The following is a 54,257-nucleotide window of genomic DNA, read 5'->3' on the forward strand; positions in this document are numbered from 1 at the left end:
TCGCGAGGTCCGTGTAGATCACCCCGGCGCCGTTGCAGGTCGGGCAGGCGCCCTCCGAATTGGCGCTGAAGAGGGCCGGCTTCACGCCGTTGGCCTTGGCGAAGGCCTTGCGGATCGGGTCGAGCAGGCCGGTGTACGTCGCCGGATTGCTGCGCCGCGAACCACGGATCGCGCCCTGGTCGACCGAGACCACGCCGGCGCCCGCCGGGATCGAGCCGTGCACGAGGGAGCTCTTGCCGGAGCCGGCGACACCGGTGACGACGGCGAGCACGCCGAGCGGGATGTCGACGTCGACGTCCTGGAGGTTGTTGGCGTTCGCGCCGCGGATCTCCAGGGTGCCGGTGGGCTTGCGCACCGACTCCTTGATCGAGGCCCGGTCGCCGAAGTGCCGCCCGGTGACGGTGCCGCTCTTCCGCAGCCTCGCGACGGTCCCCTCGAAGCAGACGCTGCCGCCCGCCGTGCCCGCGCCCGGACCGAGGTCGACGACGTGGTCGGCGATCGCGATCGTCTCGGGCTTGTGCTCCACGACCAGGACCGTGTTGCCCTTGTCGCGCAACCGCAGCAGCAGGTCGTTCATGCGCCGGATGTCGTGCGGGTGCAGACCGGTGGTCGGCTCGTCGAACACGTACGTGACGTCGGTGAGCGAGGAACCGAGGTGGCGGATCATCTTGACGCGCTGCGCCTCTCCGCCCGACAGGGTGCCGGAGGGGCGGTCGAGCGCCAGATAGCCGAGGCCGATCTCGACGAACGAGTCGAGGGTCTGCTGGAGCGTGGCGAGCAGCGGCGCGACCGGCGGCTCGTCGATGCCGCGCACCCACTCCGCCAGGTCGCTGATCTGCATCGCGCACGCGTCGGCGATGCTCACCTTGCCGATCTTCGAGGAGCGCGCGCCCTCGTTGAGCCGGGTGCCGTCGCAGTCGGGGCAGGTGGTGAAGGTGACCGCGCGCTCCACGAAGGCGCGGACGTGCGGCTGGAGGGAGTCGACGTCCTTCGACAGCATCGACTTCTGGAGCTTCGGGATCAGGCCCTCGTAGGTGAGGTTGATCCCCTCGACCTTGATCTTGGTCGGCTCGCGGTGGAGCAGGTCGGCAAGCTCGCGCTTGGTGTAGCGGCGGATCGGCTTGTCCATGTCGAAGAAGCCGGTGCCGCTGAAGATCCGGCCGTACCAGCCGTCCATCGTGTAGCCGGGGATGGTCAGCGCGCCCTCGGAGAGCGACTTGGAGTCGTCGTACAGCGCGGTCAGGTCGATGTCGGAGACCGTGCCCCGGCCCTCGCAGCGCGGACACATGCCGCCGGTGACGCTGAAGGAGCGCCGCTCCTTCACGGTCTTCCCGCCCTTCTCGTACGAGACCGCGCCGGCGCCGCTGACGGAGGCGACGTTGAAGGAGAAGGCCTTGGGGCCGCCGATGTGCGGCTCGCCGAGGCGGCTGAAGAGGATGCGCAGCATCGCGTTGGCGTCGGTGGCGGTGCCGACCGTCGAGCGCGGGTCGCCGCCCATCCGCTGCTGGTCGACCGTGATGGCCGTCGTCAGACCGTCGAGCACGTCGACGTCGGGGCGGGCGAGGGACGGCATGAAGCCCTGCACGAACGCGCTGTACGTCTCGTTGATCAGCCGCTGCGACTCGGCGGCGATCGTGTCGAACACCAGGGAGCTCTTGCCCGAGCCCGAGACGCCCGTGAACACCGTGAGGCGGCGCTTGGGGATCTCGATGCTGACGTCCTTCAGGTTGTTCTCGCGCGCGCCGTGCACGCGGATCAGGTCGTGGCTGTCGGCTGCGTGCGGCTTGCTCATGGCGTCGTCTCTCCCGTGCTGCCCTGCTCTGGGGTCCGGCTCTCGGGGTCCGGCTTGGATGTCTGCTCTGGTGTCCGGCTCTGGTGTCCTGGGAGCCAGGCTAGGCGCGGGGCGGTCGCCGTGCTTCTCGATTCCTGCTCATCTGTGGACAACCGCCCGGCCTGTGCACGACGGGCCCGCCCGGTCGTGCACGACGGGCCCTCTCTTCGTGCACGACGGGTCCGCCTGTGGACAACCGGTCCGGTGTCCGCGGGCCGTGCCATCCTGGGCACTGTGACGCCACAGACCATCGACGACCTGGTCAGACTGCGCCGGGCCCGGGACATGATCGACCGCGACTACGCGGAGCCGCTGGACGTCCCGGCCCTCGCCCGGGCCGCCCTCATGTCGACGGGCCACTTCCAGCGCAGCTTCCGCGCCGCGTACGGGGAAACCCCCTACAGCTACCTCATGACCCGTCGCGTCGAGCGGGCCAAGACGCTGCTGCGGCGCGGCGACCTGAGCGTGACGGAGGTCTGCTTCGCGGTGGGCTGTACGTCGCTGGGCTCGTTCAGCACGCGCTTCACCGAGCTGGTCGGGGAGAGTCCGAGCGCGTACCGGGCGCGGAACCACGAGGCGGGCGAGCCGATTCCCGCGTGCGTGGCGATGTTCCTGACCCGCCCGACGCGGGGCGGGACTGCGGCCGCGAAACCGGTCAGGAACGGAGAAGCGGAAAGCGCCCCGGCCTCGTAGCGTCGGGGCCATGAACACCACCATCAATCTCGCACAGTGCTTCATCGCCGTCGACGACCACGACAAGGCGCTCGCCTTCTACCGCGACGCCCTCGGCCTTGAGGTCCGCAACGACGTCTCCTTCGAGGGCATGCGCTGGGTGACCGTCGGTTCGCCGGACCAGCCGGACGTCGAGATCGTCCTGGAGCCCCCGCTCGCCGACCCGAACGCCCCGGCCTCCGACCGCCAGGCCGCGGCCGAACTCCTCGCCAAGGGCATGCTGCGCGGCGTCATCTTCCGCACCGACGACGTGGACGCCACCTTCGAACGCGTCCGCGCGGCGGGCGGCGAGGTCCTCCAGGAGCCCATGGACCAGCCCTACGGCGTCCGCGACTGCGCCTTCCGCGACCCGGCGGGCAACATGCTCCGCTTCAACCAGCCGCGCGGCTAGCAGGCATCTCGGCCGGAGAGCATCACGGCCGGGAAACCTCGCGCCCGAACCGGGAAGCACCGCGCCCGAACCGGGAAGCACCGCGCCCGAACCGGGAAGCACCGCGGCTAGGAAGCACCTCGCCGATCGGCCCGCGCCCAGGCCTCGACCGCCCGGTAGTCCGCCTCCGTGAGGCCCGTACGCGGGTCCACGCGTCTCAGCAGCGCGGGCGCCGGGTGGTGGGCCCGGGCCCAGGTGCGGTCGGCCGAGGTGATCTCGTCGTCGAGCCAGACGTACGGGCGACCCGCCGCCCAGGCGGCGAGCGCGCGGGTCTTCCAGTGGAGGCCCGCCACGGCGTCGACGTCCCCATCGACATCCCCGTCGACGTCGGCATCGGCACCAACTCGGGCGCCGACATCGGCCCCGGCTCCGGCTCCGGCCTCATCGTCGTCCGGCCAGGACACCACCGGCAGCGGCGGCAGTCCGAGGCGCGGCGCGAGCACCTCGTTCGCGTCCGCGCCCCAGGTCGTGGCCCAGACGAGCTCGCCGCCGAACGCCGCGAGGGACGTCACCCGGAGGCCATGGGCCGGGTCCACGCGGTGGAGCAGCGGGTGGGCGTCCGGCGGCGGTTCGGGGGCGTGGGCCGGGTGCGGGCCCGGTCCGCCGAAGGGGATCAGAGGACCGTCCACGTCGAGGAAGATCAGGAACCGCATGCTCCCAGACTGCCACCGACGCCCCAACCGGGTCCTGACTGATCCGTTCACCGATCGTCCGCAACGGAACCGTTCTCGTTACCCTGGGCCGCATGACTGCCATGGCACCCACCCGCACCGAGCCCGACCTCTCCTACCTCCTCGACCATTCCAGCCATGTGCTGCGCACGCAGATGGCCGCCCGGCTCGCCGAGATCGGGCTGACCGCACGTATGCACTGCGTGCTGGTCCACGCCCTCGAGGAGGAGCGGACCCAGGCCCAGCTCGCCGAGATCGGCGACATGGACAAGACCACGATGGTGGTCACCGTGGACGCACTGGAGAAGGCCGGCCTCGCCGAGCGGCGACCGTCGAGCAGCGACCGGCGGGCGCGGATCATCGCGGTGACCGAGGAGGGGGCGAAGGTCGCCGCCCGCAGCCAGAAGATCGCCGACGAGGTGCACGCGGGTGCGCTGGGCTCGCTGCCCGACGACGAGCGCGAAGTCCTCGTCCGGGCGCTGAACCGGCTGGTCACCGGCCATCTGGAGACGCCCGTCGAGGGACCGCACACCGCCCGCAGGGCTCGCCAGAAGACCACCTGAGCCGGGCCGGCCACGCCTCGGCCGACCCCCTCACCGGATCATCCGATCCGAGATAGATGGTCTACAACAAAACTATCTGCTAGCGTCCTACCTGTCGCGCCTACTCGACAGGAGAACCGCCATGCGCACCTCTTCTTCGCCCTCTTCTTCGCCCTCGTCCTCACCTTCCCCCTCGTCCCATTCCTCGCCTTCCTCCTCTTCGCCCTCCCCCTCTCCCTCCCTCTGGTCCTCCCGCTGGACGGCCCTCGGCGTCCTCGCCACCGCCATGCTGATGACCGTCCTCGACGGCAGCATCGTCACCGTCGCCATGCCCGCCATCCAGGCCGACCTCGGCTTCACCCCGGTCGGCCTGAGCTGGGTCGTCAACGCCTACCTCATCGCCTTCGGCGCCCTGCTCCTCCTCGCCGGCCGCCTCGGCGACCTCCTCGGCCGCAAGCGGATGTTCCTCGCCGGGACCGCCGTCTTCACCGCCGCCTCGCTGCTCGCCGGGGTCGCCGGCTCGCCCGGCGTCCTGATCGCCGCCCGCTTCCTCCAGGGCGTCGGCAGCGCGATGGCCTCCGCCGTCAGCCTCGGCATCCTCGTCACGCTCTTCACCGAACCCCGCGAACGCGCCAAGGCCATCGCCGTGTTCAGCTTCACCGGCGCCGCCGGTGCCTCCATCGGCCAGGTCGCCGGCGGTCTCCTCACCGACGCCCTCACCTGGAACTGGATCTTCTTCATCAACCTGCCCATCGGCGCCGCCGCCCTCCTCCTCGCGCTCCGCGCCCTCCCCGCCGACGGCCCGGCACGGACCCGCGGCGGCGCGGACGTCACCGGAGCCCTGCTCGTCACCTCCGGCCTGACGACCGGCATCTACGCCGTCGTCAAGATCGAGGAGTACGGGGCGGGTTCGGCGCACACCCTCGGCCTCGGCGCCCTCGCGCTCGTCCTCCTCGCCGGCTTCCTGGTCCGCCAGGCCACCGCCGCCCAGCCCCTGATGCCGCTGCGGATCCTGCGCTCCCGCGCCGTCGCCGGCGCCAACCTGGTCCAGATGCTGATGGTCGCCGCGCTGTTCTCCTTCCAGATCCTGGTGGCGCTCTACCTGCAGAAGGTGCTCGGCTACGGAGCCGCGGAGACCGGCCTCGCGATGCTGCCCGCCGCGGCGGTCATCGGCGTGGTCTCGCTCGGCCTCTCGGCCCGCCTCATCGCCCGCTTCGGCGAGCGGAACGTCCTGCTCACCGGGCTCGTCCTGCTCGTCGGGGTGCTCGGCCTGCTCGCCCGGGTCCCGGTCCGCGCCTCGTACGCCGTCGACCTGCTGCCCGTGATGCTGCTCGCCGCCGGGTTCGGGCTCGCGCTGCCCGCGCTGACCTCGCTCGCCATGTCGGGCGCGAGGGAGGAGGACGCGGGCCTGGCCTCCGGCCTGTTCAACACCACGCAGCAGATCGGCATGGCCCTCGGCGTCGCCGTGCTCTCCACCCTGGCCGCCGCCCGCACCGAGTCCCTCACCGCGGCGGGCCGGTCCGCCGCCGAGGCCCTGACCGGCGGCTACCACCTCGCCTTCGCCGTCGGCGCCGGACTGCTCGTCGCCGCCTTCGCCGTCGCCTTCGCCCTGCTCCGTACGCCGAGGAAGGCGGCGCCCCAGGGGCCGGAGAGCGAGAAGCGCAGCCCCGAGGTCGCCCTCACCGCCTGAGCGCGGTCGGCAGCGGCTCGCTGTGCACCAGGTCGAGCCGGGACACCGCGCGCGTCAGCACCACGTACAGCCGGTGCAGGCCGCGCGGTTCGGCCGCCACGATCGCCGCGGGCTCGACGACCACGACGTGGTCGTACTCCAGGCCCTTGGCGAGGGAAGCGGGCACTACGGAGACCCGCCCGGCACGACCACCGCGAGGGCCGCTCCCGCCAGACCCGCCAGACCCGCTGGACCCGCCGGAGCCGTGGGACCCGGCAGGCCCGTGGGACCCGGCAGGCCCGTGGGACCCATCGGACTCGTGGGACCCGGCGGGCCCGTCGGCGCCCCCGGACCCGTCGACCCCGCCGAACCCGTCGCTCCCGTCCGACCCACCTGGCCCACCTGGCCCACCTGGCCCGCCAAACCCGCCAGACCCGCCAGACCCGCCGAACGCATCGGCGCCCCAGGGTCCGTCGGCGCCGTCAAGGCCCTCGATGCCCGACTCCCGCAGCCGGCCCGCCAGCGCGTCCGTCGCGATCACTCCCACCGAGCCCTCCTCCGCCAGTGCCGCCCGTACCGCGTCGGCCGCGCCCGCCACCAGGTCCGCGACCCGGCGCACGCCCACCGCGCCGCCCGCGCGCAGCGAACGCCCGGCCGGCACGCCGGCGCCGAGCTCCGGAAGGAGCCGGTTGGCGAGGTCGACGACGGCGGCCGGAACCCGGTAGCCGGTGGTCAACGGCACCACCGCGGCGTCCGGCTTGCCCAGGTGGGCCAGCTGCTCGCGCCAGTCGCGCGCCGCCCAGGGCGTGGTGCCCTGCGCCAGGTCGCCGAGCACGGTCAGAGAGCCGAAGTCCGCCCGGCGCGCGATGGCCCGGCACTCCATGGGCGAGAGGTCCTGGGCCTCGTCGACGACCACATGCCCGTAACCCTCGGGCCGCTCGATCAGCCCGGCCAGCTCGTCGAGGAGGACGAGGTCGGCGGAGCTCCAGCGGGCACCGCGGTACGAGCGCGGGGGCCTGGCCCAGCGAACGGCCGCCCGCTCGTCCGCCGTCAGCAACTCGCCGTCCGGGCGGGCGCCGTTCGGGCCGGGGGCGCCCGAGCCAGGGGCGCCCGAGCCAGGGGCGCCCGAACCGGGGGCGCCCGAGCCGGGGGCGCCCGAGCCGGTCATGTCCGGACCCGTGGCCCCCGAACCGGTGCCGTCCGGGCCGGTGGGGTCCGGGCTGGGGAGGAAGGCGCCCGGGTCGGTGAGGAAGGCGTCCGGGTCGGTGAGGAAGGCGGCGAGCACCTCCTCCGGGGTGACCTTGGGCCAGCAGGCCTCCACCGCCGCCGACACCGGCCGGGCCCGCTGGATCCGGCGCACCCAGGCGGCGCCCTGCGGCCCGGCCCGGCGTTCGGCCCGGAGCTGGAGGGAGCGGACGATCCTGGCCCGCACCCGTTCGCGGCCGACGGCGTAGGGCGGGGCCTCCGCCCGTACGTCGGCGACGATCGCGGCGAGTTCGTGGGCGGGCACGCGCCAGCGGTACGAGCCGTCGGGGACGGCCAGGTCCTCGGCGGGCGCCGGGTCGACCCGCGCGTACAGGACCCGGCGGAGCACCTCGGCCATCCGCGGGTCGTGCTTGATCCGGGCCGCCGCCTCGTCGTCCTCGGCGCGTACCTCGTGCCGGGCGATCTCCTCGGCGACCGTCGACTGGCGCACACCGGTCTCGCCGAGCGCGGGCAGCACCTCGGAGATGTAGGAGAGGAAGGTGCGGTTGGGACCCAGGACGAGGAGTCCGGACCGCTGGAGGCGCTGCGGGTGGGTGTAGAGGAGGTACGCGGCGCGGTGCAGGCCGACGGCGGTCTTGCCGGTGCCGGGCGCGCCCTGCACGCACAGGGAGTCGGCCGGTCCGGAGCGCACCAGGTCGTCCTGCTCGGGCTGGAGGGTCGCGGCGATGTCCCGCATGGGACCGACGCGGGGCCGCTCGATCTCCCCCGCGAGGATCGCGCTCACGCCGGACTCCGCCGCCGCCGGGCACCCGATCCCTTCACCGGCCGAACCGTCGCCGGCCGGACCTTCGCCTGCCGGCACCTCGCCGGCCGAACCGTCGCCGTCCGGACCTTCGCCTTCCGGCACCTCGCCGGCCGACCCGTCGCCTGCCGGCACCTCGCCAGCCGACCCGTCGCCGGCCGGACCTTCGCCTTCCGGCACCTCGCCGGCCGACCCGTCGCCGGCCGGACCTTCGCCTTCCGGCACCTCGCCGGCCGACCCGTCGCCTGCCGGCACCTCGCCGGCCGAACCGTCGCCTGCCGGACCTTCGCCCGCCGCTGATGCGCCCGCCGGCACCGCCCCCACCGGCACTGCGCCCGCCGGTGATGCACCTGCCGGCGGCGCAACCGCCGGCACCTCTCCCACCGCCCGCGCCCCCGCCAGCCGCTCGTCCTCCAGTGCCGTCAGGTCCTCGGTCGCGCCGAGGCTGCCCGGCGCCCAGCCGAACCTGCGGCGCCGTACGACGCCCTGCGGGTCCTGCGGTCCGGCCTGGTAGTACGCGCGGGAGACGGGCGCCCGCCAGTCGACGACGAGCGGCGGGGCGGACGGGTGCTCGGCGATCCGGCGGCGGCCGATGTGGTGGACCTGGCCGTCCTCGCGGTCGAGGCGGCCGAAGAACAGCGGACCTGGCGGCATCTCGCGGAAGACCTTGGCGCGGCTGCGCAGGTGGTGGCCGAGCACCTCGGCGTCGGCCCCGGAGGCGGCGGTGTCCTCGCCGATGACGACCTGTTCCTCGACGTCCTCGGCCATACGGGCGAGGGCGGCGCGGCAGGCGTCGTGGTGTGCGCGTTCCTGGTCGAGGTCATGACGGAGCGACTGGGGGGTCTTCATGACCCCAGAGTAGACGAGAAACGTTACTCGGTTACATTTTTTACGAGGTCACACCCTCGCATCGCTGCCGCCGCCGTACGGCAGGCCCTCCGCCAGCCGCCGGAAGGCTTCGCGCGTCGCCGCCTCCGCCTCCGGCAGCAGTTCCTCGACCTTCTCGCCCGCCGTGATCCGCCGTACGTTGTCGTGCGCGAGGACCCGCAGCACCGCCACGATCTGCGCCGCGGCGAGCCGCGCCGCCAACGGGCCGCTCCCCTCACCCCCGCCGCTACCGCCGACCCCGACCAGCGCTTCCGCCAGCGCCTCCTCCGAACGGCCCTGGTACTCCGACATGCGGGCGACCAGCGCAGGCGTGCCGTACAGGAGGCGCAGGAAGGCGAGCACGCCCGGCGCGTCGTTGAGGCCCGTCACGGGGTCGCGCCGGGCCAGGCCCGCGAGCACGTGGTCGCGCAGGGCGTCGAGCGGCGCGACGCCGGCCTCCCGCGCGGCGGCGACCACCCGGGCCGGCTCGTCCTCGTGGTCGGCGAACCGGTGCAGCGCCAGGTCCTCCTTGGCGGGGAAGTAGCGGAACAGCGTCGGCTTCGACACCTCCGCCGCCGCGGCGATCTCCGCGACCGACACCGCGTCGAAGCCCTTCTCCAGAAAGAGCCCGATGGCCACCTCCGAAAGCGTCTGCCGCGTCCGCTCCTTCTTCAGCTCCCGCAGCCCGCTCAAGAAACCCACACCCTCCACAAGCCCCGCATGCTCCACATGCTCCGCGTACTCCACATGCTCCGCGTGCCCCTCATGATCCGCGTGCCCCACATGCTCCGCGTGCCCCACATGCTCCGCGTGCCCCACACGCTTTCGGTCAGAAGATGTCCATGCTCCACGGTCGCCGCGGCGCCCGCAGCAGCAGGTCCGCCCTGGCCGCCGCCCCGGCGGCGGTCTCCTCGATCCGGCCGAGTGCGGCGAGCCGTACGGCCGACTCGTCTCCGAGCGCCAGCGTCGCCAGGTCGGCCACGTCGAGGACGAGGTCCGGCGAGGCGTCCGTCGGCGCGCAGGCGCCGCCCTCCGGCGAGGCGTCGAGCCGGAAGCGCCCGCCCGCGAACCCGGCCGCGTCCTTCACGTCCAGGACCAGGCTGCCCTCCGTCGCGTACGTCCGCGGCTCCAGTACCTGCGGCACGTCCAGGACCCGCATCCAGAGCATGTCCGCGTGCGTCAGGACCTGCGCGGCGCGCGGGTCGGGCAGCAGCAGCGGCAGGATGTCGTCGGGCGCGCGGTAGCCGGTCCTCACACGGGTGATCCAGTCGACCGAGCACACGAAACGCCACAGCGCGCGCTCGGCGGCCGGGGTGACGGCGATCAGGTCGCGCACGCTCGCCGTGTTCACCGGCTGCTTGTTGTCGTTCCACCGGTCGTCCGCCGTGTACGCGACGTAGCCCTCGACCTCGCCGGACCCGGAGCGGTAGACGGCGTAGAACGGCTCGGTCCACGGATCGGAGTGGTAGGCGTTGCCCGTGCCGACGTCCCAACCCCGGGACGTACGGTCGGTGATCCCGGCCCGCTGCGCGGCGAGCGCGCGGTGCAGCGCCGGGCCCTCCTTGCGGATCTCGGCGCCGTCGGAGAAGTCGATCCGCCCGCCGCCCTCCTCGGCCGTCGGTCCGGACCAGCGGCGGTCGAACCCGGAGCGGGTCACGTCGACCGCCCACTCGGTCACCCAGCTGGCCGCGCCGAAGCCGAACCGCCCGTAGATGGGGTACTCGGCGGCGATCAGCGTCGCGCACGCGTCGCCGCGCTCCTTCGCGAGCGCCAGGTCGTCGGCCATCATCCGGCTGAGCAGGCCGCGTCGGCGGTGCGTCGGGGCGACCGTGACGCCGGTGACCGCGTCGGCGGCCAGATCCGCGCCGCCGACCGTGCTCAGCCGCTGGCCGTACGACTGGAAGGTGGCGACCATCCGGCCGCGCTCGAAGGCGCCGTAGGTACGCGAGAGATCGGTGTGCGGCAGCCTGTCCGCGACCTCCTCGTCGGCCACCGCCCCCGGAGGCCGGAGGAAGCCCACCCGCCTGGTCCGCAGCCATTCGGGGAACTCCGACTCGTCGATCGTGCGCACCTCAAGGCTCATCCTTCGAGGCTATGCGCGAGGCCGCGGGACCCGCACCCGACTTTCCGGGCCCCCGGCCTCACGCCGCAGGTCACGGCCGGCCTACGCCGACCGTCCGCGGCCCGGCCCTCCGCCGGCAGGTCGCGGCCCGCGTGTCAGGCCGGCAGGTCGCGGCCGGCCCTCGCGCCGGGCAGGTGGCGCCCCCGGCCTCACGCCAGCAGGTCGTCGACCTGTGCCTCGCCCTCGCGGTAGCGGCGGGCGATCTCCGCGCTGCAGTCGTCCGCGGTCCGCTGCAGCTGCTGCCGGCTGCGCGAGACCTGCTGCTCGTAGCCCGCGAGCCGGCCCATCGCCGCGTGCAGCTCCTCGTCCGTACGGGCCGTCAGGTCCGACAGCTCGACCTCCGAGAGCATCTCGGCCGCGAGCCGCCGGTACTCCTCGCCGCGCGGCGTGGACAGCGTCACGTGCCGCGCCGAACGCGCCACCGCCCCGGGCCGGGACGGCGTGTCAGCGAGGATCTCCGACAGCCGGTCCACCACCGGCGCCTCCGGGTCGGTACGCCGCGCCAGCTCCGCCCGCAGGATGTCGATGCGGCCCTGCAGCATCCGCCGCACGTAACTGAGGTCGGCCTCGTCGCCCTGCGCGTCACGGCGCAGCGCCCTCAGCTCGGGCAGCCGCAACGCGGCGAGGTCCGGCTCGGGCCGGTCCGGCAGGTCGGGCTCGGCGGTCCGCTGCACGGGCGGGCGCCCGACCGCACGTCCGGCAGCTGCGCCGCCGGCGCGGGTCAGCGGTACGGGACCGGACGGCGTGTGCCCGGTGCCAGGTGCACTCATGTGAATCGTCCCCTCGACCGGTGCGGAACCGCACCGCCTCCCACGCATGGTGCCACTCCCGCCCCGGCGCACGCAGGCGGTCTGCACCCGTTCGGCCCTCGCTACGTCAGCCGGTGGGACGATCGGTAGGTTGGTCGGTATGCGAGCAGTGGTGCAGCGGGTGGACGGCGCGAGCGTCGTCGTGGCAGGGGAGACCGTCGGAGAGATCGTCGGCGAGGGGCTGTGCGTCCTGGTCGGGGTGACCCACGACGACACTCCCGAGAAGGCCGCGCAATTGGCCAGAAAGCTCTGGTCCGTCCGGGTGCTGGAGGCCGAGAAGTCCTGCTCCGACGTGAACGCGCCGCTGCTCGTCATCTCCCAGTTCACCCTCTACGGAGACGCCCGCAAGGGCCGCCGCCCCACCTGGAACGCGGCCGCCCCCGGCCCGGTCGCCGAACCGCTCGTCGACGAGGTCGTGGCGCAGCTGCGGCAGCTGGGCGCGCACGTGGAGACGGGCCGGTTCGGAGCGGACATGCGCGTCTCGCTCACGAATCACGGCCCGTTCACGGTCCTGATCGAGGTCTGAGCCCGCCTGATCGAGGCCTGAGCCCGAGGCGTCGAGGTGGAGCCGGGATCGAGGGCCGAGCCCGACGGTCGTACGGCTCGACGCCCTACGACTCGACGGGGGCTACTGCTCGACGGGGCCACGGCTCCACTGGGCCACGGCTCGACGGCCCGACGCCCTACGGCTCGACGACGATCTCCTGCGCCGCGGCCGTCGTCCCCGCGATCAGGTCCGCGTCCACCGGCACGTTCCGCTTCACCAGGGCCAGCGCGATCGGGCCCAGCTCGTGGTGACGCGCCGAACTCGTGACGAAGCCCAGCTGCCGGCCCTCCTCGCCGTCCGCGGCCAGCCGTACCGGCGTCCCCGGACCCGGCAGGTGCACCTCGCTGCCGTCCAGGTGCAGGAAGACGAGCCGGCGCGGCGGTTTGCCCAGGTTCTGCACGCGGGCGACCGTCTCCTGGCCGCGGTAGCAGCCCTTCTGGAGGTGGACGGCGCTGCCGATCAGGCCGATCTCGTGCGGGATGGTCCGGTGGTCGGTCTCGAAACCGAGCCGCGGCCGGTGCGCCTCGACGCGCAGCGCCTCGTACGCGAGGACGCCGGCCGCCGGCCCGTGGGAGGAGGCGAACGGCTCCAGGTCGGCGCGCGGCAGGAACAGATCGCGGCCGTACGGGGTCTCCCGTACGACCACGCCCTCGGGCACCTCGGCGATGGACCCGGCCGGCAGGTGGACGACCGCGAACTCCTCCGTACGGTCGGCGACCTCGACCCGGTAGAAGAACTTCATCGACTCGAGGTACGCGACGAGATCGGCCTGCGTGCCCGGCTCGACGTGGGCCCAGACCGTCTCGCCGTCGTCGACGAGGTACAGCGCGTGCTCGATGTGCCCGTTCGCGGAGAGGATCAGCGCCTCCGTGGCCAGGCCGGCCGGAAGGTCGCTGACGTGCTGGGTGAGCAGCAGGTGCAGCCAGCTCAGCCGGTCGTCGCCGGTGACGGTGACGACACCGCGGTGCGAGAGGTCGACGAAACCGGTGCCGTCGGCGAGGGTCCGCTGCTCGCGGAACAGATCGCCGTAGTGCGCGGCGACGCCTTCGTCACGGCCTTCGGCGGGGACGGCGCCGGGCAGGGACAGCAGAGGGCTCTTCATGGGAAAAGCGTACGACTCGGCGACTACGACTCGGCGGCGGCGTGCTTCCGCGCGCAGTCCCGGCACCGGCCGAAGATGGCGAAGTGCTTCATGTCGGTCTCGAAGCCGAAGGTGTCGCGGAGCTTCCCGGTGAAGTCGGCGGCCACCTCCACGTCCGCCTCGATGACCTCGGAGCAGTCCCGGCAGACCAGGTGCAGGTGGTGGTGCCGGTCGGCGAGGTGATAGGTCGGCGCCCCGTGCCCCAGATGGGCGTGGCTGACCAGACCGAGCTCCTCCAGGAGCTCCAGGGTCCGGTAGACGGTGGAGATGTTCACGCCGGAGGCGGTCTTGCGGACCTCGACGAGGATGTCGTCCGGGGTGGCGTGCTCCAGCGCGTCCACCGCCTCGAGGACAAGCTGGCGCTGAGGCGTCAGCCGGTAACCGCGCTGCCTCAGATCGCTCTTCCAGTCGGTGCTCACCACGCCCCCCAGTGTAGGAGGGCGCGGCGGAAGCACCAGGAGCGTGCCGTGGGAACGGAAGCGTCCTACTTGAAGAAGGCGATGCCGTCGTCGGGCATGTCCGGGAGGTTGCGCGCCATCTCGGCGACCTCCTCCGGGGTGACGACCTTCTTGAGGTGCGCCGACATGTAGGGGCGCAGCGGGACCTCGGGGGTCGCCTTCTCGCCGACCCACATCAGGTCGCTCTTGACGTAGCCGTAGAGGCGCTTGCCACCGCTGTACGGGCCGGAGGCCTCGGTGCGGGCGACGGCGTCCGTCACGATGTCGATCTGCGGCTTCTGGTCGGCGAGCTCGCCGTACCAGACCTCGACCACGCCCTGGTCGCGGACCATGACGATCTCGACCTTGCGGTCCTTGTCGATCCGCCAGTAGCCGCTCTCGCTCTCCAGCGGGCGCACCTTGTTGCCCTCGGCGTCGAGGACCCAGGAGTGCGAGTGGTACTCGAGGAAGTCCCGGCCGTCGTGGCTGAAGGTCACGGACTGGCCGAAGTTGCACTTCTCGGCGCCGGGGAAGTCGGAGACGCCCGCGCCCTCCCACGTACCGAGCAGGAACGCGAGGGGGACGAGCCCCGGGTTGAGATCGGACGGAATCTGGATCATGGGCAACTCAGGCGATCTGTGTGGAGGCGATCTGTGTGGGGCGTTCTGGGGAGGCGGTCAGCGCTGGCCCTGGTACAGCTTCTTCACGGTGAGACCGGCGAAGGCGAGCACCGCGACGCAGACCAGCGCGAGCAGGACTTCGAAAAAGACGATCACTTGGTGCTCCTCGGTGAGCGGTGAAGGCGGACGGGCCGGCCCCCAGCTTAGTGGGCGGGGGCCGGGCCCTCTCGGTGAGGTGGGCCTCAGCCGAGCAGCTGGTTCTGCAGGGTCACCGTCTGCTGGAAGGGCACGGCCGCGGCCTCCCCCTTGCGGGACTGGACGACGAGGGCGAGTGTGTCGCCCGCCTGGATGTAGGCCCAGCGGGTCTGCTCGGGGCCGTAGGGCTTCTTCTCGGACACCGCGTACAGCGCCGTGTCCGTCACCCGTACGTCGTCGCCGAGCGCGTCGGTCTCGACGTACTGCACGCCGTCCAGGAGCACCGTGTCGGCGGAGCCGGCGTCCACGGCCTCGTCCTTGAACGTCTCCGAGAAGGAGACCGACTTGAAGCGCAGCAGGTAGACGGCGCTCTTGGTGCCGTCCGGCATGGTCCAGGCGCGGGCGGTGACGTGCCGCAGCGCCGAGTCGTCCAGGGCCTGCTTCAGGTCGTCGCGCTGGTCCTCGGCGTAGAGGGAGAGGTACTGGTCCACGCCCACCCAGCCGCCGTCGAGCTTGGGGTCCACGGTCGCACCGGCGGGCGCGGGCAGCAGCAGCTTGTGCAGCTCGGCGTGGTGGATCTCGCCCTCGTTGCCGTCGGTGAAGGGCCGCGGGGACCCTTCGGGCAGCGGCGGCAGGCTCAGCTTCGGGTACGCCCAGCGGCCGTCGCTCTCGGTCGCGAGACCGGGCACGTCGGTGCGCTCCATCGAGGTGATCGCGGCGGCGGTCCCGGCCCCGAGCCCACCGCAGACGACCACGGCGGCGGCCCAGCGGGCGACGGCCCCGAGGACGCGGCGGGAACGGGCGGGCCCGGCCTGCACCGGAACGGCGGCAGCCGCCGCGGGCGCCACCACGTCGGGAGCCGTCTCGGCCGTCGCCTCGGGGGGCGTCTCGGCCGTCGCCTCGGCCGTCGCGTCAGGGAGCGTCTCGGCCGTCACCTCGGCCGTCGCTTCGGGGCTTGTCTCGGGGGCCGCCTCAGGCACTGCCTCGGTCGTCACCTCGGGGGCCGCCTCAGGCGCCGCCACGGCCGTCACGTCATGCCCCGCCTCGGGCGTGGCGCCGGCCGTCGTTTCGGTCGTCGTGCCGTCCGTCGGCTCGGTCGCGGTCATACGTACTCCCCCGGGGACTTGATGTGGTCGAGCTGCTTCTTCACCAGCTCGGCGACGGCGGACCTGTCGAAGGGCCGGGTGCCGGAGGCGGTGACGGTGACGGAGTACTCGGAGTCGTGCGCGGAGCAGACCATGCCGTCGAGGCTGTTCTCCCGCTCCTCCTTGTCGCCGCCCTTCGGCTGCGGCATCACCCAGCAGGCGGCGTTCTTGTGGCCGTCGATCTTCGGTCCCTTGGGGAACTTCAGGATGCCGGCGACCTCGGAGCGCAGCTCGTGCATCTCGGCGCCGTACCGCTTGTTCTTGAGGTGCACCACCTGGATGTCGACGACGAGGGTGGAGTCGTCCGTCTCGTAGGAGCGCATGGCGATGCCCTGGATGCCGAGTTTGTCGACGCGCTTGTCGAAGTCGCGGCGCTTCTTGCCGGTCAGGCCCTTGCCCGCCTGCTTGAGCAGGGCGCGGGCGTCGCGCGCGCTGACCTCGCCGTCGTTGCCGTACTGCTCGATGTCGGGCCCGAGGCCGTAGCCGTCGGGCACCGGCAGCAGCAGCTTGCTCAGCGGGGTCGAGGCCCGGCCCTTGCCGAGGTTGGTCGCGGCGGGGTCCTTGCCCGTGGCGGGCGGCTCCTCCCAGGCGACGGTGGGCGCGGTGCGGTCGGCCGACGAGACGGTGACGCCGGTGAAGGTCGCGCCGGCGCCGACGCCGAGCACGAGGACGCCGGTGAGGACGTACGGGAAGACCCGGCGCGGCTTGCGCGGCGCGGCGGCGTCGGCGTTGGGCGCACTTTCCGGCGCGGCGGCCGGCGCGGCGGCGTCGGGCGCGCTTTCCGGCGCGGTGGCCGGGCCGTCGACGGGAACGTTCACGGTGGTGTTCTCCTCGCTCACAGACGCCCCAGCTGCTGCTCGGCCAGCGAGGAGATCTCCTTCTGGCTGATCTTCTTGGTGTCGCTCAGGAAGATCTCGACCATGACGTCGCCACGGTGGAAGACCGCGCGGGCCTCGTAGATGTCGAAGCCCTCCTCGCGGTTCACCGGCAAGAGGTAGGTGCGACCCTCGGCGCTGCCCTTGATCGGCGTGCCGTAGCCGGCGTCCTCGGTCTGGAACCCGCGGTGCTCCGTGGCGCGTTCGGCGGCGACGTGCCCGTACTCGGCCCGGAACTGCACCAGGTTGATCTGGACCATCTTGAACTCGCCGATCCGCCAGCCGGTGGTGGCGACCCGGCGCACGCCGTCGCCGAGCAGCTCCTCGAACACGAACGACGGGGACCCGAACTCACCGGCGTACGAGGCGACGCTCGACCAGTGGTCCTCGGGGACGTAGTCGACGTCCTTCGCCCCGGCGGGCTTGGGCAGCAGCAGCTTGCGCAGGTCGCCGTCGGTCTTCAGGCCCCGGTCCTCGGCCGCGGAGAGCGCGGCGGGCGCCTGGCCCTTCGGCGCAGGCTCGGCCGGATAGGCGAGGCCGGGCTGGTTGAGGGCCGGGAGCGGCGTGGGCTCGCGGTCGGCCTGGATGCCGTAACCGACGGCGGTGCCGCCGACGGTGCCGAGCACCGCGGCGACGGCGAGCAGCGCGAGCGTACGTCCGCCCCGGCGGCGCGCCTGCGGCGCGGCGGGGTCGGAGACCGGCACGGGCGCGGGGCCGGTAACCGGCACCGGTGCGGGTTCCGGAGCGGGCCCGGGTATGGATACGGGCTCCGCCTCCGGGGTGTTACGAGCGGTTTCCACCGCTTCCGTGGCTTCCAAGACAGTCCCCCCACGAGACTAGAAGCGCGGGTTCCGTTACCCGCGCGCCTAGCTGACACGCGAGTGGTGCATGAGGTTGCGGTGGACCGCATTACAGTTCGGTATATGGCGAAGAAGCTCGTGATCAAGGTGACCGCAGGGGCCGACGCCCCCGAACGCTGCTCCCAGGCCTTCACCGTGGCCGCCGTCGCCGTCGCGAGCGGCGTCGACGTCTCCCTCTGGCTGACCGGCGAGTCCTCTTGGTTCGCCCTGCCGGGCCGCGCGGCCGAGTTCGACCTCCCCCACGCCGCCCCGCTCCCCGACCTGATCGACTCGATCCTCGCAGCCGGCCGCGTCACGCTGTGCACGCAGTGCGCCGCCCGCCGCGAGATCACGGAGGACGACGTCCTGAAGGGCATCCGCATCGCGGGCGCCCAGGTCTTCGTCCAGGAGGCGATGTCGGACGACACCCAGGCGCTGGTGTACTGATCTCCCGGTCGGCTCCAGCCGGTCGGGACCCCAGCAGGTCGGGACCCCAGCAGGTCGGGACTCCAGCCGGTCGGGACTCCAGCCGACCAGGACGTTTTCCCGGGCGACCTCGCCGGCCGTCCGACGGCGAGCCGACGTCATCACGCGCCCGTTTCCTCCGGCTTGAGGACTATTCACCGGAGTGTGACGCGGCGGAGTGTCCGCATGCCCGGCGCCGTTCCGTTGTGGCTTGATCGTCGGGCGGCTCCGGTCGGGGCCCGGAACGTCCACCCCAGTCGGCATCCCCGGTCGAGGAGTCCCGAGCGTGAGACTGACCCAGCAACTTGCGGCATCCCCACGACGTCACGCCGAACCGCGGCGGCATCCGGTCCGCCGCAGCGCACTCGCGCTCGCCGCGGCGGCGCTGCCGGCGGCGCTGGTGGGGCCGCTGGCCACGCCCGCCCAGGCGGCGCCCGTGACCGTCACGTTCAACCCCGGCGCCAACCAGCCCTTCACCGTGCCGGCCGGCGTCACCCGGCTGACCGTCACCGCCACCGGCGCCGCGGGGCAGAACGGGGTCAACGGGGGCACGGGCGGCGACGGCGCCACCGTCACCGGCATCGTGCCGTCGGGTACCACCACCCTCTACGTCAACGTCGCCACGGGCGGTGGTGACGGCGGAGCGGGCGACGGCGGTGGGGCCAGCGACGTGCGCACCTGCGACTCCACCATCCCCAGCTGTGTCCTCACCGGCGACCCCGCCACCGACCCGCGTCTGATCGTCGCGGGCGGTGGAGGAGGTGGCGGAAGCATCAGTCCGATCGCCCCCATCGTCCTCACCGAGGCCTTCGGAGGAGACGCCGGAGACACCGGCCAGGCGGGCGGGAGCAGGCCCACCGGCGGCGGAGGCGGCGGAGGCGGAACGCAGACGGACGGCGGCGCGGGCGGCCCCGGATGCCCCGCGCCCGAAGGGGGCGCACCCGGCGCTCCGGGCGGTGCCGGTGTCGGCGGTGACGGAGGAAGCGTCGGTTACGAGGGCGGAGGCGGCGGAGCCGGCTGGTTCGGCGGAGGCGGTGGCGGCAGCTGCAACGGGGTCACCAGCGACGGCCTCGGGACGGGTGGCGGGGGTGGCGGGTCGAACCGCGTCCCGGCGGGCGGTACGTCCAGGCTCGCCACCGGCCCGGCCATGGTGACCATCACCTACGAGCAGGGCGGCGGGAACAACGGGGGAGGCGGGTCGATCTTGCCCATCGACCTCAGCGGCATCCTCCCGATGTTCAACAACATCACCATCAACAACAACGTCAACAGCCCGGGCGCCGTGAACACCACCACGCAGAACCTCGGCGTGAACGCGCCCTGAGACCGCCGCCCACGGTCACCGGTCGCGCTTCTTGCCGTCCAGCTCGTCCCACCACTCGTCGGACTGCCTGTCCCCGCTCGGGTCGTCCCACCAGCGGTCGTCCGGACCCCGCCGGTTCGCGATCATCGCGGCGACGGGCGGAATGACCATGGCGACCAGGCACATGGCGATGGCGGCCGGCACCGACCACAGGCGCACGACGGCCCAGGCGCCCACGAAAAGCACCAGGCAGACGCCCATCATCCAGAAGTAGACGCGCCGTCGCCGTGCGTACACACCTTCAGCGTACGACCGCCGCCCGTGCGCGGACAGACCGAAGGGCCGTGCCCCGAGTCCTGGTGATGGCGTCCAACCCCCCAGGAGGCACGGCCCTTCGGCCGGTACATGAGGCTCCGGCCGCCGGCACCGTCGGACACCCGCCGCGGTGCGGCTGGTGTGACGTCGGCGCGGCGGCGCGAAGCCCGCGAGGCGCCCCTGCGCCGGGTGGCGCGCGGCGCGAAGCCCGCGAGGCGCCCCTGCGCCGGGTGGCGCGAGGGGCGCGTCGGGAAATCAGACCGCGATGGCGACCTCGGCCAGGCCGCCCTTCTGGGCCACGACCTGGCGGTCGGCGGTGGCGCCGGGGACCAGGGCGCGCACGGTCCAGGTGCCCTCGGCCGCGTAGAAGCGGAACTGGCCGGTGGCGGAGGTCGGGACCTCGGCCGTGAACTCGCCGGTCGAGTCCAGGAGGCGGACGTAACCGGTCACGGGCTCGCCGTCCTTGGTCACGTAGCCCTGGATCGTGGTCTCACCGGGCTTGATCGTCGAGGCGTCGGGGCCGCCGGGCTGTGCTCCACACATGCTGGGAATCCTTACGGTCGAGGGGTCCGGAGAAGGAGGTCCGGGGGAATTACTTGTTGGCGCCGAGCTCGATCGGCACGCCGACGAGGGAGCCGTACTCGGTCCACGAGCCGTCGTAGTTCTTGACGTTCTCGACACCGAGCAGCTCGTGCAGGACGAACCAGGTGAGCGCGGAGCGCTCGCCGATGCGGCAGTAGGCGATGGAGTCCTTCGCCAGGTCGACGTTCTCCTCGGCGTAGAGGGCCTTCAGCTCCTCGTCCGACTTGAAGGTGCCGTCGTCGTTGGCGTTCTTCGACCACGGGATGTTGCGGGCGCTCGGCACGTGGCCCGGGCGCTGGGACTGCTCCTGCGGGAGGTGCGCCGGCGCGAGGAGCTTGCCGGAGAACTCGTCGGGCGAGCGGACGTCGACGAGGTTCTGGGTGCCGATCGCGGCCACGACGTCGTCGCGGAAGGCGCGGATGGAGGTGTCCTGGGCCTTGGCCTTGTACTCGGTGGCCGGGCGGTTCGGGACCTCGGCGCCGTCGACCAGGTCGCGGGAGTCGAGCTCCCACTTCTTGCGGCCGCCGTCGAGGAGCTTGACGTCCTGGTGGCCGTAGAGCTTGAAGTACCAGTAGGCGTACGACGCGAACCAGTTGTTGTTGCCGCCGTAGAGGACGACCGTCGTGTCGTTCGCGATGCCCTTCGCCGAGAGGAGCTTCTCGAAGCCCTCCTGGTCGATGAAGTCACGGCGGACCGGGTCCTGGAGGTCCTTGGTCCAGTCGATACGGATGGCGTTCTTGATGTGGTTCTTGTCGTAGGCCGAGGTGTCCTCGTCCACCTCGACGATGGCGACCTGCGGGTTGTCGAGGTTGGCCTCGACCCAGTCGGCATCGACCAGTACGTCGCTGCGAGCCATGCTGTTTCTCCTCCGGGGCAGTGTGCGGCGGTTCGTGCGTGTGCGGGGTGGTGCGGGTACGCCTCGGCGACGTGCGGCGACGACGGCGTACGGCTGCGCAGGGTGGCCCCGACATCACGTCGTAGGGCCTGAGGAATACGGGAGCTGTACGTCCCGCTCAGACGGAGCGACAGAGCATGGCGGCGATGCGGCACAGGTCTACTGCCCGCCGCTTCGTGAGTTCCGCCTGTCGCTTCATGCCCACGATCGTAGGGACGGACAGGCAGCCGTGTCACCGGTGTGTCGTATTTTGAGACGCGATCGTCCGAGATGCGGGATGGGAAGAGGGTTCGGCCTGGCCCGGGAGGCCCGCCGTCGCGCCGGACCTTCATCGTTTCTGCGGATCGGACTCAGGTGTCTCAGCATGTGATCAGGCGGGTGTCCGAAAGCGCTCGGACCCTCTGCACGCCCCTGCGCTGCGCATCCCCTGCGGAATCCTCCGCAGGGTCCGGTACGGCGGGACCGTCGGCGCTCAGCCCGCCTTCAGGGTGACGTTCTCGCCCGCGACCGTCACCACGAGGCCGTCCTCCCGCGCCTCGACCTTCGTCAGCCGCATGCCCTTCGGCAGGCCCTCGATGCGCCGGTCGAAGTCGGTGCGGGCCCGGACCATGTCCTCCAGGCCCGGGATGCCCTCGCCGGGCACCTCGTCCGCCCGCACCCGGATGGTGTCGCCGTTCACCAGCGTCACCGTCGACAGCACGCTGCGCGTGAGCGTCCGGCCCAGGATCCGCACCCCGCCGGTCACCTTCAGCTTGCCGTCGCCGCCGTACGCGACCTGGGCGTCCCGGCCCGACGCGGCGGCCAGGTCCGGGTACGCGATGCGCGCCGTGCCGTTCGCCGAGCCCGCGCGGTCGATCCCGTAGTCCGCGTCCAGCGTCACGTCATGCAGCGTGGCGGTCAGCTCGCCGATGCGCACCGGGTGGCCGCCGGCCGTCGCCCGGACACCGGTCAGCCGCACCTCGACCTCGTCGAAGCGCTTGTCGACGACCTGCGTGAGGAACGGGAAGCCCTTGATGTCGACGTCCGTGGACTCGGCCCGTGCCGTCCCGATCCGCACCCCGCCGGCGGCCTCCGACTCCACGTACGAGGCGGCGAGCCGGTCCGCGCCGACGAGGAGTCCGCCGAGCACCACGGCAAGGATCAGCACCGTCCGCAGTGCCCGCATGGTCCACATCCCCTGATCACGAGTCCGGCCCCCTGACACGAAGATCGACGTGTCAGGAGGCCGGTCGGTTCCCGGGCGGTTACCGGTGGGTTCTCGTGCGGGGCCCGTGCGGGGCCCGTGCGGGGCCCGGGCGGACGTCAGACCAGTGCGCGTCCCAGCAGGTAGATCGCGGGTACGGCCGCCGTCAGCGGCAGTGCCACGCCCGCCGTCATGTGGACGAACCGCGACGGGTAGTCGTAACTGGCCACCCGCAGGCCGACCAGGGCGCAGACCCCCGCGCCGAGGCCGAGCAGCGCCCCTGCCGCGCCCAGGTCCGTGAACCCGCCGGCGGCGATGCCGCCGCCCGCCGCCGCGAGCAGCGCGACGATCACGGAGACCGGGCCCGGCAGCGGCAGGGCACGGGCGAGGACGGTGGCGGCGACCGCGGCCGCGCCCGCGACCACCGCGTCCGGCTCGGCGCCGAGGTGCCCGGCGGCCAGGATGGCCAGGGCGGCGGAGGCGACCGTCGCCATCAGGCCGTACATCCGCTCGTCCGGGTCCGCGTGGCTGCGCAGCTGGAGCACGAGGGTGAGCAGCACCCAGACGCCGAGCGTGCCGATGACGGCGGCGGGCGCGTGCTCCCGGCCGGTCACGAGCAGCACCGCGTCGGCGACGATCCCGCCGAGGAAGGCGAGGGCGATGCCCTGGCGGGCGGGCCACATGCCGTTGAGCCGGAACCAGCCGGCGGCCGTGAGGCCCTGGAGCAGCAGCAGGGGGACGAGCAGCGCGTACTCGCCGACGGCGGCGCCCGCCGCGAGCAGCACGCCGAGACCGGCCGTCAGGGCGGCCGGCTGCATGCCGGGCTCGATGATCGGCGACCGGCCCTCGGCCCGGGCCCGCTGGGCGTCGGTGACCCGGGTGTTGCCGGAGGTGACGGGCGCGGAGTAGGCGGGACCGCCGTCCGCCACGGGCGCCGCCTGGTCGGGGGCCACAGGCGCGGGCGTGGGAGCGGGCGCCTGTGCGGGCTCCGCGTACGGCTCGTAGGAGGCCTGGGTTCCGTACGCCTGGCTCCCGTACGTCTCGTACGACGGCGCCTGCGTGCCGTACGGCTCGTAGGCGGCCTCCGGCGGCAGCGGGTGGCCGCCCGTGGCGGTCGGCTCCTGCCCGTAGCCCTGCTGCGGCAGGTACGCCGTGTCGTAGGAGGCGGGCGCCTGCTGCGGCGCGGCCTGGGGAGCGGCCGGGGGCTGGTGGGCGAACGGGGCCTGGGGAGCGACCGTGGGCTGGTACTGGGTGTCCCAGGTCTGCCCCTCCCACGTCTGGGTGACGTTCGGGTCGTACGGCTGACCGCCCTGCGGGCTGCCCTGCGGCTCGTACGGATACTGCTGATCACTGCTCATGGTGTGCGGTTCACCCTCCTGCGAACGGCGGGAGCACCTCGACCGTGCCGCCCTCGGCCAGCCGTACGGTCTCATGCGCGCGGGTCCCGACCGGGTCGCCGTCGACGAGGAACGAACAGCGCTGGAGGACCCGGGTCAGCTCGCCGGGGTGCCGGTCGCGGACCGCGTCCAGCGCCTCCGCGAGGGTCTCGGCCGCGTACGGCTCCTCGGCGACTCCCGCGGCGGCCTTCGCCGCCGCCCAGTAGCGGATGGTTCCCGCTGCCATAGCGGCACTCCCTTCGTTCGTGTGCGCGCCGCCCACCATGATGGGCTATGGCCGGGCCAGCCAGTTCCCGAGCCGGTCGAGCAGCTCCTCGCCGGCCGCGTTCTCGGCATGGCCCATGCCGCGCTCGAGCCACAGTTCGGCCGGTGCGCCGGCCGCCTCCGCGGCGGCCAGCAGCATCCGGGGGTGGTCGACCGGGAAGTACGGGTCGCGGTCGCCGTGCACGACGAGCAGCGGCGTCGGCGCGATCAGCGGCACCGCCTCGTACGGCGCCAGCGGCACCGGGTCCCACGGCTTGTGGTCGATGCGGGTGCCGAGGCCGTAGCGGCCCACCAGCCGGCCCGCGGGACGGGTGATGACCCAGTGGACCCGGCGCATCGAGGGCGTGCCCCGGTAGTACCAGCGCGCGGGGGCGCTCACGGCGGCGACGGCGTCGGTGTGCGCGCTGCCGCCCGCTCCCGTGTCCCGTTCCAGGGCGGCGTGCCGCAGGACCACCGAGCCGCCCATGGAGAAGCCGACCGTCGCCACGCGCGCGTGGCCGAGCTCACGGGCCCAGCGGACGGCCGCCGCCAGGTCGAGGACCTCGCGGTCGCCGACCGTGGAGAGCCCGCCGGAGCCGCCGTGGCCGCGGAAGGAGAAGGTGACGACGTTCGCGTGCCGGCGGAAGGCCTGCGCGGCGCGACGCAGCGCGGGCCGGTCGACCGACCCGGTGAACCCGTGCGCCACCACGACCGCCGTATCGGTGACACTTGCCGTGGACGGTTCGTAAACCGCCTCGATCCGGACACCGTCAGCGGTACGCAGATACGTACGCACGACGTCCCGCAGAGGACGGGAAGTGATCTGAGAGACATCCACGATGTGAAATCGACCCTCTGCCTCGGAACTCATGTGGGCTATTCTGCTGCCAGAGGATCCGGGCAACGCAGCCCCCGGGTCCTTTTGTGTTTTCCGACCGTTGTTACGGATGGATGAACAAAAGCTCTCAGGGCGCGAGAGCAGCACGTGAGCGTGAGACCGCAGTACAGACGTCCTCGCAGGGACCGAGGAGGAACCGACGTCATGGACGAGCGTACGAAGCACGACCGACCGACGATCACGTCGCACGACCGGGCAGGTGGTGTGCGATGAGCTCTCTGCTGCTCCTGACCAATGCCCTCCAGCCGTCGACCGAGGTGCTGCCCGCACTCGGCCTGCTGCTGCACAACGTGCGCGTGGCACCCGCAGAGGGGCCGGCGCTGGTGGACACCCCGGGCGCCGACGTGATCCTCGTGGACGGCCGGCGCGACCTGCCGCAGGTGCGTTCGCTGTGCCAGCTGCTGCGTTCCACGGGCCCCGGCTGTCCGCTGATCCTGGTGGTCACGGAGGGCGGTCTCGCGGCCGTCACCGCCGACTGGGGCATCGACGACGTGCTCCTCGACACCGCCGGTCCGGCCGAGGTGGAGGCGCGGCTGCGGCTGGCGACCGGCCGCCAGCAGATCGGCGCCGACGACTCCCCCATGGAGATCCGCAACGGCGACCTGTCGGTGGACGAGGCGACGTACAGCGCCAAGCTGAAGGGCCGGGTCCTGGACCTGACCTTCAAGGAGTTCGAGCTGCTCAAGTACCTCGCCCAGCACCCGGGCCGGGTCTTCACCCGCGCCCAGCTCCTCCAGGAGGTGTGGGGCTACGACTACTTCGGCGGCACCCGGACGGTCGACGTGCACGTACGGAGGCTGCGGGCGAAGCTCGGCCCCGAGCACGAGTCGCTGATCGGCACCGTACGCAACGTGGGCTACCGCTTCGTCACCCCGGAGAAGGTGGAGCGCGCGGCCGAGGAGGCGCGTGCCAAGCAGGAGGCACGCGCCAAGCAGGAGGCGCGCGACGAGGCCGGCGCGAAGCCGGAAGCCCACGCCGAGGCCTGAGACAGCCGCGGGGGCGGGGCCCGGCAGGGCCCGCCCCGGTGTGGGACAGGGGTTCCGGCGGGGGCGCGCGTCAAGGACGCCACGCCGGAACTCACTCCGTTGGGCTACGGTTGACGTGGCGTATGCCACATCGCGACCTGCCGGTAGGAAGGTCACCCCGCGTAGACTTCGCCGCGTGGCCAAGGTGACGCGGGATGACGTAGCGCGACTGGCGGGTACTTCGACCGCGGTCGTGAGTTACGTGATCAACAACGGACCCCGGCCGGTCGCCCCGGCCACGCGCGAGCGTGTCCTCGCCGCCATCAAGGAGCTGGGCTACCGGCCCGACCGGGTGGCCCAGGCGATGGCCTCCCGGCGCACCGACCTCATAGGCATGATCGTGCCGGATGCCCGGCAGCCCTTCTTCGGCGAGATGGCGCACGCGGTCGAACAGGCCGCCGCCGAGCGCGGGAAGATGGTCCTGGTCGGCAACTCCGACTACCGCGACGAGCGCGAGATCCACTATCTCCGGGCCTTCCTCGGCATGCGCGTGTCCGGCCTGATCCTGGTCAGCCAGGGCATGAGCGAGCGGGCCGCGAGCGAGATCGAGGCCTGGGACGCCCGGGTCGTGCTCCTGCACGAGCGGCCCGAGGCCCTCGACGACGTCGCCGTCGTCACCGACGACATCGGTGGTGCCCAGCTCGCCACCCGGCACCTCCTGGAGCACGGCCACCCGTACGTGGCGTGCCTCGGCGGCGTGCCGAACACCCCGGCCGTCGGCGACCCGGTCGCCGACCACGAGGAGGGCTGGCGGCGGGCCATGCTGGAGGCGGGCCGCTCGATCGAGGGCCGGCTGTTCCAGGCCCCGTACAACCGTTACGACGCCTACCAGGTGGCGCTGAAGCTGCTCTCGGGCCCGGACCGGCCGCCGGCCATCTTCTGCTCGACGGACGACCAGGCCTTCGGTGTGCTGCGGGCCGCCCGCGAGCTGCGGATCGACGTGCCGACGGAGCTCGCGGTGGCGGGCTTCGACGACGTCAAGGAGGCGGCGCTCGCGGACCCGCCGCTGACCACCGTCTACTCGGACCGCCCGGCGATGGCGAGGGCGGCGGTGGACCTGGTGCTCGACGACTCGCTGCGGGTCGCCGGGTCGCGGCGCGAGCGGGTGAAGCAGTTCCCGTCGGCGCTGATCGTGCGCCGCTCCTGCGGCTGCGGCTGAGCCGCGCCGCCACGCCCTCCGGCCCCGCAACGGGGCTTTTCGCCCCTCGCCGCGGGTGGGCACACGGGACGGCGCCCTCAGCGGCCGCTCTGTCGTGGGGCCTGGCCTCCCGCGCCTGACCGGCCGCCGCAGGGCGGGGCGTCCGGCAGGTGCGGGGGGTCTTTATATCGGGCATACGCGCTTCTGTCGGGCTTCTCAGGTCGTCCTCAGACGGTTCTCATGTACGGCTCCGAGAGTCATAGCCATGACGGACTACCAGCAGCCCCAGCCGCAGCCGTACTACCCGCCCCGGCCGCCGTACGAGCCGACGCAGCCGATCACCACCGAGCCGGGTACGACCGTCTGGCCCTCCGGCGGGCACGACGGGCACGGTGGGCACGTGCCGCCCCCGGTGGCCCCGGTGGCCCCGGCCGGGCACGCCGCGCCCGACCCGCGTCGACGGGCCCGGCGCGGCGTCGGGCTCATGGCGGCCGTGGCGATCGCCGCCGCGGCGGTCGGCGGCGGGGCCGCGACGCTCGTCCAGCAGTGGACGGCCGACGGCTCCGCCACCGCCTCGGGCGCGGTGAGCGGCACGAACGTGTCGGCGAGCAGCAAGGGCACGGTCGCCGGTGTCGCCCAGGCCGTCTCCCCGTCCATCGTGGAGATCTCCGCGAGCTCCACCTCCGGCAAGTCGACCGGCTCGGGCGTGATCATCACCTCCGACGGCGAGATCGTCACCAACAACCACGTCGTCTCCGGCGCCTCCTCGGTCAAGGTGCAGACCTCGGACGGCAAGACCTACGACGCCGAGGTCGTCGGCACCGACCCCGACAAGGACCTGGCGCTGATCAAGCTGGAGGGCGCCTCCGGCCTGAAGGCGGCGACGCTGGGCGACTCCTCCAAGGTGCGGGTCGGCGACGAGGTCGTCGCGATCGGCTCGCCCGAGGGCCTGACCGGCACCGTCACCAGCGGCATCGTCTCGGCGCTCGACCGGGACGTGACCGTGGCCAAGGACGACGGCGGCCGGGACCAGGGCCAGGGGCAGCAGTACGACCCGCGCCAGGGCTGGCCCTTCGAGTTCGGCGGGCAGCAGTTCAACGGCGACACGGGCTCGTCGAAGACGACGTACAAGGCGCTGCAGACCGACGCCTCGCTCAATCCCGGGAATTCCGGCGGCGCGTTGATCAATATGAACGGCGAGATCATCGGAATCAATTCGGCCATGTATTCGCCCAGTTCCTCGAGCGGTTCCACGGCCGGCAGCGTCGGTCTGGGATTCGCGATCCCGATCGACACGGTCAAGGCCGACCTGGACGACCTGCGCTCGGGCGGTGCCGCCTGAACGCATGGGACGCTGAGGCCATGACGGGACAGCAGGGCCAGCAGGGCCGGCACACAGAGGCCGAAGGCGCCGAGCGCATCCTCATCGTCGACGACGAGCCCGCCGTCCGCGAGGCACTCCGGCGCAGCCTCGCGTTCGAGGGTTACGGGACGGAGGACGCCGTGGACGGGCTCGACGCGCTCGCCAAGATGGACTCGTACGCGCCCGACCTCGTCGTCCTCGACGTCCAGATGCCCCGCATGGACGGGCTCACGGCCGCCCGCCGGATCCGGGCCGCCGGCTCGACCGTGCCGATCCTGATGCTGACGGCCCGCGACACGGTCGGCGACCGGGTCACCGGCCTGGACGCGGGCGCCGACGACTACCTCGTGAAGCCCTTCGAGCTGGACGAGCTGTTCGCGCGGATCCGGGCGCTGCTGCGGCGCAGCTCGTACGCGGCCCGGACGGCGTCCGCCGAGGGACCGGCGGGCGAGGTGCTCGCCTTCGAGGACCTGCGGATGGACCTGGCCACGCGGGAGGTGACCCGGGCCGGGCGGCCGGTGGAGCTGACCCGTACCGAGTTCACGCTCCTGGAGATGTTCCTGGCGCACCCGCGGCAGGTGCTCACCCGCGAGCAGATCCTGAAGGCGGTGTGGGGCTTCGACTTCGAGCCGAGTTCGAACTCGCTGGACGTGTACGTGATGTATCTGCGGCGCAAGACGGAGGCGGGCGGCGAGCCGCGCCTGGTGCACACGGTGCGGGGCGTCGGCTACGTGCTGCGCGGCGGGGCCGGGGGCCCGGAGTGAGAAGTCCCCTCGCGTGGTTCCGGTCGCGGCCGCTGCGCTCCAGGCTCGCGCTGCTGACCGCGCTCGCGGTGGCGGTCGCGGTGGCGGCGGTGTCTCTGGCCTGCTGGTTCGTGACGCGGGCGCAGCTGGAGAGCGAGCTGGACTCGGCGCTGCGCAGCAGCAAGGTGGACAACGGCTATCTGAACCTGGTGCTCACCGGCTGCCGGTCGGGCCGTCAGGCGCCTCCGCTGGCCGCGTACACGGTGCAGCTGATCCTGGTCGACGGCACGGTCTGCACGTCCGGCAAGGCGAAGGTCCCGGCGCAGAACGCGGACGTCGCGGTGGCCAACGGGCTGCTCGACGACACGCTGCACACGACGAAGGACGAGGACGGCCGGGAGATGCGGGTGTACACGTACGCCGACCCGAACCGTCCCGGAATGGCCGTGTCACTGGCCCGGCCGCTCTCCGAGGTCGACAACTCGATGTCGACGCTCGGCTGGGTGCTGCTCCTGGTCTCCGGCATCGGCGTGGTCGGCGCGGGCGCGGCCGGGCTGTGGGTGGCACGGACGGGTCTGGCGCCGGTGGACCGGCTGACGGGCGCGGTCGAGCACGTGGCGGCGACCGAGGACCTGACGGTGCGGATCCCGGTGGAGGGCGAGGACGAGATCGCCCGGCTCTCGCGTTCGTTCAACGCGATGACCGCGGCGCTCGCGACCTCCCGGGACCGGCAGGCGCAGCTGATCGCGGACGCGGGGCACGAGTTGCGGACGCCGCTGACCTCGCTCCGTACGAACGTCGAGCTGCTCGCGCGCAGCGAGGAGACGGGCCGCGCGCTGCCGCCGGAGGACCGGCGGGCCCTGATGGCCTCGGTGAAGGCGCAGATGACGGAGCTGGCGGCACTGATCGGCGACCTCCAGGAGCTGTCCCGGCCGGAGGCCGCCGCCCCCGGCCCGCTGGAGGTGGTGCCGCTGCACACCGTCCTGCGCTCGGCGCTCGACCGGGCGCGGCTGCGCGGTCCCGAGCTGCGCTTCGAGACGGATCTCGCGCCCTGGTACGTACGGGCGGAGCCGGCGGCCCTGGAGCGGGCGCTGGTGAACGTCCTGGACAACGCGGTGAAGTTCTCGCCGCCGCGCGGGACGGTCGAGGTGCGGCTGATGCGCGGCGAGCTGACGGTGCGGGACCACGGTCCGGGGATTCCGGCGGACGAGCTGCCGCACGTCTTCGACCGCTTCTGGCGATCGCCGTCGGCGCGGAGCCTGCCTGGTTCGGGGCTCGGCCTGTCGATCGTGGCCCGTACGGTCCGGCAGGCGGGCGGCACGGTGGCGCTCGCCGCGCCGACGGACGGCGGTGGCGGCACGGTGGCGACGGTGCGGCTGCCGGGCGCGCCGACACCGCCGCCGGCGCCCTCAGTTGTGGCGGATGAGGGACTCCACGAGCCCTGAGCGGGTGTTGGGGTAGTCCATGGGGACGATGCCGAGGCCCCTCCAGCCGGCGCCCTCGCCGTCGATCAGCGAGTGCACCTGCGGGTTGAGCCGGTCGGCGTTCCAGCGGGGCGGGAGTCCGGCCGCGGTGGAGACGAAGTTGACGTAGAACGGGCCGGGCCGGGTGGCGGCCTCGCGGAACTGGTCGCGGATCTTGGGCCACTTGGCGAACGGCTCGGCCTGGTAGTCGTCCTGCACGTCGAAGTGGGCGCCGTCGGCCCAGCGCAGTCCGGGCAGTCCGCCGTTGTCGGCGAGGAGCACCACCTTGCCGCGGGCCTCGCCGAGGGTGGGGACGCCGTCGCCGATGCGGAAGAGGGGCCGCCAGCCGCGGTTGTCCAGGTAGTCGTCGAAGATCGCGCGGAAGGTGGCGTCGGAGTCGCTCGAGTACTCCTGCTTGACCCGCATGAGGACGGTCTCGGTGGGGTGGGCGGCGAGGAAGTTCCAGCAGGCGACGAGGACGTCGCCGAACATCAGGTTCTGGTAGAAGGCGCCGTGGTGGATCGCGAAGGATCCCCCGGTGACCCGGCAGCGGATGTCCAGGAACCGGATGCCGCTGTCGAGTTGCTGCGCGATGGTCGTGTTCTGGCACTCGGTCCACAGCCCGCCGTAGCGGGCTCCGGAGTCGTGGGTCCCGGGGATCGTGAGCTTCTGGAGCGGGGTGGGGTCACCGTGGGCAGCCATCCAGTCCTGTGTGCCGAGGGCGGTGGCCGCCCGGGCGGAAGGGGTGCCCACGAGCAGGGCGGCACCGGCTGCGGCGGCGCCCGCGAGAAAGCGTCGTCGGTCCATGGCCCGCACTATGGCACTGCTTGACGTGCCCCTGCCATACTCGCGCACCAACCGGCTACCGCCGGGTATCTACCGCCGGGCATCCGGATCCACCCGCTCCGCGAGCGCCCGCAGTCCGGCCGCGATCTCCCGGGCGTCGGGCGCCGCCTGAGGGTCGGTCAGCCACTGCACCATCACGCCGCTCAGCAGCGCCATGTGCACGGAGCCGAGGGTGCGGACGTCCTCCTCCGCGACCTCGCCCTCCGGCAGGCCCTGCAGCTGCGCAGCCGAGCCGCGCCGCCCCTCCCGCTGGCCCGCCGCGAGCAGCGCGAGCAGCTCGGGCGAGCTCTGCGCGTGCACGAAGGCCTCGACCGAGGCGAGCCAGAGCCAGCGGTGCTCCTCGAAAGAGCGGATCTTGCCGGCCCACAGTTCCTCGAAGTCGCCACTCGCCCCGCCGAACTCCTCGCCCCACTCCTCCATCGCCGCGAACAGCACCTGGTTGAGCAGGGCCTCACGGGAGCCGAAGTGATACCCGATGGCCGCCATGGAGACCCCGGAGGCCGTGGCGATGTCCCGCACGGTGGTGCGCAGATACCCCTTCTCCTCCAGGCAGCGCCGGGCCCCGGCCAGCAGTTTCTCGCGGTTTCCCATGCGGGGATGGTACGCGGGGCAACTCTTTGGGCAGCCGCGCTATACAAACGTATTGCGCATACGATCCATACATCCGTATAGTCGACGCCATCGAGCCGACGCGACGCCAGCGACCGCGCCGGCAGCAACCACGAGGGAGCCGGACATGCGCAAGGACATCCGCGAGGACATCCGCAGGGAACTCACGCTCGCCGACGGCCGCACGCTCTCCTACCTGGACTTCACCCCCGACAGCGCCGGCCGGCCGCTGCTCGCCCTGCACGGCCACCTGTCGGAGGGCGCCTCCTTCGCGCACCTCGCCGAGGCCCTCGGCGACGGATGGCGCGTCATCGCCCCCGACCAGCGCGGCCACGGCGACTCCGACCGGGCCCCCGACTACCGCCGCGAGGGTTACGTCTCCGACGCCCTGGCCCTCATGGACCACCTGGGCCTCGACCGGGTGGCCCTGCTCGGCCACTCGCTCGGAGCGGTCAACGCGTACCACCTCGCCGCCGCCCACCCCGGCCGCGTGGGCGCGCTCGTCGCCACCGACACCGCCGCCCTCCTTCCGGACACCGGTGCGAGCCCGCTCTCCTTCGTTCTCGGCTTCCCCTACACGGCACCCACCCGCGAGGAACTGGCCGCCGCGTGCAGCCCGTTGGGCCCGATGGTCGCCGCCGCAGTGCGCCCCCACGCCGACGGCTGGCGGCTGCCCTTCCACCCGCAGGACACCGTCGACTCCGAGAACCTGGTCCACGGCGACCACTGGGCGGCCTGGCTCGGCAGCACCTGCCCCGCGCTGCTGATCCGCGGCACGGAGAGCCAGGTCCTCACCGCCGCCCACGCCCACGAGATGACCACCCGCCGCCCCGCCACCACCCTGGTCGAGCTGGCCACCGACCACTTCGTGCAACTGCGCGACCCGCGGGGCTTCGAGAGGGCGGTGGGGGAGTTCCTGGCCGGCTGCCGGTGACCGGGAACGCCGAAAAGGCCCACCGCCGCAGGACAGTGGACCCCTTCCCCGCGCCCCCTCCCCGGCGGTCGCCGGGCGGGACATCCCGTACGGGTGGACCGAGACGAAGCCGGTCGCCGTCGCGTTCGTCGCCGTCACGTTCATGACGGCCGCCGTCACGCCCGTGGTCGGCACCCCGCCGCGGCCCGCGACCTGCAGGTTCAGCGTCTTGGCCGCGCCCACCTGGGCCTTCGGCGCGCCGACGGTGAACAGCCGCGTTCAGAAAGGCGGAAGGGGCGGTGCCCGCCGCAGCGGACACCGCCCCTCACCCTGTGCTTCCGAGGGCTACTTCACGACCGTGATCCGGTCCGCCGCCGGCACCTGCAGCGGTGCCGTCGCCGAGGAGTGGGCCGCCAGGTAGGCGTTGAAGAGGTCCAGGTCCGAGGCGCCGACCAGCTTGTTGGTGCCGGTCGCCAGGGCCGGGAAGCCGTCGCCGCCGCCCGCGAGGAACTCGTTCATCGCGACCCGGTAGGTCTTCGACGGGTCGATCGGCTCGCCGTTCAGCTTGATGCTGCCGTCGACCACGCGGTCCGCGCCCGTCTTGGTCATGTCGAGCGTGTAGGTCAGGCCCTTCGAGACCTGGAGGATCTTCACCGCGTTCAGGTTCGAGCCGCTGACCTGCTGCTTCAGCGCGGCGATCACGTTCGCGCCGGACAGGTCGACCACGTTCATCATGTTGGTGAACGGCTGCACCGTGAAGGCCTCGCCGTAGGTCACCACGCCGTCGCCCTCGCTGCCGGACGCCTTGTAGACCAGGTCCGCGCGGATGCCGCCCGGGTTCATGAAGGCGATCTGCGCGCCGCCCTTGTCCGCCGGGGCCAGGCCCTCCAGCTGGGCGTCGGCGATCACGTCGCCGAGCGGCTTCTCGTAGGCCGTGGAGCCGCGGCCGTTGATGTCGGCGGCGATGAAGCCCTGCGGCCGGTTGGCGATCGGGGCCGCGAGGTCCTTCCAGTCCTGGATGAGCTTGGTCATGTCGCCGGCCTTCGGCACGTCACGCGAGACGACGTGGTTGGCCGAGTCGACCGCGGTGCGGACGATGTCCTTGCTGCGGCGGTCGTAGGTCAGCGTGGTGTCGTTGTACAGCTTGCCGAACGAGGACGCCGAGGTGACCAGGCGCGGCTTGCCCGACGGGTCGGGGATGGTGCACACGTACGCCTGGTGGGTGTGGCCCGTGACCATCGCGTCGACCTGCGGCGAGACGTTCTTGGCGATGTCGACGATCGCGCCGGACACGCCCTCGCCCTCGCCGTCGCCGTCACCGTCGCAGTTGTAGTTGTACGCGCCCGAGGCCGGCATGCCGCCCTCGTGGACCAGGGCGACGATGGACTTGACGCCCTTGCGCTCCAGGATCTTCGTGTACTTGTTGATCGTCTCGACCTCGTCGCCGAACTTCAGGCCCTTGACGCCCTCGGCGGTCACGACGTTCGGGGTGCCCTCCAGGGTCACGCCGATGAAGCCGATGCGGACGCCGTCCTTCTCCCAGATGAAGTACGGGTCGAGGATCGGCTTGCCGGACTTCTCGTTCGTCACGTTGGCCGCGAGGTACGGGAAGTCGGCGCCCTGGAAGGGCTCGAAGCCCTTCTCCGCGCCGAAACAGCCGGCGGTCGGGTGACAGCCGCCGTTCTGCATGCGGGCCAGCTCGACCGCGCCCTCGTCGAACTCGTGGTTGCCCACCGAGGTGACGTCGAGGTCGAGGCCGTTGAGCGCGTGGATGGTCGGCTCGTCGTGGAAGAGGCCCGACACCAGCGGCGAGGCGCCGATCATGTCACCGGCCGCGGCCGTGATGGAGTAACGGTTCCCCTCACGGGCCTTGCGCAGGTGCGTGGCCAGGTACTCGACACCGCCCGCGTCGATCTTCTCGGTGGTGCCGTCCTCCTTGACCCGGGTGACCTGTCCGGAGGAGCCGGACGGCGGCTCCAGGGTGCCGTGGAGGTCGTTGAAGGAGAGGAGCTGGACGTCGACCATGCGGCCCCAGCCCTTGCCGTTGCCGTAGCCGGCCTCCTCGGCCTGGTCCTGCGAGGCGCCGGCCGGCAGCGCCGCCACCAGCGCACCGACGGTGGCGAGTCCCGCTCCGGCGGCGAGTATCCGCCGCCCCGCCTTGTTCTTCTTCCGCGTCGCTGCCATTTCTCCCCAGTTCCCTGAACGACTCCGGTGCTGCCCGCGCAGCCTAGAGTCAACGCGCGTAGCGCAACAGGGGGTCACGGGTTACGAGCTGGTTGCCTTTGTCACTCCGCGCGGCGTACGCCCCGCCCGGCGACCTTCCGGCGACCGGCCCGGCCCGCTGCCCGGCGACCATCCCGTCCGCCGTACGCCGTCCGCCTCCCCCGTCCGCCGTACGCCGTCCCCCGCCCCCGGTCCGCCGTCCACCTGACAGTGTCCGGGTGATCTCCCACGGGCCGGAGCGGCGCGGCCGTAGGCTCGTAGGCATGACTTCTGACGCGGCGCCGGCCCTCGAACCCGGCCGGCAGATCAACAGTTACGAAGAGCTGGGCCCCGAGCAGGTCGAGGCCGTCCTCGACCTCCTGGAGGCCGCCGACCGCGCCGACGGGGTGCACGCCGTGTCCGAGCAGGGGCGGCTCTATCTGCGTCACGGCAGGCGGGAGGGCGTGCGGCACTTCCTGCTCACCGTCGGCTCGCACCTCTACGGCTACGCCCAGCTGGAGGAGACCGACCCGGTCGAGGCCCCGGCCGCCGAGCTGGTCGTCCACCCCTCGCACCGCGGCCGCGGCCACGGCCGCGCGCTCGGCACCGCGCTGCTCGACGCGTCCGGCAAGCGGCTGCGGGTCTGGGCGCACGGCGGCAAGTCGGCGGCGCGGCACCTGGCCCAGGTGCTCGGGCTCACCCTGTTCCGGGAACTGCGTCAGCTGCGCCGGCCGTTGGTGCCGCTCGACATCCCGGAGCCGGAGTTCCCGGAGGGCGTCACCGTGCGCACCTTCGTGCCCGGCCAGGACGACTCGGCCTGGCTCGCGGTGAACGCGGCGGCCTTCGCCCACCACCCGGAGCAGGGCTCGCTGACCCAGCGGGACCTGGACGACCGGATGGCGGAGCCGTGGTTCGACCCGAAGGGCTTCTTCCTGGCGGAGCGGGACGGGAAGCTGATCGGCTTCCACTGGACGAAGGTCCACGCCGAGGAGCAGCTGGGCGAGGTGTACGTGGTGGGCGTGGGGCCGGACGCCCAGGGCGGCGGCCTCGGCAAGGCGCTGACGGCGGTCGGCCTGCGGCACCTGGCGGCGCAGACGCTGCCGACGGCGATGCTGTACGTGGACGCGGACAACACGGCGGCGGTGCGGGTGTACGAGGGGCTCGGCTTCCGGACCCACGAGGTGGACCTGATGTACCGCACGGAGTCCTAGGGACGGGGGCAACACCGGGCGCGAAGGGGGCGGTTGACACCGCCCCCTTCTTTGCACCACCCTTTCACTACTTGATTAGTGAAAGGGTGGTGTTGGTACGTGCTCGCCTACCGCATCGACCGGCGCAGCGGGGTCGCCACCTACCTCCAGATCGTCCAGCAGACCAAACAGGCGCTGCGGATGGGCCTCCTGGAGCCCGGTGACCGGCTGCCGACGGCCCGCGAGGTCGTCGAGGCCACCGCCATCAACCCGAACACGGTCCTCAAGGCCTACCGCGAGCTGGAACGCGAAGGCCTCGTCGAGGCCCGCCGCGGCCTCGGCACCTTCGTCCGCGCCACCCTCGGCACCGGCCCCGCCGGCTCGCCGCTGCGCGGCGAACTCTCCGACTGGGCCCGCCGGGCCCGCGCGGAGGGCCTGGAGCGGGACGACGTGGCGGCCCTCTTCACCTCCGTACTGAACGAATTCTTCGAGAACGAGCACAACAAGGGGGACGCATGACACCGGAGACCGCGCTGAGGGCGGAAGGCCTCGGCACACGCTACGGAGGACGGTCCCGGCCCTGGGCGCTGCGCGACTGCTCCTTCGCCCTGCCGGCCGGCCGCGTCTGCGCCCTCGTCGGCCCCAACGGCGCCGGCAAGTCCACCCTGCTCGCCCTCGCGGCGGGCCTGCTCCGCCCCACCGAGGGCACCATCGGGGCGCCGCCACGGGAACGCCTCGCCTACGTGGCGCAGGACAAGCCGCTGTACCCGCGGCTGACCGTCGCCGACACCCTGCGCATGGGCCACGAGCTCAACCCGGACCGCTGGGACGAGGCCACCGCCCTTCGGGTGATCGCCGACGAGCTCGCGCCGGACTCCCTCGTCCGCAACCTCTCCGGCGGACAGCGCACCCGCGTCGCCCTGGCCCTCGCCCTGGGCAAGCGTCCCGAACTACTGCTGCTCGACGAGCCGATGGCCGACCTCGACCCGCTCGCCCGCCACCAGCTGATGGGCCTGCTGATGGCCGACGCCGCCGAGCACGGCACCACCGTCGTGATGTCCTCGCACATCCTCACCGAGCTGGAGGGCGCCTGCGACCATCTGCTGCTGCTCCAGAACGGGCGGATCCGCCTGGACGGCGACGTCGACGACCTCCTCTCCGGGCACGTCCTGCTCACCGGGCCCGCCACCGGCGCCGACCTCGCCCCGCACACCGTCGTCGACTCCCGCACGACGGGCCGCCAGCTCACCGCGCTGATACGCCGCGAGGGACCCGTCGAGGGCCCGTGGGAGGTCACCGACCCCACCCTGGAGGACCTCCTCCTCGCCCACCTCCGCACTCCCGAAGGAGCCCGGTCATGAGCACCCTCGCGCCGAAGGGCCTCGCCTGGGTGACGGTCCGCCAGTTCCGCCGGACGCTGTGGGCGGCCGCGGCCCTCGTGGCCCTCGCCCTCGCCGGCACCGTCGCACTGCGCGTCTGGGACGCCCGGACGCCCGACCGCTGGGTGGACGGCTCCTGGGTCCGCGGCGACGACAACCTCGCCTACGAGGTGCTGCGCCTGGCCATGGAGTACGCGGCGGTGTACCTGCTCCTGCTGGTGCCGGTCGCGGGCGCGTTCGTCGCGGGCCCGCTCGTCGCCCGCGAGTTCGAGACCGGCACCTACCGGCTGAGCCTCACCCAGTCCGTCGCCCCGGCCGCATGGCTGCGCGCCAAGGTCCTCACCGCGGGCGTCGCCGCCGTCGTCACCACGCTCGCCCTGATGGGCGTCTTCCGGATCGGCTGGAGCCGGGTCTCGGGCACGTACCCGTTCGCCTGGGGCGACCGCGGACCGTACGAGGCCGGCGGCGTCGTGCTCCTCGCGTACGTCGTCGCCGCCGTCGGCGTCGGCACCCTCGTGGGCCTCCTCGTGCGGCGCACCCTGCTCGCCATGGCGGCCACCGGCCTGGTCATGGGCGTGGTGCTGATGGTCCTCGGCGCCCTACGCTGGTCCTTCATGCCGGTCCTCACGGTCACCGGACCGGTCGGCCCCACCCTGGAGACACCCGGGAACGCCCTCACGATGCGGACGGGCATGACCACCCGCTCAGGCGGACGGATGGACGACGCGGTCTGCTGGGACCGGGCCGCGGCGGCCGTCCCCGACGACGGATGGATGCCGTCCGACGAGGCGTGGAACAACACGTGGAACAAGGCGTACGACTCCTGCCTCACCGACCACGGCGTGACCGGCCAGTACCTCGACTACCACCCGTACTCCCACTACTGGCCCACCCAGCTCATCGAGTCCGGCATCCTCCTCGCCGTCGCCGCCGTCGCGCTCCTCGCCGCCTTCCGCGTGCTGCGCGCGCGGCTCCCGTAGGCGCGCGCGGACCCCGGGCGGGGCCCGATGCGGCCCCGCCCCCGATTCCCTCACGTCACGTCCCCGTTACCAACCATTCAGACGCGCTTGCGACGCTCACGCAATGAAGCGCTCCGTGCCCGCACACCCGAGGGGAAGACTTCCCAAAGGAAGACTCCCCTCCACCACGGCCCGCTCCGACGCGCCCGACCAGCCCTTCGCGCGGAAGAATGGGGCCATGAGCCAGCAGCCCGCCGAGGTCCCGGTCCAGTCGTCCACGAACGCGTCCGCCAAGACGAACGCGAAGACGGCCGCGAAGGCGTCCAAGACGTCCCCCCGCACGTCCACGTCCAGCACGGCCAAGGCGGCCGAGGCGGCCGAACAGCACGCCCAGCCGTCCCTCGGGTCCATAGCCGCACACCGCCCGCACGCCGTGAACGGCGGCGCCGTGAGCGACCTCGCGCCCGACCTGGACGCCGACCTCGACGTGTACGAGGAGGACGGCGCCGCGGGCGAGCTCCCCCAGGGCCGCTTCCTCGACCGGGAGCGCAGCTGGCTCGCGTTCAACGAACGCGTCCTCGAACTCGCCGAAGACCCGAACACGCCCCTCCTCGAACGGGCGAACTTCCTCGCGATCTTCGCGTCGAACCTCGACGAGTTCTTCATGGTCCGGGTCGCGGGACTCAAGCGCCGCATCGCGACCGGCGTCGCCACCCGCTCCGCCTCCGGCCTGCAGCCCCGAGAGGTCCTCGACCTCATCTGGACCCGCTCGCGCGAGCTCATGGCCCGGCACGCCGCCTGCTACCAGCAGGACGTCGCCCCGGCCCTCGCCGACGAGGGCATCCACCTGATCCGCTGGCCCGAGCTCACCGAGAAGGAGCAGGCGCGCCTCTTCACCCTGTTCCGACAGCAGATCTTCCCGGTCCTCACCCCGCTGGCCGTGGACCCGGCGCACCCCTTCCCGTACATCTCCGGCCTCTCCCTCAACCTCGCCGTCGTCGTCCGGAACCCGGTCAGCGGCCACCGCCACTTCGCGCGCGTCAAGGTGCCGCCGCTGCTCTCCCGCTTCCTGGAAGCCTCCCCCGAGCGCTACGTCCCGCTGGAGGACGTCATCGCCGCGCACCTGGAGGAGCTCTTCCCCGGCATGGAGGTGCTGGCCCACCACATGTTCCGGGTGACCAGGAACGAGGACCTGGAGGTCGAGGAGGACGACGCCGAGAACCTGCTCCAGGCCCTGGAGAAGGAGCTCATGCGGCGCCGCTTCGGCCCGCCGGTGCGCCTGGAGGTCGAGGAGTCCATCGACCCGTACGTGCTCGACCTGCTGGTGCGCGAGCTGAAGATCTCCGACGCCGAGGTCTACCCGCTGCCCGGCCCGCTGGACCTCACCGGCCTCTTCGGCATCGCGTCCCTGGACCGGCCCGAGCTCAAGTACCCCAAGTTCGTCGCCGGCACCCACCGCGACCTCGCCGAGGTCGAGTCCGCCTCCGCGCCCGACATCTTCGCCGCCGTGCGCGAGCGGGACGTGCTGCTCCACCACCCGTACGACTCCTTCTCCACCTCCGTGCAGGCCTTCCTGGAGCAGGCGGCGGCCGACCCCGACGTCCTCGCGATCAAGCAGACGCTGTACCGCACCTCCGGCGACTCGCCGATAGTCGACGCCCTGATCGACGCCGCCGAGTCCGGCAAGCAGGTCCTCGTCCTCGTCGAGATCAAGGCCCGCTTCGACGAGCAGGCCAACATCAAGTGGGCGCGCAAGCTGGAGGAGTCCGGCTGCCACGTCGTCTACGGCCTCGTCGGCCTCAAGACCCACTGCAAGCTCTCCCTGGTGGTCCGCCAGGAGGGCGAGGTCCTGCGCCGCTACAGCCACGTCGGCACCGGCAACTACCACCCGAAGACCGCCCGCCTCTACGAGGACCTCGGGCTGCTCACCGCCGACCCGCAGGTCGGCGCGGACCTCTCCGACCTGTTCAACCGGCTCTCCGGCTACTCACGCCGCGAGACCTACCGGCGACTGCTCACCGCGCCCAAGTCGCTGCGCGACGGCCTGGTCTCCCGGATCAACAAGGAGATCGCCCACCACCGCGCCGGCCGGCCCGCGTACGTGAAGATCAAGGTCAACTCGATGGTCGACGAGGCCGTCATCGACGCCTGCTACCGGGCCTCCCAGGCCGGTGTGCCGGTCGACATCTGGGTCCGCGGCATCTGCGCCGTACGGCCCGGCGTCGAGGGCCTGTCCGAGAACATCCGGGTCCGCTCGATCCTGGGCCGCTTCCTGGAGCACTCCCGCGTCTTCGCCTTCGGCAACGGCGGCGAGCCCGAGGTCTGGCTCGGCAGCGCCGACATGATGCACCGCAACCTGGACCGCCGCATCGAGGCCCTGGTCCGGGTCGCCGACCCCGCCCACCGGGCCGCCCTGACCCGGCTCATGGAGACCGGGATGTCCGACACCACCTCCTCCTGGCACCTCGGACCGGACGGGAACTGGACGCGGCACGCGACCGACCCCGAGGGCCAGCCCCTGCGGCACGTCCAGGAGATGCTCATCGACGCGCGGAGGCGCCGGCGTGCACAACCCTGACATCACCTCGGAGATCCCGACGGGCGCCGGCCCGGCCACGGCTCCGGACGCCACCGCGTCCGAGGTCTCGGCGGGCGAGGTCCTCGCCCCGTACCTGCACGCCCGGGCCGCGGACTTCCTCCGCGGCCTGCGGCTGCACACCGAGAGCGGCGCCGACACCCGCGGCGCGGAGGAGGCCGCCCGCACCCTGCGGGCGGCGGCCCGCCGGATCAGCGGCACCCTCCACACCTTCCGCCCGCTCCTGGACGGCGTCTGGGCCGACCAGCTGCGCACCGAGCTGGCCTGGCTCTCCGGCACCCTGGCCCTCGAGCACGCCTGCACCTCCCGGCTCGTCCGCCTGGTCGACGCGCTGTCCCGGCTGTCGAGCGACGGCGGCCCGCACGGCGGCGGCCCGGTGCCCGCCGCCCGCGGTGCGGAGAGCAGCCGGGGCCTGGCCGTCGGCGCCGCCCGGGCCGGCGCCCTCCTCGAACGCCAGCTGACCCTCGCCAGGACCCGCGCCCACTCCGCAGCGCTCCAGGCCCTCGGCTCCTCCCGCTTCCACGCCGTCGCCGACGCCGTCGCCCTGCTCGCCTCCGAGGTGCCGCTCGGCCCGGCCGGCTCCGCCCGCGCCGCCGAGGTCCTGGACGCGCCCGCGCTGGTCGTCGAGCACCGGCTGCTCGACGCGGTCGGCGCGCTGCCGCTGTCCCGCGCCGCCCACCCGTACAACGCCGAAGCCCTCGCGCTCGCCGCCGCCGAGGCCCAGGACACGCCCTGGCACCAGACCCGCAGCCTGCTCCGGCTGCACCGCTACGCCGGGGAGGTGCTGCGCGGCGGCGCCGAACCGGACCCCGTGCTCTACGAGGCCGGCCGCGCCCTGGACCGGCACCGGGACGCCGCCGAGGCCGCCGCGGCCGCGGCCACCGCCGCCCGCACCCCCCGGATCGCCCCGGCCACCGCCTACGCCCTGGGCGTCCTCCACGCCGACCAGCGCCACGAGGTCGAGGCCGCCCGCTTCGCCTTCCAGCGCGCCTGGTCCCGGGCGGCCGTGGCAGTGCCGTGATCCTGGCGGCGGGCGTCGTGCTGTGGCGACCGGCCACGGCGGGCGAGGGCGGTTCCACCGCCCTCGAGATCGCCCTCGTCCACCGCCCCAAGTACGACGACTGGTCGCACCCGAAGGGCAAGCTCAAGCGCGGCGAGACCCTCGCGGCCTGCGCACTGCGCGAGGTCAAGGAGGAAACCGGCCAGTCCTGCGAACTGGGCACCCGACTGCCGTCCGTGCAGTACCTCGCGCACGGCCGCCCGAAGGAGGTCCACTACTGGGCGGCCCGCGCACTCGGCGGCACCTTCGTCCCCACCAGGGAGATCGACGCCCTGCTCTGGCTGACGCCCGCCGAGGCCCGCACCCGCCTCACCCAGCCGCGGGACCGCGAGCTCCTGGACGCCCTCCTCGCGACGACGGCCCACTAGACCGTTTCCTCCGGATCAGGGGCCGGATCCACGGGGTGTCGCGCGGCACGGCCGGTTTCGCACCTCACCTTCCGGCATGGTTCACCTGCCGTTCACCCTCCCCCGTCGGCGGCTTCACCTGTTCTGCCTAATTTCGGCTGTACCGGGTGCAGAGCACAGCGATGCACCCACCACCCCGACACGCGCCGCCGTACAACGTCAGGACACACGGTCCACGGCAGGCGACTTCTGGAAGGAACACCCGAAAGTGAAGCTTTCGCGCAAGAACGGGCTTCGCGCCTCCGCGATCGGTGCCCTCGTCGTCTCCGGCGCGCTCGTCCTCTCGGCGTGTGGTTCGGACGAGAACACCGCGCCCACCAAGGACGGCGGCAAGACGTCCGCCGCGGCGTCGAACATCAAGTGCGACGGCGCCAAGGGCCAGCTGCTCGCCGCCGGCTCCAGCGCGCAGAAGAACGCGATGGACCTCTGGGTCAAGAACTTCCAGGCCGCCTGCTCGGGCGTCGAGATCAACTACCAGCCGATCGGTTCCGGCGGCGGCATCACCAAGTTCAACCAGGGCCAGGTCTCCTTCGCCGGCTCCGACTCCGCCCTGAAGGACGAAGAGGTCGCCGAGTCGCAGAAGATCTGCAAGGGCGGCAAGGGCGTCAACCTGCCGATGGTCGGCGGCCCCATCGCCATCGGTTACAAGCTGGACGGCGTCGACAACCTGGTCCTGGACGCCTCCACCATCGCCAAGATCTTCGACAACAAGATCACCAAGTGGAACGACCCGGCGATCGCCAAGCTGAACCCGGGCGCCAAGCTTCCCGACTCCACCATCCAGGCCTTCCACCGCTCGGACGAGTCGGGCACCACCCAGAACCTGGGCAAGTACCTGTCGACCGCCGCCGCGGCCGACTGGAAGTACGACCCGAAGTCGAAGTCGTGGCCCGCCCAGGGCGGCCAGGCCGCCAACGGCTCCTCCGGCGTCGCCACCGCGGTCAAGGACGCCGAGGGCTCCATCGGCTACTTCGAGCTCTCCTACGCGACCGCCAACAAGATCTCCACGGTCAGCATCAGCACCGGCGCCGCCGCCCCGGTCGCCGCGACCACGGAGAACGCCTCCAAGGCCATCGCCGCCGCCAAGATCAAGGGCACCGGCAGCGACCTGGCGCTGTCCCTCGACTACGCCACCAAGGCCGAGGGCGCCTACCCGATCGTCCTCGTCACCTACGAGATCGCCTGCGACAAGGGCAACAAGGCCGAGACCCTCTCGACCCTGAAGGCCTTCCTGAACTACACCGCCAGCGAGGAGGGCCAGAAGGTCCTCTCCGACGCCGGCTACGCCCCGCTCCCGGCCGAGATCGCGACCAAGGTCCGCGAGATCGTCCCCACCCTGTCCTGACCCCAGGCCGGGCGCGGCCCCTCACCTCCCGTAATGGGGCCGCGCCCGGCATCCGGTGCACCGCCGCCAGGAGCCCGTACCCACGCGACCCACGCATCGCGCTCGTACCAGCTCCGCAGACCGGAGAAAACAGATGTCTACGACGACACCAGACATACGAAAGGGCCGTCGCGCCAAGAGCGCGACCCGCCCCGGTGACCGCATCTTCAGCGGCCTGTCCCGCGGATCCGGCATCACCCTGCTCGTGATCATGGCCGCGATCGCGGTCTTCCTGACCTACCGCGCCGTCCTCGCCATCTCGAAGGACAGCACGAACTTCTTCACCACCTTCGAGTGGAACCCGGCCGGCACCCCGCCGGTCTTCGGCATCGCCGTCCTCGCCTTCGGCACGATCGTCTCCTCGGTCATCGCCATGGCGATCGCCGTGCCGGTCGCGATCGGCATCGCGCTGTTCATCTCGCACTACGCGCCGCGCAAGCTGGCCAAGCCGCTCGCGTACGTGGTCGACCTGCTCGCCGCCGTGCCCAGCATCATCTACGGCCTCTGGGGCGCGATCTTCCTGGTGCCCTACCTCGACGGCCTGAACAAGTGGCTCGACCAGTACATGGGCTGGACGTACATCTTCGACAAGTCCAGCGACGGCGTCGCCCGCAACATGTTCACCGTCGGCATCCTGCTGGCGATCATGATCCTCCCGATCATCACCAACGTGACCCGTGAGGTCTTCCTCCAGGTCCCGCGGATGCACGAGGAGGCCGCGCTCGCCCTCGGCGCCACGCGCTGGGAGGTCATCCGCATGTCGGTGCTGCCCTTCGGCCGCTCCGGCATCATCTCCGCCTCCATGCTGGGCCTCGGCCGCGCCCTCGGCGAGACGATGGCCGTGGCCGTCGTCCTCTCGCCCAGCTTCGTCCTGTCGGGCCACCTGCTCGACCCGGGCGGCGGCACCTTCGCCCAGAACATCGCCGCGAAGTTCAACGAGGCCAACGAGTACGGACGGGACGCGCTGATCGCCTCCGGTCTCGTCCTCTTCGTCATCACCCTGCTGGTCAACGGCGCCGCCCGCATGATCATTGCGCGCCGCAAGGAGTACTCGGGGGCGAACGCATGAGCCACGCGATCCAGGAGCGTCCCGTGACCGCGACCCCGCGCCGTCCGCTCTCCCACGCCCGCCTCCCCCGCTGGACGCCGGCCGCCGTCGCCGTCGGCTCGATCGCCGCGGGCTGCGGCATCGGCCTCGCCGCCGGCTGGCACAGCAAGGTCCAGTGGGGCCTCGTCGCCGCACTGGTCTTCGTCCTCGCGACGTATGCCATCACCACCAAGGTGGAGGGCTCCCGCCAGGCCAAGGACCGCGTCGCGACCAGCCTGATCTGGGTCAGCTTCGTCCTCGCCGTCGTCCCGCTGCTCTCCCTCGCCTGGGTCACGATCAGCAAGGGCCTGGAAGTCCTCGACGGCTACTTCCTCTCCCACTCGATGAACGGCGTCCTCGACGCCGAAGCCGGCGGCGGCGTCTACCACGCGCTGCTCGGCACCATCGAGCAGGTCGGCATCGCGACCCTGATCGCCGCCCCGATCGGCCTGCTGACCGCGGTCTACCTCGTCGAGTACGGCGGCGGAAGGCTCGCCCAGGCGGTCACCTTCTTCGTCGACGTCATGACGGGCATCCCGTCGATCGTCGCGGGCCTCTTCGTCCTCGCCACCTGGAACCTGATGCTGGGCTTCGGGCCCTCCGGGTTCGCCGGCGCGATGGCCCTCGCGATCCTGATGATGCCGGTCGTGGTCCGCTCCACCGAGGAGATGCTGAAGCTCGTCCCGAACGAGCTGCGCGAGGCCTCCCTGGCCCTCGGCGTCCCCAAGTGGCGCACGATCCTGAAGGTGGTCCTGCCCACCGCGATCGGCGGCATCACCACGGGCGTCATGCTCGCGGTCGCCCGCATCACCGGTGAGACGGCCCCCGTCCTGCTCCTCGTGTTCGGTACGAAGCTCATCAACCCGAACCCCTTCGAAGGCGCCCAGTCCTCCCTGCCGCTGTACGTGTACGAGCAGTACGCGGTCGGCACCGACGCCTCGGTGGCCCGTGCCTGGGCCGCCGCGCTCGTCCTGATCGCCTTCGTCATGATCCTCAACCTGGTGGCCCGCGGCATCGCCCGCTGGAAGGCCCCCAAGACCGGCCGCTGACGCGGCACACTGGAAGTGAACTGATATGGCCAAGCGAATCGACGTCAGCGGCCTCTCCGCGTACTACGGCAACCACAAGGCGATCGACGACATCTCGATGACCGTCGAGCCGCGCTCCGTGACGGCCTTCATCGGCCCGTCCGGCTGCGGCAAGTCCACCTTCCTGCGCACCCTGAACCGCATGCACGAGGTCACCCCCGGTGGCCGCGTCGAGGGCAAGGTGATGCTGGACGACGAGAACCTGTACGGCGCGGGCGTCGACCCGGTGGCCGTGCGCCGCACCGTCGGCATGGTCTTCCAGCGCCCGAACCCCTTCCCCACCATGTCGATCTTCGACAACGTGGCGGCGGGCCTGCGTCTCAACGGCAAGTACCGCAAGGCCGAGCTCAACGACGTCGTCGAGCGCTCCCTCAAGGGCGCCAACCTCTGGAACGAGGTCAAGGACCGCCTCAACAAGCCGGGCTCCGGCCTCTCCGGCGGTCAGCAGCAGCGCCTGTGCATCGCCCGCGCCATCGCGGTCGAGCCGGACGTCCTGCTGATGGACGAGCCCTGCTCGGCCCTCGACCCGATCTCCACCCTCGCCATCGAGGACCTGATCGGCGAGCTGAAGGAGCGGTTCACGATCGTCATCGTGACCCACAACATGCAGCAGGCCGCGCGCGTCTCGGACCGCACCGCGTTCTTCAACCTGGCGGCGGTGGGCCAGCCCGGCAAGCTGATCGAGCTGGACGACACCGAGCGCATCTTCTCCAACCCGAGCGTCCAGGCGACCGAGGACTACATCTCCGGCCGCTTCGGATAAACACGTCATGCGGTGCTGCATGGCGGTGCCACCGCACGACGAAATGGGCCCGGCTCCCCTCACGGGGAGCCGGGCCCAACCACTTCCCGGGGCGGGAAGCCACGGCCGAAGCCGTCGACCGGGGTCCTAGCCGAAGAAGAGCTGCACCACGTAGAAGCTCACCGCGGCCACCAGCGCCGCCGCCGGCATGGTGATGAACCAGCCCAGGATGATGTTCTTGGCGACGCCCCAGCGGACCGCGTTCACCCGCTTCGTGGCACCCACGCCCATGATCGCGGAGGTGATGACGTGGGTCGTGGAGATCGGCGCGTGGAAGAGGAACGCCGAGCCGAACATGATCGAGGCGCCGGTGGTCTCGGCCGCGAAGCCCTGCGGCGGGTCCAGCTCGATGATCTTGCGGCCGAGGGTCCGCATGATCCGCCAGCCGCCCGCGTACGTACCGAGCGAGAGCATCACGGCACACGCGATCTTCACCCAGACCGGGATCTCGTCGCCCTGCTGCTGCACGTCGGCGATGACCAGGGCCATCACCACGATGCCCATCGTCTTCTGGGCGTCCTGGAGGCCGTGGCCGAGCGCCATGCCGGCCGCCGAGACGGTCTGGGCGATGCGGAAGCCGCGCTTGGCCTTGTGCGGGTTGGCCTTGCGGAAGATCCACAGGATCGCGCACATGACCAGGTAACCGGCGATCAGACCGACGACCGGCGAGACGAACATCGGGATGACGATCTTCTCGAGGACGCCCGACCAGATGACCTCCGTGCCACCCGCGAGCGCCGCGCCCACCATGCCGCCGAACAGCGCGTGCGAGGAGGAGGACGGCAGACCGAAGTACCAGGTGACGAGGTTCCAGATGATCGCGCCGACCAGCGCGGCGAAGAGGATGCCCATCCCCTTGTCGCCGTGCGGGGTCTCGATCAGGCCCTCGCTGACGGTCTTGGCGACGCCGCTGCCGAGGAAGGCACCGGCGAGGTTCATGACCGCGGCCATCGCGAGCGCCGCCCGCGGGGTCAGCGCCCGGGTCGACACCGAGGTGGCGATGGCGTTCGCGGAGTCGTGGAACCCGTTCGTGTAGGTGAAGCCGAGCGCGACACCGATGGTCACGATCAGAGCGAAGGTGTCCACGAAGCCTCAGGACTCCTTGACGGCGATGGTCTCCACCGTGTTCGCCACGTGCTCGAAGGCGTCGGCGGCCTCTTCCAGCACATCCACGACCTGCTTGAGCTTCAGCACCTCGATGGCGTCGTACTTGCCGTTGAAGAGGTGGGCGAGCAGCTTGCGGTGGATCTGGTCGGCCTGGTTCTCGAGCCGGTTGACCTCGATCCAGTACTCGGTGAGGTTGGACATGGTCCGCAGGTTCGGCATGGCCTCGGCGGTCAGCTCGGCCGCGCGCGCCAGCACCTCGATCTGCTGCTCGACACCCTTGGGGAGCTCCTCGATGTTGTAGAGGACGACCAGATCGACGGCCTCCTCCATGAAGTCCATGATGTCGTCGAGGGAGGAGGCGAGGGAGTAGATGTCCTCGCGGTCGAACGGCGTGATGAACGAGGAGTTCAGCTGGTGGAAGATGGCGTGGGTCGCGTCGTCGCCGGCGTGCTCCGCTGCCCGCATCCGTTCCGCGATCTCGGCCCGGGCGGAAGGCTCCGCCCCGAGCAGTTCCATCAGGAGCTTGGCGCCCGTGACGATGTTGTCCGCGGACGCGGCGAACATGTCGTAGAAGCTCGTCTCCCTGGGGGTCAGACGAAATCGCACGTGGGGTCCTCGGGGTGCTGGGTTTCGGTCAGGCTGATGCTAGGCGCATCATCCGGCCACGGCTAACCGGCGTCCCTTCAGTGTCGCCCATCAGGCACAGTGATCTGCACGGGCCCCCGCCCCGATTCGCGGGGATCGGTACCATATACCCACGAGGGGTATGTACACCCTTTCTGGACAGCGGGAGGACGCGATGACGACCACCGAGGCGGCGGCCGAGGTCACCCCCGAGACCGCCGAGGCGACCGGCCACGAGCACGGCGTGCACGGCTACCACAAGCAGAAGGACGAACACCTCAAGCGGCTGCGCCGGATCGAGGGCCAGATCCGCGGTCTCCAGCGGATGGTCGACGAGGACGTCTACTGCATCGACATCCTCACCCAGGTCTCCGCCTCGACGAAGGCGCTGCAGTCCTTCGCCCTCCAGCTCCTGGAGGAGCACCTGCGGCACTGCGTCGCGGACGCGGCGACCAAGGGCGGCGACGAGATCGAGGCGAAGGTCGAGGAGGCCACCAAGGCCATCGCACGCATGATGCGCACCTGAGACCGCCCCGCCCGCCGAGGCCCGGCCTCCCGCCGCCGTCGGCGCCGGCGAGGCACAGGCCACCGGCCACCGGCCACCGGCCACCGGCAAGTCCTAGCGGCTGTCGCCGCCGACCCGGAGCACCTCGTCGATACGGTCGGCACTCAGCCGTTCCTCGTCGATGGCCGAGGCCGCGATGATCAGCTCACCGCACAGCTCGATCTCGGCAAGGGCGACGCACTCGGGATCGCCTGGCGCGGTCGCGGTACCGGTCCCGGGCGGCGGAGCCATGCGCGTTCACCTCTTCCTGCCGACGTCGTCTCCCAGCGTAGGGAGCGGCACACGGACCGCACATGACACGTCCGGACCATTTGCCCATGGTTCGCAAGAGAGGATCAGGCCTCGGAAGGTCAGGCCTCGAAAGGATCGGGCCTCGGGAGGTCAGGCCTTGATCTTCCCGGCGTAGATGTCCGCGCGGTCCGGCAGCTTCACGGTCACCCGCGCCCCGAACCCGTACAGCAGCGTCGTCGACGCGACCGCGACCGTGCGGCCCTGGTTGCTGAAGCTGAACTGGTGGCGCACCTTGCGCAGCCGCCCCTCCCGGTCCAGATACGCGTCGAACGGCACCGCGTCCGTGGTGAACCCTTTCGCCGCCGCTGCCAGTGCCCCGCGCACCTGCGGTGAGGCCAGCCGGGCGGCCTCGGCGATGTCCGCGACACCGCGGTAGTGCCGGACCTTCACCCCGGCGAGCTCGATCTCCCCGACGTACGTCACCCGGCGCGCCCCGCGCAGCAGCTCGGCCGCGGCGGCCGGGTCGGTGGCCCCGCCGGTGACCAGGTTGCCGTCGTCGAGGGCGGTGGTGTCCACCCGTACCCACTTGTCGGCGGGCACCCCGGCGCCCCGGTTCTTCATGTAGAGCGCGCCGGGCGCGAGCAGCTCAGTGATCGGGCGGTGCGCGCTCTCCCCGGCGGCGTCCTTGGGCAGCACCACCTGGAGGCTGCCGGTGCGCCGGCGGAAGTCGTAGAGGCCCTCGCCGCGGATGGTGACCCGGGTGCCGCCGGAGGCCATCTCCATGGACGTGCTCGCCTTGGACGACCCGGCGCGGGTCAGCGCCTCGGCCGCGCCGCGCACGGTCCGCACGGGATCGCCGCCGGGCGCGGCGTCGTCCCCGGGAGCGGCGCAGCCGCCGACCACACCGCCGCCGACCGCCAGCGCCGCGGTCACGACCCACACCCGGCCCGTGCGCCCGTTCCGCACCACCATCGCCTGCCAACCCCCAACGCCGTGCCGCCGCTGTCCGGATCCCGCCCACCGGATAACGACGGTCCGGGCGCCCCGTCACGCGCAGTACGGTGGTGGACGTGCATCACACGGAGACCACGGAAAGCGGTTCGTTCGCCTTCGCCCGATGCAGCTGCGGCTGGCGCGGCCCGGCGCGCAGGTCCCGCGACCGGGCACGCATGGACGCGGAGGGGCACACGGAGGAGATGCGCGGCGTGGGCCGCGCCTCCTGACGGACCCGCCCGCAGGTACGGCCCCGGTCCGGGAACGTGACGGCGGATCAGGCGGCGAGGTCGCTCTCGCCGGCGCCGAGCCGGGGCTCGGCGACGGCGGTCTCGGCGACGGCCGGCCGTTCCGCGGCACGCCGGGAGCGCACGAGCCGGGCGCCGCGCCGGGAGCGGGCGACGGCCGAGACGACCGGGGTCAGCAGGGCCAGCGCGAGCGGCGCGAGCAGCAGCGCGACGGCGGTGCCGAGGGCGAGTCCGCCGACGACGTCGGTCGGGTAGTGGACGCCCATGTAGACCCGGCAGAAGGCCTCGGTGAGGGCGAGCCCGATGGCGAGCAGGCCGAAGCGCCGGTGGGCGACGAAGACGCCGACGGCGATGGCCATCGCCATGGTGGCGTGGTCGCTCACGAAGCTGTAGTCGGTCTTGCCGGCGACGAGGACCTCGAGCCCCTGGTGGTCCTTGAAGGGCCGGGGACGCTCGACGAACCCGCGGATCGGGATGTTGACGAGGAGCGCGATGCCGGCGGCGAGCGGCGCCCACAGGAGCCCGGCGACGCCGGCGACGGAGTCGCCGGGCGCACCGCGCCGGCGGACGCTCCACCAGCAGCCGAGCCCGACGAGGACGAGGCCGAGCATGATGCCGTACTCGCCGACGAACTCCATGACGCGGTCGAACCACGGCGGGGCGGCCTTCGCGAGCCCGTTGATGTCGTAGAGCAGGCTGACATCGGGGTTCGAACCGTCCGATGCGAGTCCAGCCATCTGCTGCGGCCCCTTGCTGTCGTGTGGTGGTGTCCAACCCCCGTGGTCAGAGTGGTCGGATCGGGAAACGATCCACCCGAGGGCAGCGTTCCGCTCCCCGCCCAAGATCACTAGGACGTTATCGAAAGGTGACGGCCCGTCGCACCCCAGGGCCGAAGGCTCACGGAGCGTGGTCCGCGAAGCCTGGACCACCGAGCCCGGATCACGGAGCCCGGTCCACGGACTCCGCCGGCCGGCCCGTCACTGCTGCGGAAGATGCGTCGGCAGGGCGGCGGCACCGTCCTCGGTGACGCGGGTCGCCCCGAAGTAGTCGGGCGTGTCGATCCGGTCGAAGCGGATCACCGCACCGGTGCGCGGCGCGTCGATCATGTACCCGCCGCCGACGTAGATGCCCACGTGCCTGATCGCCCGCGAGTTCGTCAGATCGTCGGAGAAGAAGACGAGATCGCCCGGCAGCAGCTCGTCCCTGCTCGGATGGGGACCCGCGTTGTACTGGTCGTTGGCCACGCGCGGCAGGCCGATCCCGACCGACTCGTACGCCGCCTGGGTGAGTCCGGAACAGTCGAACCGCCCGCCCTGGGCCGCCGTGCCCGTACCGCCCCAGAGATACGGCGTGCCCAGCTTCTGCTGCGCGTAGTAGATCGCCCCGGCGGCCTGCCGGGACGGGTCGACCCGCCCGACCGGCCGGGCGAAGCTCTTCTCCAGCGAACGGATGATCCGCACGTAGTTCTGCGTCTCGCTGATCCGCGGCACGCCGCCGGACCTGATGACCCGGTAGGCGCCCGCGTTGTAGGCGGCGAGCATGTTGTTCGTACGGTCGCCCGGCACGTTCTTCACGTAGCCGGCCAGCTCGCAGTCGTACGAGGCCGCCGACGGAATCGCGTCCTTCGGGTCCCACACGTCCCGGTCGCCGTCCCCGTCACCGTCGATGCCGTGCGCGGCCCAGGTGCCGGGGATGAACTGGGCGATGCCACGGGCGTTCGCCGGCGAGACGATGGTCGGGTTCCAGCCGCTCTCCTGGTAGAGCTGCGCGGCGAGCAGCGCGGGGTTGATCGCCGGGCACAGGTTGCCCCACTTCTGCACGAGCCCCTGGTACGCGGCGGGCACGGCACCCTTGGCCAGCGCCACGGTCCCGTTCTTCCCGTTCCCGGCCCCTCCGAGGATCCCGGCGGCGGCGGAGTACGTCCCGACGACGAGCAGCGCGACGAAGGTGAGGCAGACCCCGACGACCCCGCCACCCACCAGCCACGCCCTGCGCGCCTTACGCACCGTCAACCACCCCTCGGTTCCTGGCAGTACGCCCCGCCGACCCAGTCTAGGCGGGCAGCCGCTCCCGAGGGCGTGGACGAACCGGACGCGACGGACTTCTCCGCACCGCGCGGCGCCCCAAAGGTGCCACAACGACAATCATTGCCCGGAGTCACCCTGCGTGATACACAGAGTGACCATACGCGTCCTCGCATACAAACCGGCCACACCGTCGCAGGTCAAGACGGTCGGATCGGTCAACTGTGCGGGGATCGGGTAAAGAGAGCCGTCAAGCCGTCACACGCGAGCGGTTTCATCAGCGAAGATAGGTCGACGACCCATGCCGTCCGGCAGGGGCGACGAACTACCCAACAGGGGCGGTGAGTTACATGTACCTGGCGGCCGAGAAGGGCGACATCACCACCATCATCGGTGGAATCGCCCCGAACTGGGGGCCTTTCGGGAGCCTTGGTGCCGAAGCGAAGGTGATGATCGAGGTCGTGATGGCCGTGGCCATCCTGCTCTGTCTCGGCATCGCCATCTGGGGCGCGGCCAAGCAGCGTATCGGGGCCACCGCCCTGCGCGACACCTTCAGCGCCGAACAGGGCAAGGGCCTGATCGTGGCCGGCCTGACCGGCGTCTTCATCATCGGCTCGCTGGGGACGCTCTTCACCATCGTGTACGGGATGGCCGTCTGACGGCCGTCTGACCCGTTTCTCACCACCGAGGTCGCGTTCCCTGATGTCCAGTCACCACGCCGCGCCCGCGCGGAAACCAGCACGGCTTTCGTCGTACCCGCGAACGGTCGAGGGGGCGTACCCGGCATGAGCTTCGGCGACGAGCACGACGGCCAGACCCGTACCCGCCTCCCGGAGACCGGCACCACCACGCGACCCCCTGCCCGGAGCGGCCGCTCCCTCTTCGCGGTGGTCGGCGTGGTGATCCTCCTGGTCGCGGCCATCGCCCTCGCCAACCGCGGCGACGGCACACCCGAATCCGGCACCCGCGGCGCGGGCCCGGACGCCCGGGCCGGCTCGGCCGCCCCCACCTCCGCGACGGGCGTCCGCCCGGTCACCGGCAAGAACGGCACCATCCCGACGGGCTTCGCGCACGACGAGCAGGGGGCGCAGAGCGCGGCGGCGAACTATGCGGTGGCGCTGGTCTCCGCCGACATCCTCAAGCCGGAGCGGCGTGGTGAGATCGTGCGAGGGGTGTTCGTCGACGACAAGGTCGGCGACATGGAAAGCAAGCTGAACCAGGCGTACAGCAGGGACTTCCTCGACAAGCTGGGCCTCGACGAGCAGGGCAACGCCGCCCCCGGCATGACGTACGTGTCGCGCACGGCCCCCGTCGGCACCAAGGTGACCCAGTACGGGGACAAAGCGGCCATCGTCGAGGTCTGGTGCACGGGCGTGTTCGGCACGGCCGGAGTCAGCTCCACCAACCCCGTGACGAACGACTGGTTCACGATGACGCTCGCCCTGCGCTG

Annotated in this window: 57 protein-coding genes (2 of these 57 only partly in view); 28 read left to right on the forward strand and 29 right to left on the reverse strand. The window is 72.1% G+C overall.

Features of this window, described 5'->3' with window-relative positions:
* Nucleotides 1–1,792 carry the 5' portion of an ATP-binding cassette domain-containing protein gene (locus ACFY8W_RS12695; protein ID WP_391103658.1) on the reverse strand. The gene continues 569 nt to the left of window position 1, outside the view, so 1,792 of the gene's 2,361 nt are visible here — the first part of the coding sequence; its start codon is at nt 1,790–1,792; its stop codon lies off the left edge, out of view.
* Between the two features lie 324 nt (nt 1,793–2,116).
* Here ACFY8W_RS12695 and ACFY8W_RS12700 point away from each other — a divergent pair, with 324 nt between their 5' ends.
* Nucleotides 2,117–2,524, forward strand: coding sequence for a helix-turn-helix domain-containing protein (locus ACFY8W_RS12700; RefSeq protein ID WP_391103910.1), 408 nt, complete (start codon nt 2,117–2,119; stop codon nt 2,522–2,524).
* A gap of 10 nt (nt 2,525–2,534) precedes the next feature.
* Nucleotides 2,535–2,954 carry a VOC family protein gene (locus ACFY8W_RS12705; protein WP_391103661.1) on the forward strand — a complete coding sequence of 140 codons (420 nt, stop codon included), beginning with the start codon at nt 2,535–2,537 and terminating at the stop codon, nt 2,952–2,954.
* Nucleotides 2,955–3,061: 107 nt separating this feature from the next.
* Here the strand turns inward: ACFY8W_RS12705 and ACFY8W_RS12710 are convergent, their stop codons facing one another.
* On the reverse strand, nt 3,062–3,646 hold the full coding sequence (locus tag ACFY8W_RS12710) for an HAD domain-containing protein (protein WP_391103663.1): 585 nt from the start codon (nt 3,644–3,646) through the stop codon (nt 3,062–3,064).
* A 92-nt stretch (nt 3,647–3,738) separates the two neighbouring features.
* On the opposite strand from ACFY8W_RS12710, the gene ACFY8W_RS12715 reads away from it, so the two are divergent.
* Complete coding sequence (locus ACFY8W_RS12715; protein ID WP_391103666.1) at nt 3,739–4,227, forward strand: MarR family transcriptional regulator; 489 nt, start codon at nt 3,739–3,741, stop codon at nt 4,225–4,227.
* A gap of 87 nt (nt 4,228–4,314) precedes the next feature.
* Here the strand turns inward: ACFY8W_RS12715 and ACFY8W_RS12720 are convergent, their stop codons facing one another.
* Nucleotides 4,315–4,494 carry a hypothetical protein gene (locus tag ACFY8W_RS12720; protein ID WP_391103668.1) on the reverse strand — a complete coding sequence of 60 codons (180 nt, stop codon included), beginning with the start codon at nt 4,492–4,494 and terminating at the stop codon, nt 4,315–4,317.
* Here ACFY8W_RS12720 and ACFY8W_RS12725 point away from each other — a divergent pair.
* Nucleotides 4,493–5,896, forward strand: coding sequence for an MFS transporter (locus tag ACFY8W_RS12725; protein WP_391103671.1), 1,404 nt, complete (start codon nt 4,493–4,495; stop codon nt 5,894–5,896). The genes ACFY8W_RS12720 and ACFY8W_RS12725 overlap by 2 nt on opposite strands.
* Here ACFY8W_RS12725 and ACFY8W_RS12730 read toward each other — a convergent pair.
* The 4 genes from ACFY8W_RS12730 to ACFY8W_RS12745 all read right to left on the reverse strand — a co-directional run bounded on the left by ACFY8W_RS12730 (nt 5,886) and on the right by ACFY8W_RS12745 (nt 11,642).
* Complete coding sequence (locus ACFY8W_RS12730; protein ID WP_391103912.1) at nt 5,886–8,537, reverse strand: hypothetical protein; 2,652 nt, start codon at nt 8,535–8,537, stop codon at nt 5,886–5,888. The two genes, ACFY8W_RS12725 and ACFY8W_RS12730, sit on opposite strands and share 11 nt — an antisense overlap.
* Nucleotides 8,538–8,780: 243 nt before the next feature.
* Nucleotides 8,781–9,443 (reverse strand): TetR family transcriptional regulator, encoded by a 663-nt coding sequence (locus ACFY8W_RS12735; protein ID WP_391103673.1) that lies wholly within the window; start codon nt 9,441–9,443, stop codon nt 8,781–8,783.
* A gap of 136 nt (nt 9,444–9,579) precedes the next feature.
* Nucleotides 9,580–10,833, reverse strand: a complete 1,254-nt coding sequence (locus tag ACFY8W_RS12740; RefSeq protein WP_391103675.1) for a GNAT family N-acetyltransferase — start codon at nt 10,831–10,833, stop codon at nt 9,580–9,582.
* Between the two features lie 188 nt (nt 10,834–11,021).
* Complete coding sequence (locus ACFY8W_RS12745; RefSeq protein ID WP_391103678.1) at nt 11,022–11,642, reverse strand: ABC transporter substrate-binding protein; 621 nt, start codon at nt 11,640–11,642, stop codon at nt 11,022–11,024.
* A 139-nt stretch (nt 11,643–11,781) separates the two neighbouring features.
* On the opposite strand from ACFY8W_RS12745, the gene dtd reads away from it, so the two are divergent.
* Nucleotides 11,782–12,207, forward strand: a complete 426-nt coding sequence (gene dtd / locus ACFY8W_RS12750; RefSeq protein WP_391103680.1) for a D-aminoacyl-tRNA deacylase — start codon at nt 11,782–11,784, stop codon at nt 12,205–12,207.
* Nucleotides 12,208–12,364: 157 nt separating this feature from the next.
* Here the strand turns inward: dtd and ACFY8W_RS12755 are convergent, their stop codons facing one another.
* From ACFY8W_RS12755 to ACFY8W_RS12780, 6 genes are all read right to left on the reverse strand, one after another.
* The gene (locus ACFY8W_RS12755; protein WP_391103683.1) at nt 12,365–13,330 is read right to left on the reverse strand and encodes a YgfZ/GcvT domain-containing protein; all 966 of its coding nucleotides are present in this window, start codon (nt 13,328–13,330) and stop codon (nt 12,365–12,367) included.
* A gap of 23 nt (nt 13,331–13,353) precedes the next feature.
* The gene (locus ACFY8W_RS12760; RefSeq protein WP_391103685.1) at nt 13,354–13,791 is read right to left on the reverse strand and encodes a transcriptional repressor; all 438 of its coding nucleotides are present in this window, start codon (nt 13,789–13,791) and stop codon (nt 13,354–13,356) included.
* Between the two features lie 62 nt (nt 13,792–13,853).
* Entirely contained in the window at nt 13,854–14,426 is a 573-nt protein-coding gene (locus ACFY8W_RS12765) for a heme-binding beta-barrel domain-containing protein (protein ID WP_391103687.1), read from the reverse strand.
* Nucleotides 14,427–14,668: 242 nt separating this feature from the next.
* Nucleotides 14,669–15,727 carry a hypothetical protein gene (locus ACFY8W_RS12770; RefSeq protein WP_391103689.1) on the reverse strand — a complete coding sequence of 353 codons (1,059 nt, stop codon included), beginning with the start codon at nt 15,725–15,727 and terminating at the stop codon, nt 14,669–14,671.
* Nucleotides 15,724–16,584 carry a hypothetical protein gene (locus ACFY8W_RS12775; RefSeq protein WP_391103691.1) on the reverse strand — a complete coding sequence of 287 codons (861 nt, stop codon included), beginning with the start codon at nt 16,582–16,584 and terminating at the stop codon, nt 15,724–15,726. The genes ACFY8W_RS12770 and ACFY8W_RS12775 overlap by 4 nt, the downstream gene beginning before the upstream one ends.
* A 17-nt stretch (nt 16,585–16,601) precedes the next feature.
* Nucleotides 16,602–17,369, reverse strand: coding sequence for a hypothetical protein (locus ACFY8W_RS12780; protein ID WP_391103692.1), 768 nt, complete (start codon nt 17,367–17,369; stop codon nt 16,602–16,604).
* Between the two features lie 195 nt (nt 17,370–17,564).
* Here ACFY8W_RS12780 and ACFY8W_RS12785 point away from each other — a divergent pair, with 195 nt between their 5' ends.
* Both ACFY8W_RS12785 and ACFY8W_RS12790 read left to right on the forward strand, forming a co-directional pair.
* Nucleotides 17,565–17,927 (forward strand): DsrE family protein, encoded by a 363-nt coding sequence (locus ACFY8W_RS12785; RefSeq protein ID WP_391103693.1) that lies wholly within the window; start codon nt 17,565–17,567, stop codon nt 17,925–17,927.
* A gap of 304 nt (nt 17,928–18,231) precedes the next feature.
* Nucleotides 18,232–19,269, forward strand: coding sequence for a hypothetical protein (locus tag ACFY8W_RS12790; protein WP_391103694.1), 1,038 nt, complete (start codon nt 18,232–18,234; stop codon nt 19,267–19,269).
* A 15-nt stretch (nt 19,270–19,284) separates the two neighbouring features.
* On the opposite strand, the gene ACFY8W_RS12795 is transcribed toward ACFY8W_RS12790, so the two are convergent.
* The 7 genes from ACFY8W_RS12795 to ACFY8W_RS12825 form a co-directional block, all read right to left on the reverse strand.
* A complete protein-coding gene (locus ACFY8W_RS12795; RefSeq protein ID WP_391103696.1) occupies nt 19,285–19,545 on the reverse strand; it encodes a DUF3099 domain-containing protein in 261 nt (86 codons plus the stop codon).
* A gap of 273 nt (nt 19,546–19,818) precedes the next feature.
* Entirely contained in the window at nt 19,819–20,106 is a 288-nt protein-coding gene (locus tag ACFY8W_RS12800; RefSeq protein WP_391103697.1) for a DUF1416 domain-containing protein, read from the reverse strand.
* A gap of 49 nt (nt 20,107–20,155) precedes the next feature.
* On the reverse strand, nt 20,156–21,001 hold the full coding sequence (locus ACFY8W_RS12805) for a rhodanese-like domain-containing protein (RefSeq protein ID WP_391103699.1): 846 nt from the start codon (nt 20,999–21,001) through the stop codon (nt 20,156–20,158).
* 511 nt (nt 21,002–21,512) lie between these two features.
* On the reverse strand, nt 21,513–22,205 hold the full coding sequence (locus ACFY8W_RS12810; protein ID WP_391103702.1) for an LmeA family phospholipid-binding protein: 693 nt from the start codon (nt 22,203–22,205) through the stop codon (nt 21,513–21,515).
* 137 nt (nt 22,206–22,342) lie between these two features.
* Nucleotides 22,343–23,581 (reverse strand): hypothetical protein, encoded by a 1,239-nt coding sequence (locus tag ACFY8W_RS12815; RefSeq protein ID WP_391103704.1) that lies wholly within the window; start codon nt 23,579–23,581, stop codon nt 22,343–22,345.
* A 10-nt stretch (nt 23,582–23,591) separates the two neighbouring features.
* Nucleotides 23,592–23,846 carry a MoaD/ThiS family protein gene (locus ACFY8W_RS12820; RefSeq protein WP_391103706.1) on the reverse strand — a complete coding sequence of 85 codons (255 nt, stop codon included), beginning with the start codon at nt 23,844–23,846 and terminating at the stop codon, nt 23,592–23,594.
* A 45-nt stretch (nt 23,847–23,891) separates the two neighbouring features.
* Entirely contained in the window at nt 23,892–24,734 is an 843-nt protein-coding gene (locus tag ACFY8W_RS12825; protein ID WP_391103708.1) for an alpha/beta fold hydrolase, read from the reverse strand.
* Nucleotides 24,735–24,970: 236 nt separating this feature from the next.
* Here ACFY8W_RS12825 and ACFY8W_RS12830 point away from each other — a divergent pair, with 236 nt between their 5' ends.
* From ACFY8W_RS12830 to ACFY8W_RS12850, 5 genes are all read left to right on the forward strand, one after another.
* Nucleotides 24,971–25,747 carry a winged helix-turn-helix domain-containing protein gene (locus tag ACFY8W_RS12830; protein ID WP_391103710.1) on the forward strand — a complete coding sequence of 259 codons (777 nt, stop codon included), beginning with the start codon at nt 24,971–24,973 and terminating at the stop codon, nt 25,745–25,747.
* Nucleotides 25,748–25,922: 175 nt separating this feature from the next.
* Nucleotides 25,923–26,945: a substrate-binding domain-containing protein gene (locus ACFY8W_RS12835; RefSeq protein ID WP_391103712.1), complete on the forward strand. Its 1,023-nt coding sequence runs from the start codon at nt 25,923–25,925 to the stop codon at nt 26,943–26,945.
* Nucleotides 26,946–27,189: 244 nt separating this feature from the next.
* Entirely contained in the window at nt 27,190–28,266 is a 1,077-nt protein-coding gene (locus tag ACFY8W_RS12840; protein WP_391103714.1) for a trypsin-like peptidase domain-containing protein, read from the forward strand.
* Nucleotides 28,267–28,286: 20 nt separating this feature from the next.
* Entirely contained in the window at nt 28,287–29,051 is a 765-nt protein-coding gene (locus ACFY8W_RS12845; protein WP_391103716.1) for a response regulator, read from the forward strand.
* Nucleotides 29,048–30,475 carry an ATP-binding protein gene (locus ACFY8W_RS12850; protein ID WP_391103719.1) on the forward strand — a complete coding sequence of 476 codons (1,428 nt, stop codon included), beginning with the start codon at nt 29,048–29,050 and terminating at the stop codon, nt 30,473–30,475. Before ACFY8W_RS12845 ends, ACFY8W_RS12850 begins: the two co-directional genes overlap by 4 nt.
* Here the strand turns inward: ACFY8W_RS12850 and ACFY8W_RS12855 are convergent.
* Together ACFY8W_RS12855 and ACFY8W_RS12860 are read right to left on the reverse strand one after the other, a co-directional pair.
* Entirely contained in the window at nt 30,440–31,300 is an 861-nt protein-coding gene (locus ACFY8W_RS12855) for a phosphatidylinositol-specific phospholipase C domain-containing protein (protein ID WP_391103721.1), read from the reverse strand. The two genes, ACFY8W_RS12850 and ACFY8W_RS12855, sit on opposite strands and share 36 nt — an antisense overlap.
* A gap of 69 nt (nt 31,301–31,369) precedes the next feature.
* Nucleotides 31,370–31,930, reverse strand: a complete 561-nt coding sequence (locus tag ACFY8W_RS12860; protein WP_391103723.1) for a TetR family transcriptional regulator — start codon at nt 31,928–31,930, stop codon at nt 31,370–31,372.
* 145 nt (nt 31,931–32,075) lie between these two features.
* Between ACFY8W_RS12860 and ACFY8W_RS12865 the strand changes: the two genes are divergently transcribed.
* Nucleotides 32,076–32,882 carry an alpha/beta fold hydrolase gene (locus ACFY8W_RS12865; protein WP_391103725.1) on the forward strand — a complete coding sequence of 269 codons (807 nt, stop codon included), beginning with the start codon at nt 32,076–32,078 and terminating at the stop codon, nt 32,880–32,882.
* 324 nt (nt 32,883–33,206) lie between these two features.
* Here the strand turns inward: ACFY8W_RS12865 and ACFY8W_RS12870 are convergent, their stop codons facing one another.
* Nucleotides 33,207–35,045, reverse strand: coding sequence for a 5'-nucleotidase C-terminal domain-containing protein (locus ACFY8W_RS12870; protein WP_391103727.1), 1,839 nt, complete (start codon nt 35,043–35,045; stop codon nt 33,207–33,209).
* 302 nt (nt 35,046–35,347) lie between these two features.
* On the opposite strand from ACFY8W_RS12870, the gene mshD reads away from it, so the two are divergent.
* From mshD to pstB, 11 genes are all read left to right on the forward strand, one after another.
* Nucleotides 35,348–36,274: a mycothiol synthase gene (mshD, locus tag ACFY8W_RS12875; protein WP_391103729.1), complete on the forward strand. Its 927-nt coding sequence runs from the start codon at nt 35,348–35,350 to the stop codon at nt 36,272–36,274.
* Between the two features lie 99 nt (nt 36,275–36,373).
* On the forward strand, nt 36,374–36,772 hold the full coding sequence (locus ACFY8W_RS12880) for a GntR family transcriptional regulator (RefSeq protein WP_391103732.1): 399 nt from the start codon (nt 36,374–36,376) through the stop codon (nt 36,770–36,772).
* Entirely contained in the window at nt 36,769–37,614 is an 846-nt protein-coding gene (locus ACFY8W_RS12885; RefSeq protein WP_391103734.1) for an ATP-binding cassette domain-containing protein, read from the forward strand. Before ACFY8W_RS12880 ends, ACFY8W_RS12885 begins: the two co-directional genes overlap by 4 nt.
* Nucleotides 37,611–38,612 carry an ABC transporter permease gene (locus ACFY8W_RS12890; RefSeq protein ID WP_391103736.1) on the forward strand — a complete coding sequence of 334 codons (1,002 nt, stop codon included), beginning with the start codon at nt 37,611–37,613 and terminating at the stop codon, nt 38,610–38,612. The genes ACFY8W_RS12885 and ACFY8W_RS12890 overlap by 4 nt, the downstream gene beginning before the upstream one ends.
* Before the next feature lie 217 nt (nt 38,613–38,829).
* On the forward strand, nt 38,830–41,169 hold the full coding sequence (locus tag ACFY8W_RS12895) for an RNA degradosome polyphosphate kinase (RefSeq protein WP_391103739.1): 2,340 nt from the start codon (nt 38,830–38,832) through the stop codon (nt 41,167–41,169).
* Nucleotides 41,156–42,208: a CHAD domain-containing protein gene (locus tag ACFY8W_RS12900; protein WP_391103742.1), complete on the forward strand. Its 1,053-nt coding sequence runs from the start codon at nt 41,156–41,158 to the stop codon at nt 42,206–42,208. The genes ACFY8W_RS12895 and ACFY8W_RS12900 overlap by 14 nt, the downstream gene beginning before the upstream one ends.
* Complete coding sequence (locus tag ACFY8W_RS12905) at nt 42,205–42,615, forward strand: NUDIX domain-containing protein (RefSeq protein WP_391103745.1); 411 nt, start codon at nt 42,205–42,207, stop codon at nt 42,613–42,615. The genes ACFY8W_RS12900 and ACFY8W_RS12905 overlap by 4 nt, the downstream gene beginning before the upstream one ends.
* A 247-nt stretch (nt 42,616–42,862) precedes the next feature.
* A complete protein-coding gene (gene pstS, locus ACFY8W_RS12910) occupies nt 42,863–43,999 on the forward strand; it encodes a phosphate ABC transporter substrate-binding protein PstS (RefSeq protein ID WP_391103748.1) in 1,137 nt (378 codons plus the stop codon).
* A gap of 133 nt (nt 44,000–44,132) precedes the next feature.
* Nucleotides 44,133–45,107: a phosphate ABC transporter permease subunit PstC gene (gene pstC / locus ACFY8W_RS12915; protein ID WP_391103751.1), complete on the forward strand. Its 975-nt coding sequence runs from the start codon at nt 44,133–44,135 to the stop codon at nt 45,105–45,107.
* On the forward strand, nt 45,104–46,174 hold the full coding sequence (gene pstA / locus ACFY8W_RS12920; RefSeq protein ID WP_391103754.1) for a phosphate ABC transporter permease PstA: 1,071 nt from the start codon (nt 45,104–45,106) through the stop codon (nt 46,172–46,174). The genes pstC and pstA overlap by 4 nt, the downstream gene beginning before the upstream one ends.
* Nucleotides 46,175–46,199: 25 nt before the next feature.
* Nucleotides 46,200–46,976, forward strand: coding sequence for a phosphate ABC transporter ATP-binding protein PstB (gene pstB / locus ACFY8W_RS12925; RefSeq protein ID WP_391103757.1), 777 nt, complete (start codon nt 46,200–46,202; stop codon nt 46,974–46,976).
* A gap of 126 nt (nt 46,977–47,102) precedes the next feature.
* Here pstB and ACFY8W_RS12930 read toward each other — a convergent pair whose 3' ends face one another.
* Both ACFY8W_RS12930 and ACFY8W_RS12935 read right to left on the reverse strand, forming a co-directional pair.
* Complete coding sequence (locus ACFY8W_RS12930) at nt 47,103–48,101, reverse strand: inorganic phosphate transporter (RefSeq protein ID WP_391103760.1); 999 nt, start codon at nt 48,099–48,101, stop codon at nt 47,103–47,105.
* Nucleotides 48,102–48,107: 6 nt separating this feature from the next.
* The gene (locus ACFY8W_RS12935; protein WP_386863762.1) at nt 48,108–48,728 is read right to left on the reverse strand and encodes a DUF47 domain-containing protein; all 621 of its coding nucleotides are present in this window, start codon (nt 48,726–48,728) and stop codon (nt 48,108–48,110) included.
* A 193-nt stretch (nt 48,729–48,921) separates the two neighbouring features.
* Here ACFY8W_RS12935 and ACFY8W_RS12940 point away from each other — a divergent pair, with 193 nt between their 5' ends.
* Nucleotides 48,922–49,272 (forward strand): metal-sensing transcriptional repressor, encoded by a 351-nt coding sequence (locus ACFY8W_RS12940; protein ID WP_391103763.1) that lies wholly within the window; start codon nt 48,922–48,924, stop codon nt 49,270–49,272.
* A 93-nt stretch (nt 49,273–49,365) separates the two neighbouring features.
* Here ACFY8W_RS12940 and ACFY8W_RS12945 read toward each other — a convergent pair whose 3' ends face one another.
* Nucleotides 49,366–49,542, reverse strand: a complete 177-nt coding sequence (locus ACFY8W_RS12945) for a hypothetical protein (protein ID WP_391103766.1) — start codon at nt 49,540–49,542, stop codon at nt 49,366–49,368.
* Nucleotides 49,543–49,692: 150 nt separating this feature from the next.
* Entirely contained in the window at nt 49,693–50,514 is an 822-nt protein-coding gene (locus tag ACFY8W_RS12950; protein ID WP_391103769.1) for a hypothetical protein, read from the reverse strand.
* A 98-nt stretch (nt 50,515–50,612) separates the two neighbouring features.
* On the opposite strand from ACFY8W_RS12950, the gene ACFY8W_RS12955 reads away from it, so the two are divergent.
* Nucleotides 50,613–50,765 (forward strand): hypothetical protein, encoded by a 153-nt coding sequence (locus ACFY8W_RS12955; protein WP_391103914.1) that lies wholly within the window; start codon nt 50,613–50,615, stop codon nt 50,763–50,765.
* Between the two features lie 47 nt (nt 50,766–50,812).
* Here the strand turns inward: ACFY8W_RS12955 and ACFY8W_RS12960 are convergent, their stop codons facing one another.
* Both ACFY8W_RS12960 and ACFY8W_RS12965 read right to left on the reverse strand, forming a co-directional pair.
* Nucleotides 50,813–51,520, reverse strand: a complete 708-nt coding sequence (locus ACFY8W_RS12960; RefSeq protein ID WP_391103772.1) for a phosphatase PAP2 family protein — start codon at nt 51,518–51,520, stop codon at nt 50,813–50,815.
* A gap of 240 nt (nt 51,521–51,760) precedes the next feature.
* A complete protein-coding gene (locus ACFY8W_RS12965) occupies nt 51,761–52,795 on the reverse strand; it encodes an NlpC/P60 family protein (protein WP_391103775.1) in 1,035 nt (344 codons plus the stop codon).
* A gap of 362 nt (nt 52,796–53,157) precedes the next feature.
* Between ACFY8W_RS12965 and ACFY8W_RS12970 the strand changes: the two genes are divergently transcribed.
* Entirely contained in the window at nt 53,158–53,466 is a 309-nt protein-coding gene (locus tag ACFY8W_RS12970) for a hypothetical protein (protein ID WP_046908545.1), read from the forward strand.
* A gap of 126 nt (nt 53,467–53,592) precedes the next feature.
* Nucleotides 53,593–54,257, forward strand: partial view of a hypothetical protein gene (locus tag ACFY8W_RS12975; RefSeq protein WP_391103778.1) — the 5' portion only. It continues 139 nt past the right edge of the window; 665 of the gene's 804 nt are visible here — the first part of the coding sequence; its start codon is at nt 53,593–53,595; its stop codon lies off the right edge, out of view.

Origin of the sequence: Streptomyces sp. NPDC012637, from assembly GCF_042954805.1 — a bacterium.
GTDB lineage: Bacteria > Actinomycetota > Actinomycetes > Streptomycetales > Streptomycetaceae > Streptomyces.

What these genes read in the sequence shown, in the direction of transcription:
- ACFY8W_RS12700 (WP_391103910.1), top strand. Translation starts at nt 2,117, where the DNA reads ATGATCGACCGCGACTACGCGGAGCCGCTGGACGTCCCGGCCCTCGCC.
- ACFY8W_RS12705 (WP_391103661.1), top strand. Translation starts at nt 2,535, where the DNA reads ATGAACACCACCATCAATCTCGCACAGTGCTTCATCGCCGTCGACGAC.
- ACFY8W_RS12710 (WP_391103663.1), bottom strand. Translation starts at nt 3,646, where the DNA reads ATGCGGTTCCTGATCTTCCTCGACGTGGACGGTCCTCTGATCCCCTTC.
- ACFY8W_RS12715 (WP_391103666.1), top strand. Translation starts at nt 3,739, where the DNA reads ATGACTGCCATGGCACCCACCCGCACCGAGCCCGACCTCTCCTACCTC.
- ACFY8W_RS12725 (WP_391103671.1), top strand. Translation starts at nt 4,493, where the DNA reads ATGCTGATGACCGTCCTCGACGGCAGCATCGTCACCGTCGCCATGCCC.
- ACFY8W_RS12720 (WP_391103668.1), bottom strand. Translation starts at nt 4,494, where the DNA reads ATGGCGGTGGCGAGGACGCCGAGGGCCGTCCAGCGGGAGGACCAGAGG.
- ACFY8W_RS12730 (WP_391103912.1), bottom strand. Translation starts at nt 8,537, where the DNA reads ATGCCGCCAGGTCCGCTGTTCTTCGGCCGCCTCGACCGCGAGGACGGC.
- ACFY8W_RS12740 (WP_391103675.1), bottom strand. Translation starts at nt 10,833, where the DNA reads ATGAGCCTTGAGGTGCGCACGATCGACGAGTCGGAGTTCCCCGAATGG.
- ACFY8W_RS12745 (WP_391103678.1), bottom strand. Translation starts at nt 11,642, where the DNA reads ATGAGTGCACCTGGCACCGGGCACACGCCGTCCGGTCCCGTACCGCTG.
- dtd (WP_391103680.1), top strand. Translation starts at nt 11,782, where the DNA reads ATGCGAGCAGTGGTGCAGCGGGTGGACGGCGCGAGCGTCGTCGTGGCA.
- ACFY8W_RS12755 (WP_391103683.1), bottom strand. Translation starts at nt 13,330, where the DNA reads ATGAAGAGCCCTCTGCTGTCCCTGCCCGGCGCCGTCCCCGCCGAAGGC.
- ACFY8W_RS12765 (WP_391103687.1), bottom strand. Translation starts at nt 14,426, where the DNA reads ATGATCCAGATTCCGTCCGATCTCAACCCGGGGCTCGTCCCCCTCGCG.
- ACFY8W_RS12770 (WP_391103689.1), bottom strand. Translation starts at nt 15,727, where the DNA reads ATGACCGCGACCGAGCCGACGGACGGCACGACGACCGAAACGACGGCC.
- ACFY8W_RS12785 (WP_391103693.1), top strand. Translation starts at nt 17,565, where the DNA reads ATGGCGAAGAAGCTCGTGATCAAGGTGACCGCAGGGGCCGACGCCCCC.
- ACFY8W_RS12800 (WP_391103697.1), bottom strand. Translation starts at nt 20,106, where the DNA reads ATGTGTGGAGCACAGCCCGGCGGCCCCGACGCCTCGACGATCAAGCCC.
- ACFY8W_RS12805 (WP_391103699.1), bottom strand. Translation starts at nt 21,001, where the DNA reads ATGGCTCGCAGCGACGTACTGGTCGATGCCGACTGGGTCGAGGCCAAC.
- ACFY8W_RS12810 (WP_391103702.1), bottom strand. Translation starts at nt 22,205, where the DNA reads ATGCGGGCACTGCGGACGGTGCTGATCCTTGCCGTGGTGCTCGGCGGA.
- ACFY8W_RS12815 (WP_391103704.1), bottom strand. Translation starts at nt 23,581, where the DNA reads ATGAGCAGTGATCAGCAGTATCCGTACGAGCCGCAGGGCAGCCCGCAG.
- ACFY8W_RS12820 (WP_391103706.1), bottom strand. Translation starts at nt 23,846, where the DNA reads ATGGCAGCGGGAACCATCCGCTACTGGGCGGCGGCGAAGGCCGCCGCG.
- ACFY8W_RS12825 (WP_391103708.1), bottom strand. Translation starts at nt 24,734, where the DNA reads ATGAGTTCCGAGGCAGAGGGTCGATTTCACATCGTGGATGTCTCTCAG.
- ACFY8W_RS12830 (WP_391103710.1), top strand. Translation starts at nt 24,971, where the DNA reads ATGAGCTCTCTGCTGCTCCTGACCAATGCCCTCCAGCCGTCGACCGAG.
- ACFY8W_RS12840 (WP_391103714.1), top strand. Translation starts at nt 27,190, where the DNA reads ATGACGGACTACCAGCAGCCCCAGCCGCAGCCGTACTACCCGCCCCGG.
- ACFY8W_RS12845 (WP_391103716.1), top strand. Translation starts at nt 28,287, where the DNA reads ATGACGGGACAGCAGGGCCAGCAGGGCCGGCACACAGAGGCCGAAGGC.
- ACFY8W_RS12855 (WP_391103721.1), bottom strand. Translation starts at nt 31,300, where the DNA reads ATGGACCGACGACGCTTTCTCGCGGGCGCCGCCGCAGCCGGTGCCGCC.
- ACFY8W_RS12860 (WP_391103723.1), bottom strand. Translation starts at nt 31,930, where the DNA reads ATGGGAAACCGCGAGAAACTGCTGGCCGGGGCCCGGCGCTGCCTGGAG.
- ACFY8W_RS12865 (WP_391103725.1), top strand. Translation starts at nt 32,076, where the DNA reads ATGCGCAAGGACATCCGCGAGGACATCCGCAGGGAACTCACGCTCGCC.
- ACFY8W_RS12870 (WP_391103727.1), bottom strand. Translation starts at nt 35,045, where the DNA reads ATGGCAGCGACGCGGAAGAAGAACAAGGCGGGGCGGCGGATACTCGCC.
- mshD (WP_391103729.1), top strand. Translation starts at nt 35,348, where the DNA reads ATGACTTCTGACGCGGCGCCGGCCCTCGAACCCGGCCGGCAGATCAAC.
- ACFY8W_RS12885 (WP_391103734.1), top strand. Translation starts at nt 36,769, where the DNA reads ATGACACCGGAGACCGCGCTGAGGGCGGAAGGCCTCGGCACACGCTAC.
- ACFY8W_RS12890 (WP_391103736.1), top strand. Translation starts at nt 37,611, where the DNA reads ATGAGCACCCTCGCGCCGAAGGGCCTCGCCTGGGTGACGGTCCGCCAG.
- ACFY8W_RS12895 (WP_391103739.1), top strand. Translation starts at nt 38,830, where the DNA reads ATGAGCCAGCAGCCCGCCGAGGTCCCGGTCCAGTCGTCCACGAACGCG.
- pstC (WP_391103751.1), top strand. Translation starts at nt 44,133, where the DNA reads ATGTCTACGACGACACCAGACATACGAAAGGGCCGTCGCGCCAAGAGC.
- pstA (WP_391103754.1), top strand. Translation starts at nt 45,104, where the DNA reads ATGAGCCACGCGATCCAGGAGCGTCCCGTGACCGCGACCCCGCGCCGT.
- pstB (WP_391103757.1), top strand. Translation starts at nt 46,200, where the DNA reads ATGGCCAAGCGAATCGACGTCAGCGGCCTCTCCGCGTACTACGGCAAC.
- ACFY8W_RS12940 (WP_391103763.1), top strand. Translation starts at nt 48,922, where the DNA reads ATGACGACCACCGAGGCGGCGGCCGAGGTCACCCCCGAGACCGCCGAG.
- ACFY8W_RS12945 (WP_391103766.1), bottom strand. Translation starts at nt 49,542, where the DNA reads ATGGCTCCGCCGCCCGGGACCGGTACCGCGACCGCGCCAGGCGATCCC.
- ACFY8W_RS12950 (WP_391103769.1), bottom strand. Translation starts at nt 50,514, where the DNA reads ATGGTGGTGCGGAACGGGCGCACGGGCCGGGTGTGGGTCGTGACCGCG.
- ACFY8W_RS12960 (WP_391103772.1), bottom strand. Translation starts at nt 51,520, where the DNA reads ATGGCTGGACTCGCATCGGACGGTTCGAACCCCGATGTCAGCCTGCTC.
- ACFY8W_RS12970 (WP_046908545.1), top strand. Translation starts at nt 53,158, where the DNA reads ATGTACCTGGCGGCCGAGAAGGGCGACATCACCACCATCATCGGTGGA.